Annotated in this window: 49 protein-coding genes (2 of these 49 only partly in view); 30 read left to right on the plus strand and 19 right to left on the minus strand. The window is 38.5% G+C overall.

Annotation, left to right across the window (positions count from 1 at the left end; translation table 11 throughout):
• On the minus strand, positions 1-153 hold the 5' end (the start) of the coding sequence (locus BMX11_RS02695; RefSeq protein ID WP_090881003.1) for a DNA topoisomerase IB. Its footprint begins 894 nt before the window's first position; the window shows 153 of its 1,047 coding nt (coding positions 1-153); its start codon is at positions 151-153; the stop codon falls past the left edge of the window.
• A 135-nt stretch (positions 154-288) separates the two neighbouring features.
• Here BMX11_RS02695 and fmt point away from each other — a divergent pair, with 135 nt between their 5' ends.
• Positions 289-1,197: a methionyl-tRNA formyltransferase gene (fmt, locus tag BMX11_RS02700; RefSeq protein ID WP_090881006.1), complete on the plus strand. Its 909-nt coding sequence runs from the start codon at positions 289-291 to the stop codon at positions 1,195-1,197.
• Between the two features lie 26 nt (positions 1,198-1,223).
• Here fmt and BMX11_RS02705 read toward each other — a convergent pair whose 3' ends face one another.
• A complete protein-coding gene (locus BMX11_RS02705; RefSeq protein WP_090881009.1) occupies positions 1,224-2,063 on the minus strand; it encodes an aminotransferase class IV in 840 nt (279 codons plus the stop codon).
• Positions 2,064-2,066: 3 nt separating this feature from the next.
• Entirely contained in the window at positions 2,067-3,095 is a 1,029-nt protein-coding gene (locus tag BMX11_RS02710; RefSeq protein ID WP_090881221.1) for an RluA family pseudouridine synthase, read from the minus strand.
• A 101-nt stretch (positions 3,096-3,196) separates the two neighbouring features.
• On the opposite strand from BMX11_RS02710, the gene BMX11_RS02715 reads away from it, so the two are divergent.
• The 3 genes from BMX11_RS02715 (at position 3,197) to BMX11_RS02725 (ending at position 6,094) form a co-directional block, all read left to right on the plus strand.
• On the plus strand, positions 3,197-4,225 hold the full coding sequence (locus BMX11_RS02715; protein WP_090881012.1) for a DUF6588 family protein: 1,029 nt from the start codon (positions 3,197-3,199) through the stop codon (positions 4,223-4,225).
• Between the two features lie 60 nt (positions 4,226-4,285).
• Positions 4,286-5,158 (plus strand): 1-aminocyclopropane-1-carboxylate deaminase/D-cysteine desulfhydrase, encoded by an 873-nt coding sequence (locus tag BMX11_RS02720; RefSeq protein WP_090881015.1) that lies wholly within the window; start codon positions 4,286-4,288, stop codon positions 5,156-5,158.
• A gap of 75 nt (positions 5,159-5,233) precedes the next feature.
• Positions 5,234-6,094: a hypothetical protein gene (locus BMX11_RS02725; RefSeq protein ID WP_090881018.1), complete on the plus strand. Its 861-nt coding sequence runs from the start codon at positions 5,234-5,236 to the stop codon at positions 6,092-6,094.
• Position 6,095: 1 nt separating this feature from the next.
• Here the strand turns inward: BMX11_RS02725 and BMX11_RS02730 are convergent, their stop codons facing one another.
• Positions 6,096-7,277 (minus strand): glycoside hydrolase family protein, encoded by a 1,182-nt coding sequence (locus BMX11_RS02730; protein WP_090881021.1) that lies wholly within the window; start codon positions 7,275-7,277, stop codon positions 6,096-6,098.
• 581 nt (positions 7,278-7,858) lie between these two features.
• Here BMX11_RS02730 and BMX11_RS02735 point away from each other — a divergent pair.
• From BMX11_RS02735 to BMX11_RS02750, 4 genes are all read left to right on the plus strand, one after another.
• The gene (locus BMX11_RS02735) at positions 7,859-8,140 is read left to right on the plus strand and encodes a hypothetical protein (RefSeq protein ID WP_090881024.1); all 282 of its coding nucleotides are present in this window, start codon (positions 7,859-7,861) and stop codon (positions 8,138-8,140) included.
• Between the two features lie 193 nt (positions 8,141-8,333).
• Entirely contained in the window at positions 8,334-9,653 is a 1,320-nt protein-coding gene (locus BMX11_RS02740; protein ID WP_090881027.1) for a hypothetical protein, read from the plus strand.
• Positions 9,654-10,004: 351 nt separating this feature from the next.
• Positions 10,005-11,336: an L-lysine 6-transaminase gene (gene lat, locus BMX11_RS02745; RefSeq protein ID WP_090881030.1), complete on the plus strand. Its 1,332-nt coding sequence runs from the start codon at positions 10,005-10,007 to the stop codon at positions 11,334-11,336.
• A gap of 2 nt (positions 11,337-11,338) precedes the next feature.
• On the plus strand, positions 11,339-11,740 hold the full coding sequence (locus BMX11_RS02750; protein ID WP_090881033.1) for a hypothetical protein: 402 nt from the start codon (positions 11,339-11,341) through the stop codon (positions 11,738-11,740).
• A gap of 93 nt (positions 11,741-11,833) precedes the next feature.
• Here BMX11_RS02750 and BMX11_RS02755 read toward each other — a convergent pair whose 3' ends face one another.
• From BMX11_RS02755 to BMX11_RS02770, 4 genes are all read right to left on the minus strand, one after another.
• Positions 11,834-13,195, minus strand: coding sequence for an acyl-CoA dehydrogenase family protein (locus BMX11_RS02755; RefSeq protein ID WP_090881036.1), 1,362 nt, complete (start codon positions 13,193-13,195; stop codon positions 11,834-11,836).
• Between the two features lie 640 nt (positions 13,196-13,835).
• Positions 13,836-14,552: a bacillithiol biosynthesis deacetylase BshB1 gene (gene bshB1 / locus BMX11_RS02760; protein ID WP_090881040.1), complete on the minus strand. Its 717-nt coding sequence runs from the start codon at positions 14,550-14,552 to the stop codon at positions 13,836-13,838.
• A gap of 9 nt (positions 14,553-14,561) precedes the next feature.
• Positions 14,562-15,071, minus strand: coding sequence for a glutathione peroxidase (locus BMX11_RS02765; protein ID WP_090881043.1), 510 nt, complete (start codon positions 15,069-15,071; stop codon positions 14,562-14,564).
• Between the two features lie 3 nt (positions 15,072-15,074).
• Positions 15,075-15,689 (minus strand): DUF4294 domain-containing protein, encoded by a 615-nt coding sequence (locus BMX11_RS02770; protein WP_090881046.1) that lies wholly within the window; start codon positions 15,687-15,689, stop codon positions 15,075-15,077.
• Positions 15,690-15,799: 110 nt separating this feature from the next.
• On the opposite strand from BMX11_RS02770, the gene BMX11_RS02775 reads away from it, so the two are divergent.
• From BMX11_RS02775 to BMX11_RS02790, 4 genes are all read left to right on the plus strand, one after another.
• The gene (locus BMX11_RS02775; protein WP_090881050.1) at positions 15,800-18,007 is read left to right on the plus strand and encodes a RelA/SpoT family protein; all 2,208 of its coding nucleotides are present in this window, start codon (positions 15,800-15,802) and stop codon (positions 18,005-18,007) included.
• Positions 18,008-18,168: 161 nt separating this feature from the next.
• Positions 18,169-18,660 (plus strand): Fur family transcriptional regulator, encoded by a 492-nt coding sequence (locus tag BMX11_RS02780; RefSeq protein WP_090881053.1) that lies wholly within the window; start codon positions 18,169-18,171, stop codon positions 18,658-18,660.
• 37 nt (positions 18,661-18,697) lie between these two features.
• Positions 18,698-19,975 carry an adenylosuccinate synthase gene (locus tag BMX11_RS02785; RefSeq protein WP_090881056.1) on the plus strand — a complete coding sequence of 426 codons (1,278 nt, stop codon included), beginning with the start codon at positions 18,698-18,700 and terminating at the stop codon, positions 19,973-19,975.
• Positions 19,976-20,282: 307 nt separating this feature from the next.
• On the plus strand, positions 20,283-21,542 hold the full coding sequence (locus BMX11_RS02790; RefSeq protein ID WP_245738561.1) for an anthranilate synthase component I family protein: 1,260 nt from the start codon (positions 20,283-20,285) through the stop codon (positions 21,540-21,542).
• A gap of 34 nt (positions 21,543-21,576) precedes the next feature.
• Here the strand turns inward: BMX11_RS02790 and BMX11_RS02795 are convergent, their stop codons facing one another.
• From BMX11_RS02795 to BMX11_RS02810, 4 genes are all read right to left on the minus strand, one after another.
• Positions 21,577-22,383 (minus strand): M48 family metallopeptidase, encoded by an 807-nt coding sequence (locus BMX11_RS02795; protein WP_090881061.1) that lies wholly within the window; start codon positions 22,381-22,383, stop codon positions 21,577-21,579.
• Between the two features lie 85 nt (positions 22,384-22,468).
• Positions 22,469-23,116 (minus strand): glycerol-3-phosphate 1-O-acyltransferase PlsY, encoded by a 648-nt coding sequence (gene plsY / locus BMX11_RS02800; RefSeq protein WP_090881063.1) that lies wholly within the window; start codon positions 23,114-23,116, stop codon positions 22,469-22,471.
• A gap of 50 nt (positions 23,117-23,166) precedes the next feature.
• The gene (gene nadC, locus BMX11_RS02805) at positions 23,167-24,009 is read right to left on the minus strand and encodes a carboxylating nicotinate-nucleotide diphosphorylase (RefSeq protein WP_090881224.1); all 843 of its coding nucleotides are present in this window, start codon (positions 24,007-24,009) and stop codon (positions 23,167-23,169) included.
• Positions 24,010-24,089: 80 nt separating this feature from the next.
• Entirely contained in the window at positions 24,090-24,488 is a 399-nt protein-coding gene (locus BMX11_RS02810) for a DUF4783 domain-containing protein (protein ID WP_090881066.1), read from the minus strand.
• A gap of 227 nt (positions 24,489-24,715) precedes the next feature.
• On the opposite strand from BMX11_RS02810, the gene gpmI reads away from it, so the two are divergent.
• Together gpmI and BMX11_RS02820 are read left to right on the plus strand one after the other, a co-directional pair.
• Positions 24,716-26,236 carry a 2,3-bisphosphoglycerate-independent phosphoglycerate mutase gene (gene gpmI, locus BMX11_RS02815; RefSeq protein WP_090881069.1) on the plus strand — a complete coding sequence of 507 codons (1,521 nt, stop codon included), beginning with the start codon at positions 24,716-24,718 and terminating at the stop codon, positions 26,234-26,236.
• Entirely contained in the window at positions 26,236-26,766 is a 531-nt protein-coding gene (locus tag BMX11_RS02820; protein ID WP_090881075.1) for a hypothetical protein, read from the plus strand. Before gpmI ends, BMX11_RS02820 begins: the two co-directional genes overlap by 1 nt.
• A gap of 120 nt (positions 26,767-26,886) precedes the next feature.
• On the opposite strand, the gene BMX11_RS02825 is transcribed toward BMX11_RS02820, so the two are convergent.
• Entirely contained in the window at positions 26,887-27,507 is a 621-nt protein-coding gene (locus tag BMX11_RS02825) for a tetratricopeptide repeat protein (protein ID WP_090881078.1), read from the minus strand.
• A gap of 316 nt (positions 27,508-27,823) precedes the next feature.
• On the opposite strand from BMX11_RS02825, the gene lon reads away from it, so the two are divergent.
• Positions 27,824-30,295: an endopeptidase La gene (gene lon, locus BMX11_RS02830; protein WP_090881081.1), complete on the plus strand. Its 2,472-nt coding sequence runs from the start codon at positions 27,824-27,826 to the stop codon at positions 30,293-30,295.
• A gap of 82 nt (positions 30,296-30,377) precedes the next feature.
• Entirely contained in the window at positions 30,378-31,325 is a 948-nt protein-coding gene (locus tag BMX11_RS02835; protein WP_090881084.1) for a lipid A deacylase LpxR family protein, read from the plus strand.
• A 77-nt stretch (positions 31,326-31,402) separates the two neighbouring features.
• Here BMX11_RS02835 and BMX11_RS02840 read toward each other — a convergent pair whose 3' ends face one another.
• On the minus strand, positions 31,403-32,434 hold the full coding sequence (locus BMX11_RS02840) for a membrane lipoprotein lipid attachment site-containing protein (protein ID WP_139180116.1): 1,032 nt from the start codon (positions 32,432-32,434) through the stop codon (positions 31,403-31,405).
• Positions 32,435-32,565: 131 nt separating this feature from the next.
• Entirely contained in the window at positions 32,566-32,973 is a 408-nt protein-coding gene (arfB, locus tag BMX11_RS02845) for an alternative ribosome rescue aminoacyl-tRNA hydrolase ArfB (protein WP_090881090.1), read from the minus strand.
• Positions 32,974-33,044: 71 nt separating this feature from the next.
• Between arfB and cmk the strand changes: the two genes are divergently transcribed.
• The 6 genes from cmk (at position 33,045) to BMX11_RS02875 (ending at position 41,476) form a co-directional block, all read left to right on the plus strand.
• Positions 33,045-33,728, plus strand: coding sequence for a (d)CMP kinase (cmk, locus tag BMX11_RS02850; protein WP_090881093.1), 684 nt, complete (start codon positions 33,045-33,047; stop codon positions 33,726-33,728).
• A gap of 45 nt (positions 33,729-33,773) precedes the next feature.
• A complete protein-coding gene (locus BMX11_RS02855) occupies positions 33,774-34,604 on the plus strand; it encodes a 3-keto-disaccharide hydrolase (RefSeq protein WP_090881097.1) in 831 nt (276 codons plus the stop codon).
• Between the two features lie 67 nt (positions 34,605-34,671).
• Entirely contained in the window at positions 34,672-36,156 is a 1,485-nt protein-coding gene (locus BMX11_RS02860) for a TPM domain-containing protein (protein WP_090881100.1), read from the plus strand.
• Positions 36,157-36,294: 138 nt separating this feature from the next.
• Positions 36,295-37,014 (plus strand): SH3 domain-containing protein, encoded by a 720-nt coding sequence (locus tag BMX11_RS02865; protein WP_175474452.1) that lies wholly within the window; start codon positions 36,295-36,297, stop codon positions 37,012-37,014.
• Positions 37,015-37,380: 366 nt separating this feature from the next.
• A complete protein-coding gene (rpsA, locus tag BMX11_RS02870; protein WP_090881106.1) occupies positions 37,381-39,315 on the plus strand; it encodes a 30S ribosomal protein S1 in 1,935 nt (644 codons plus the stop codon).
• 490 nt (positions 39,316-39,805) lie between these two features.
• The gene (locus BMX11_RS02875) at positions 39,806-41,476 is read left to right on the plus strand and encodes a beta-N-acetylhexosaminidase (RefSeq protein WP_090881227.1); all 1,671 of its coding nucleotides are present in this window, start codon (positions 39,806-39,808) and stop codon (positions 41,474-41,476) included.
• A 259-nt stretch (positions 41,477-41,735) separates the two neighbouring features.
• Here the strand turns inward: BMX11_RS02875 and BMX11_RS02880 are convergent, their stop codons facing one another.
• A complete protein-coding gene (locus tag BMX11_RS02880) occupies positions 41,736-42,662 on the minus strand; it encodes an AraC family transcriptional regulator (protein WP_090881231.1) in 927 nt (308 codons plus the stop codon).
• 240 nt (positions 42,663-42,902) lie between these two features.
• On the opposite strand from BMX11_RS02880, the gene BMX11_RS02885 reads away from it, so the two are divergent.
• The 3 genes from BMX11_RS02885 to BMX11_RS02895 all read left to right on the plus strand — a co-directional run bounded on the left by BMX11_RS02885 (position 42,903) and on the right by BMX11_RS02895 (position 45,203).
• Positions 42,903-44,408, plus strand: coding sequence for an aldehyde dehydrogenase family protein (locus tag BMX11_RS02885; RefSeq protein WP_090881109.1), 1,506 nt, complete (start codon positions 42,903-42,905; stop codon positions 44,406-44,408).
• Positions 44,409-44,503: 95 nt separating this feature from the next.
• Positions 44,504-44,878, plus strand: a complete 375-nt coding sequence (locus BMX11_RS02890) for a DUF779 domain-containing protein (protein WP_090881112.1) — start codon at positions 44,504-44,506, stop codon at positions 44,876-44,878.
• Positions 44,879-45,002: 124 nt separating this feature from the next.
• Entirely contained in the window at positions 45,003-45,203 is a 201-nt protein-coding gene (locus BMX11_RS02895) for a hypothetical protein (protein WP_090881116.1), read from the plus strand.
• Between the two features lie 3 nt (positions 45,204-45,206).
• Here the strand turns inward: BMX11_RS02895 and BMX11_RS02900 are convergent, their stop codons facing one another.
• Positions 45,207-45,608, minus strand: a complete 402-nt coding sequence (locus BMX11_RS02900; RefSeq protein ID WP_090881119.1) for a thiol-disulfide oxidoreductase DCC family protein — start codon at positions 45,606-45,608, stop codon at positions 45,207-45,209.
• A gap of 116 nt (positions 45,609-45,724) precedes the next feature.
• Between BMX11_RS02900 and BMX11_RS02905 the strand changes: the two genes are divergently transcribed.
• The 5 genes from BMX11_RS02905 to BMX11_RS02925 all read left to right on the plus strand — a co-directional run bounded on the left by BMX11_RS02905 (position 45,725) and on the right by BMX11_RS02925 (position 53,415).
• Complete coding sequence (locus BMX11_RS02905) at positions 45,725-46,564, plus strand: aminotransferase class IV (protein ID WP_090881123.1); 840 nt, start codon at positions 45,725-45,727, stop codon at positions 46,562-46,564.
• A gap of 108 nt (positions 46,565-46,672) precedes the next feature.
• Positions 46,673-47,218: a bifunctional pyr operon transcriptional regulator/uracil phosphoribosyltransferase PyrR gene (gene pyrR, locus BMX11_RS02910; protein ID WP_090881127.1), complete on the plus strand. Its 546-nt coding sequence runs from the start codon at positions 46,673-46,675 to the stop codon at positions 47,216-47,218.
• Between the two features lie 6 nt (positions 47,219-47,224).
• A complete protein-coding gene (locus tag BMX11_RS02915; RefSeq protein WP_090881130.1) occupies positions 47,225-48,154 on the plus strand; it encodes an aspartate carbamoyltransferase catalytic subunit in 930 nt (309 codons plus the stop codon).
• Positions 48,155-48,676: 522 nt separating this feature from the next.
• Positions 48,677-51,700, plus strand: a complete 3,024-nt coding sequence (locus BMX11_RS02920) for a tetratricopeptide repeat protein (RefSeq protein ID WP_090881133.1) — start codon at positions 48,677-48,679, stop codon at positions 51,698-51,700.
• A 5-nt stretch (positions 51,701-51,705) separates the two neighbouring features.
• Positions 51,706-53,415, plus strand: coding sequence for a porin family protein (locus BMX11_RS02925; RefSeq protein ID WP_090881136.1), 1,710 nt, complete (start codon positions 51,706-51,708; stop codon positions 53,413-53,415).
• A gap of 175 nt (positions 53,416-53,590) precedes the next feature.
• Here the strand turns inward: BMX11_RS02925 and BMX11_RS02930 are convergent, their stop codons facing one another.
• Positions 53,591-55,024 carry a RagB/SusD family nutrient uptake outer membrane protein gene (locus BMX11_RS02930; RefSeq protein WP_090881139.1) on the minus strand — a complete coding sequence of 478 codons (1,434 nt, stop codon included), beginning with the start codon at positions 55,022-55,024 and terminating at the stop codon, positions 53,591-53,593.
• Positions 55,025-55,042: 18 nt separating this feature from the next.
• A protein-coding gene (locus tag BMX11_RS02935; protein WP_090881141.1) for a SusC/RagA family TonB-linked outer membrane protein crosses the window boundary here: on the minus strand, positions 55,043-57,671 show its 3' portion. Its footprint extends 902 nt past the window's final position; only the last 2,629 of its 3,531 coding nucleotides appear in the window; its start codon lies off the right edge, out of view; the stop codon is at positions 55,043-55,045.

Consider the following 57,671-nt stretch of genomic DNA (forward strand, 5'->3'; position numbering starts at 1 on the left):
AATCCTTTCCAGGTGCTTCTCATCATTTATCCTGTTGCCATTACTATCCTCATAGTAAAATTTCCCTGGCTTACCCTTACGGTAAATGCCAGACATGGAATCGGTTACATAAACCAATCCACTTGCCTTAACTACATCTTTACCTTGTACCATTTTTATCTATAAAGGATGACTTTATTTTTAGTTATTTTGCAAACTATAGGGCCGCTCCAACGTTATTTTACACATACCGTTTAAATGCGAACAAATATTTGAAGCCTATAACGATTAAAACAAAAACACACTTTTATGAAAATAGTTTTTATGGGCACGCCCGATTTTGCCGTTGCCAGTTTAGATGCCATAGTTAAAGCCAATTATGATGTTGTTGCTGTAGTTACTGCACCTGATAAACCCGCAGGACGTGGTCAAAAATTAGCTGAAAGTGCTGTTAAAAAATATGCAGTAGAACACCATATTCCAGTGCTTCAACCCGAAAAACTTAAAAGCCCTGAATTTATTGAAACCCTCAAATCTTACGAGGCAGACCTGCAGGTGGTTGTAGCTTTCAGAATGCTACCCGAGGTGGTATGGAATATGCCTCCAAAAGGAACCATCAACCTACATGGTTCATTGTTGCCGCATTATAGAGGCGCAGCACCCATCAATCATGCCATCATCAACGGAGAGAAAGAAAGCGGGGTTACAACCTTCTTTTTAAAACATGAAATTGATACAGGCGATGTAATCATGGCAGAGAAAACGCCTATCGAAAACGATGATACCGCAGGCGATCTTCACGATAAATTAATGAATATCGGTGCTGGTCTTATCGTGAAAACACTTAAGGCAATTGATGCAGGAAATGTCACCGAGCAGCCTCAGCTGATGAGCGATGATTTAAAGCATGCACCAAAGATTTTTAAAGACGACTGTAAAATTGACTGGAACAACCCTGCAGAGAAAATATACAATCTGATCAGAGGCTTAAGCCCCTACCCTACTGCCTTTACTTTCTTAAATGATAAAACACTTAAAATATTTAAGGCAGAAATTGAAGAAAAAGAGCCTGGTATTTCAGCCGGGGGATTCCTAACCGATGGAAAAACTTACCTTAAATATGCTACAAAAGATGCTTTTATTAAATTATTAGATATTCAGTACGAAGGTAAAAAACGAATGTCAATTGAAGACTTTCTAAGAGGAATGCGTTTTTAAGTATAAATAAAGAAGTTGAATAGTCTCTACAGGCTATTCAACTTATCTGATAAATACTTCGAAACTTCGTTAAAATAACGCTTACGTCCGTAGCCCATTACCCACTGAATGCCCTGTGTTGCATTGGTAATAAAAACCTCCTCAGCTTCTTTCAATATTTCCGGGCTAATCTGTGCTTCTATCAAAGGTATATCGTTCATTTTTGCCAATTGCATTACCGCTGTACGCATTACGCCGCTTATGCAGCCCTCAGTTAAAGCGGGTGTATACACCTGCTTGTTATAAACCACAAATACGTTGGCGCTAATACTCTCGCAAAGAAAACCACTCTGATTTAAAATCATTGCCTCATCTAATCGGTTCTGGCTTTTAAACAATCCGGCCATTACATAAAGTAAGGCATTAGCCGTTTTGTAATTGGCTAATTTATTGATGGGCTTAGTCATTTCATCAAAAACATCAATGATTAAGCCTTTACTGTTTAGTTCGTATTGCGTGGTTTTTAAGGGAATACCCTCTAAAATATAGCCTGCTTTATTAATTTCAGGGGTATAAACGCCTGCGCCCTGCCTGTAAACCGATAACCTAAAACGCACATGACCATTCCATCGGTTACGCTTAACTAAATCAGCCGTTTTTTGCTTGATAAAATAATCATCCATCAACGCATGACCATCCATTTTAAGGGCTTTCATACCTGCAACAAGACGGTCTGCGTGCAAATCTGCAAACTGCAGCTTATGGTTAATCATTCGCATACTCTCAAAAAGGCCATCGCCAAATTTGAAACTGCGATTAGCCGCTGATAGTATAGGGGCATCAACCGCATGAAATTCATCATTAAATAAGAGGTACTGTTGAGACATAATTTATGATGTGGCGGTATAATTTTCCCATTTCGTTAGTGCAGCCTTAAAGTCTTCTGGTAAAGCCGCTTCAAATAGCATATATTCTTTAGTTGTTGGATGAATAAAACCCAGGGTTTGTGCATGTAGCGCTTGCCTTGGCAACAAATCAAAACAATTATCAACAAATTGCTTGTACTTGTTAAACGTAGTTCCTTTTAAAATCTTATCTCCCCCGTACATGGCATCATTAAATAATGGATGTCCGATATGTTGCATGTGCGCTCTGATTTGATGCGTACGACCTGTTTCCAGCTGACAGCTGATTAAAGTGACGTAACCTAATCTTTTTAATACAGTATAATGTGTTACAGACCATTTTCCTTTTTCTTCGTCATCGTAAATATCCATTACCCTACGGTCTTTAACACTTCTGCCAATATAACCAGTAACCGTGCCATCATTTTCGATATCTCCCCAAACCAGCGCAATATATTTACGGGTAATGCTGTGATCGAAGAACTGTTTAGCCAAATAGGTTATAGACTTTTCATTCTTGCTAATCAACAATAGCCCTGATGTATCTTTGTCAATCCGGTGAACCAATCCCGGTCTTCCATCATTCCCCGGTAGCTGTGGCAATTGCTCAAAATGAAAGGCCAGGGCATTAACCAACGTTCCGGTGTAATTGTTAAAGCCCGGATGTACAACCATGCCTGCAGCCTTGTTTACAACCAGGAGGTCGTCATCTTCATAAACAATATCAATCGGAATATCTTCCGGATAAACTTCTGTATCTCTGGGAGGATGAGGTAGAACAATAGAAATCTCATCATAGGGCTTAACCTTATAGCTCGATTTAACCGTTTTCTGGTTAACCAATACATTTCCTGCATCAATAGCATTTTGAATACGGTTTCGCGAGGCGTTTTCCACACGGTGCATTAAAAATTTATCAATACGAAGCAGCGATTGCCCCTTATCAACAATAATCTTTAAATGTTCATATAAATCCTGCTCTTCTGATTCCTGCAATTCAACCGCATTTTCCATGCTGCAAAAATAAACTTTTACCGATAAGATTCGTTCAATTGATAAGGGAATTACAAAAACAGCATTATCTTTATTTAATTTATCATCCAAAAAATTAATATATGAAGAAACTTTACCCTTTAAAATCACTTGTGGGCCTGTTATTGGCCTTTTCTGCTGGAAGTGTAAAAGCACAACAAGATGTTGGCGACTTGTTTGTTTCAGGCCCGGCCGATGCAACAAAATTAATCAACGCTTACTTTGATCCTTTGTATAAAGGTTTGGGAGTGGGTTTAAGCGACGGCTGGAACAATACCGCCCGATCCAAAGGCTTTTTAAAATTCGAGGTTCGTGTATCTGCATCTGCTGCATTTGTCCCTCAATCTGCCAGAAGCTATGATGTGAATACACTTGGCTTAAACAACATCAAACCTGCTTTAGGTTCTTCCTCTATCGGTCCAACAGCCTTTGGTAACGACCAGGAAGGCGGAAGAATGGAAGTTTACACCAGCGCAGGCATTCCTACCGGCAAGTTTTTCAATTTACCACAAGGCCTTGGTTTCCATGTGGTTCCTGCTGCACAAATACAAGCAACTTTAGGTTTACCTAAAAACATTGATATCTCTTTAAGGGCGATGCCCAAAATAAAATTGGGTAGTGATTTAGGGAGCCTATCTATGATCGGCTTTGGAGCCAAAATAGAATTACTCCCGCTTTTTATGGGAAAAAGTGAAAAGCTGATTCCTGTAGATATTGCACTTGCCGGAGGTTTTACCCAGTACAAATACACCCTTCCCCTAGATATTGATAATACAGCCAATTCAAATCAACGAATAGATGCCAAATTTAATGGCGTTAATTTCGATGCAATAGTATCTAAAAAACTCCTGTTCTTTACCCCATTTGCCAGTGTAGGCTATCAAACCTCAAAAACGAACTTAAAAGCCCTTGGAACTTACAAATTTGCCACTGGCGCAACTTCATCAACTACCTATACCGATCCAGTATCAGTAAATAAAACTGATATAGATGGCCTAAGGGGAAGCCTTGGTTTCCAGCTCAAATTTGGATTCTTTAAATTCTACGGTTCTTACACCGCCGCTAAATACAGTATGGTTAATGCGGGTATTGGTTTAGGTATCGGTCAATAAAAATAATAACAACAATTATAAAAAACACCTGAATATTCCAGGTGTTTTTTACTTTTACAGGTGTTTGAGAATTTAAATAGCCCTGTTCAGAAACTAAATATTGCCCCGTTTTCCAATCTTTGGGTAAAACGCGACGACCTGATTGACCCTTATATTTCTGGAAATAAATGGAGAAAGCTTAAATATTTGTTGCAGGATGCAATTTCCAAAGGCAAAACCCATTTGGTTACCTTTGGTGGGGCCTATTCTAACCACCTGGTAGCTACTGCCGCTGCCGCTGCAAAAAGCAACTTAAGGGCCACAGCCTTTGTTCGGGGCGAAGCTGTTAAAAATGAAATGCTGATGCTGTGTACCTTATTCGGCATGAAACTCATTTTTACCGAAAGAGAAAGCTACAGAGATAAAGTTGCGTGCTTTGAGCAATATTTTAGTAAAGACGATACCGCTTATTTTATAGATGAAGGCGGTGCATCAACACAAGCGACCATCGGTTGTGCCGAAATTATAACCGAATTGCCCATTCAATACGACCATATTTTCTGTGCAGCAGGTACCGGCACTACAGCGGCGGGTTTGTTAAAAGGAATTCAACAAAATCAACTGAACACGAAGCTCCATGTAATACCCGTGTTAAAGGGTGGTGATTTTATTCAGGATGAAATGGCTAAATATGTCTCTGTTTCTGCCCATTTAACCTTACATACCAACTATCATTTTGGAGGTTATGCCAAAACAACTCCTGCATTAATCCAGTTTATCCAATCCTTTACTGCAACTACCGGCCTGCTAATAGACCCGGTTTACACGGCTAAAATGTTTTACGCCATAATCGACCTCCAAAAGCAAAACCTCATTAATAAAGAGGATAAAATATTGGCCCTGCATACCGGTGGTTTACTGGGCATTTTAGGAATGAAAGAAAAGTTCAGCTGAAACCATTGTGAATACACGCCCTGATAAAACTTATTGCAATTATGTTAATTTTGATTTTTGTTTCAAACACGAACCATGCAACGCGATTACAGTTCTATCAGTCCATCGGCAAAAATGCTGCTTTTAACCAAAGGCTTAACCAATATTCCTTTCATTGCAGATGCTGCGAAGATCATCTGGGGTAACGATGCCTTAGATCAGCTAGCTACAAATTTAACTGATGAACTATTTCTGAAGAGACTGATCCACTTTGAAAGCAGATACTTGTCTCTAGACAGCCTGCTTTTCGCTTCTGGAAGCTTAAACGTACTCGAAATATCTTCAGGTTTCTCTTTCAGAGGGCTAAATATGGCCAGCCATCATGCCAATATCTGCTATAAAGACACCGATTTATCTGAAATTATCTCCATTAAAAAGGATTTAACCCAGCAGCTTATCCGACAGGAACACCTCAGCTTGAGAGGGAAATTGATTACCGAAAGCCTCAATGCATTAGATCACAACGCTTTTGCTTCCGCGGTAGAAAGTATGCCTGCAGGCAGGTTGAGCATCGTGAATGAAGGTCTGCTCATGTACTTAAACCATGGTGAAAAGGCACAACTTTGCCAAACTATTCGCAAGGCCCTACTCAAAAGAGGCGGTTACTGGATTACTGGCGACATCTATATTAAAAAGGAGCTGGAAGAAACAACAATCCCGGATGCTTTCAATCAATTTTTGCAGGCCCACCATGTGGAAGAAAATAAATTTGATAGCTTCCAGCAGGCTGAAGCATTTTTCAAAGAACAAGGTTTATTGCTTACCACCAAAGCAACATCGGTATGGCATCAACTATCTGCAGTTAAGTATGCAGATCCTGCACTGTTGAGCAAATGGGTTAAACAATCTGCAACCGTTGGAAAGATTAGAGAAACCTGGGCATTGAAGGCGATTTAAATTACTTTTTCTGCTTCAAGGGCTGAATTAAAGGAATGCTGATATTGAAGGTATTATATTCTTTTGCTACGGCACCAGCCTCAGTTTTGCTTGGATCCAATGTAGCAGCTGCCGCAAATAATGCTGTAGGTATCCCTTTTTCATCTGTTACGATAAAAGGACGTTCCAGATTATGTAGTGCAAGTTCCTCACCATTGCTGACTTTAAGTGTCCGAAGTGAAATTAATGGATTTCTTGCTGGCTTCCAATCTAAACCATTTTCAGAAGTGATCAACGCCAATGCGCCAAATTGAGGCACTAGCTTTTTACTATTCGAATAATATTTTACGGCAGCATAAAATCTTTTACGATCTTGGTCATAACAGATGCAGGGATCTTCACAAGCCATTTCGGCACTGGTAAAAACCTGAGATCTCATTTTAAATGGCCCCTCAGGTTTCTTCGCAGTGGCAATCCAATGGGTCATGTTTCCAACATTGGGCTTTCTCGACTTAAAAATCATATAGTAATTCCCGTCAGGCCCTTTAGTTACAGAAGGGTTAACAGCTACTTCGAATGTTTGCGCGTTATTGGGGCCCATAATGGGTTGTTCTGACCGAACGTATTTCCCAGTTAAAAGATCATCCATAGAATCGGCTATCAACACCCCTATTCGCTGTCCGCTGTTGTACTTCATCCAATGTAACCATTGTGGTGTGGCCCCTTGTAACTGGTAATCTTTATTGAAGGAATTGCTGATGTAATAGAGGTAATACTTTCCTCCAAATTTTCTGATCTGGGGATTATGCATCCTAAACTGATCCCATCTGCTGGTGTCTGAATCTCCTTTCAAAACATCTTTAAAATGTTTGTAAGGCCCATTTAGTTTATCTGAAACAGCGCAAGCAATCTCCGAATATTTTAACCATCCCTTAAAACCATCAAAAATATATTCCATAGAATCCCTTGTTAAAGAACGTTTTCCATGCGGCCATTTGGAATAAAACAGGTAATACTGGCCGTCCTCGCCCTTTACAGCACTTCCACACCATACATAAGAATGATCAAGCTGAAACATATTTGTAGAATCGACAGTCCCCAACATCTTGTTAAGATTCAGATTATCTGAATTACCTTGTCCTTTCAAATTAAAATGTGCAAACATCAGGAAGCAAACAGCAGCAATAATCAATTTATAACTCATAATATGCAAAAATTAATAGTTCAGCCTCTTCACAACAAGCTGAAAAGCACTTAAATTTCGGGATGAAATATGCAGGAATGAGTTTCTCGGGAAACAACAATAATGGGCAACTTGCCAGATGATAAATTATTACATAGATAACAATAATCCTGAAATAAAGCAGGTCTTAAAAAACCTGCCAGATCTTTTTCGTCTCTCCACCTTTCTAATTCTTCAATATGCAGTTATAACCTGTAATTTTAGTGTGATAGGTATCTAATCATCTCTATAAAATTTCGTATCTTGGTGATGTGGTTATCGCCTTATTAAGATAACACCTGATTATAAACCTTTCTCCAGCACAAGTCCAGGTTAAGTGCAAGTCAAGTCCAGGTATACTAGCCTTTCGCTTTAACAATAAGGGCATAAAAAGCTAATATTAATCCAAAGATTAGCTAAAGTTGCTTTTATTCATCTTTCACTATTTAACTTGATAAACCATCTTGCTACTTAATACTTGCAACTCAATACTTGATTCTTGACTCTTGACACTTGACCCTCAATACCCTAACTTTGCCCCTAAACAAAGTTCAGATAGACGCATGCAAAACCCAGCAGAAAAGATCATAGAAGATAACGATTTTGTTTCCATCTGGATGGAAGAGAACGGAAATCCTGCAATAGCCGAATTAACACAGTTAAACCTCGAAGTTGCTACAAAAACCACCAAAGCCCTTGCGCAAAAAGGTCTTGCAGATAACGACTTTGCCTTAATATTGGATGTTAACCCGGAAGAGGTGAAAAGATGGTTGGCAGGCAAGCACCCATTTAGTCTAAAAATATTAAAAGAGATTTCAACTTACTTGGCTGATAATAAATCTTAAATAGTTAAAGACTTGTGCATCTGCTATAGGGCAAAGAGTAGTTTCTTTTTTCCAGGCATCTGGCATTAAAAAGCTTTGAACTTAATCTAGTAATCAATCTGGCACTAAAACTATACAAATACCCTTTAATGGGGATACTCATTTAAAAAACGGCGAAGTATTTTTGAATAAATTTTGTTTCAAACAAAAAATCATGAAAAGATACTTTAAATATTTCAAGGGGGTATTGTTTTTGGCCATTTCCCTATGCATCAATACTACTAATGGATATGCCCAATCGCGTACGCAGATTGCCGCACAACTAAGCCGGCTAATTAACAATTCCAGTTATTCGGATGAACTTCAGTATTACAATAATACCATCGATGCAAACTGCAACACCTTAACCCACAGTTTCGATACGTTTCAATCGGTAACTTTTACCCGCACCGAAAAATTTGCGAGGGTAAGCAGCACTTACCAGAATATTCCGTGGAAAAACCTGCAGAGTATTACACACGAGAAAATTAGCACTTCAGCAGTATACCTTTTTTTTACTGAGCCCATTATACAAAGCCGTAAGCTTACTTATGGAAACTATTTTAAAAACAAGTACACCGATCGAACTGCCGAACGCAGTGTAAGGAGTATCCAGTTGCATATAAAAAATACAGATCTGTTGGTTTTTGAGACCCTTTGTTATAAGCTGAAATTAGCAGATTCTGCACAAAATATAGCTGCCGTAACCATGGTAAAAACATTACCACAAGCATCTTATTGCCAGAAAGTGTTACCGCCATCTAAAAATGAAGCCCAGGGTATAATATTCGATTCAACAACGGGTTATAAATGCGGCACGCAGGAATGGCCGTCTTATTGGTGCAAATTTTTCAAACTTGGCGCAATAGACATTTCAAACATGGGAACAGATGAGATGAAGGCCAAATCACTCGAAATGCAAGCCTACTGGAATAAGTATTGTTATAGCTTTACTACAGGCGATTGGCGGGGTATTGTGGGTGGGAGCCAAACTACATTATTGGATATTAATAACGACGTAGGAAGCAATGATGCTTTCGGACTGATCGCTTATAGGGTAAAAGGGAATGTTAATTTTCTGAATCCTTTTAATGGCAAAAACTATTTTGATAATTTATACGCTAAATATGGTAAAAAAGAACATTATGTAGAGTATGATAAAGAGGAAGTTCAGCGGGAATGGGAATATCTGCAAAACCGTGCAAAAAGGTGGGGTACCAAATCTTCAAGCTATATGCTGTTTCAATACAAATATAATGCTCAGGCACATCAGGAACTGATTGAAGCTATTATATGTAATGCGCAGGGAGAAGGTGTTTTTGCTGACTTAAAGAGCGATCCTGCTCAGTATCTATTGCAGGTTTATAACGTAGGAATAAGAAATTTTGATGAAGCGGTATTTTTATTCGAAACTACCTTTAAAACCCAGATATCATCGACTGATAAAACTGCATTCCGCCAAAACCTAAAATATCAGCAGGTACTTTGGGATTAAGAAAATAAATGATGTTTAGGTAAAAAAGGCTAGTACTGTTCCTATCTTTCTATGCTTTAACTTTTAATCCTTGGTCATGCTGAAAAATATCCATACCAGTAAATAAAAAATTATCAATTGCCAACAACTTTGATATGATTATATATTTCAACGATAGCAATAGCTTTTAACTTCGGAGGACACCTAATTTTCAAAAAAGTTTTCCACATTCACTAAGTCCAAAGTTCTTTATTGTCTAAAAACATACTTTAAACTGTTTAAACCTATTTTTCACAACAAAGCACAAAAAAGTGCTTAAATTTTAAAATTAGGCACATTTTGTTAAATTTGGTTTATACCAAATCCCAGCTTATGTATCAATTAACAGTACCTGCCGATCGCGTTAACGAATCCTTAAGTAAACATATTTTAGCAGATGGTTTCGACCTTACCTACGATATAGAAAGAAGCCAGGGGGCTTACATCTACGATGCTAAATACAACAGAAATCTATTAGATTTTTTCACCTGCTTCGCATCTGTTCCATTAGGGTACAATCACCCCAAAATGGTGAACGATGAGGCCTTTAAAAAGAACTTGTTGGCCGCGGCAATGGCAAACCCATCAAACTCTGATGTTTATACCCAGCAGTACGCCCAGTTTGTTGAAACCTTTGGTAAAATTGGTATTCCAGATTATTTACCCCATGCTTTTTTTATTGCTGGCGGGGCATTAGCGGTAGAAAATGCAATTAAGGTAGCCATGGACTGGAAAGTGCAGAAAAACTTTAGAAAGGGCTATACAGAAGAAAAGGGTTTTAAAGTACTGCATTTCGAAAAAGCCTTTCACGGCAGAACCGGGTATACCTTAAGCTTAACCAATACCCTGCCCGATAAAACCAAATGGTACGCCAAGTTCGACTGGCCAAGGGTAAGCATTCCAGAGGTTAAATTCCCACTGCAAGGCAATAATTTAGCGCATGCAATAAGCACCGAGGAAGCTTCTATTGCACAAATAAAACAAGCTTTTGCCGATAATAAAGATGATATCTGTGCCATCATCATCGAGCCAATTCAATCTGAAGGAGGAGATAACCACCTTCGCGAAGAGTTTTTAATCCAGTTAAAAACCCTTGCCGATGAAAACGAGGCCTTCCTGATTTACGATGAGGTTCAAACGGGCGTAGGTTTAACAGGTAAATTCTGGTGCCATCAGCATTTTAGCGAAAGGGCTCGTCCGGATATTGTAGCTTTTGGTAAAAAAATGCAGGTTTGCGGCATTTTGGTAGGCCACAAAGTCGATGAGATTGAAACCAACGTATTCAAGGTACCCAGTCGCATCAACTCTACCTGGGGAGGAAATTTAGTAGATATGGTTCGTTCTACACAAATTCTTCAAATCATTGAAGAAGACCAGCTCTGCCATCAGGCAGCAAAAACCGGAGCGTACTTAAAGGAAAATTTGGATGGCCTCTCTCAAAAATTCGACCTCATGAGCAATGTACGAGGCAAAGGACTGCTTTGTTCCTTTGATTTCCCCAATAAAGATTTGAGAAATAAATTCATAGCTAAGGGATTAGAACACAATGTGATGTTTTTGGGCTGTGGAAACCATACCATTAGGTTCCGCCCGGCACTGTGCATAGAGGAAAAACATATTGACGAAGGCCTGACGGTTATGGAAAAAATATTGCCTTTATTGTAGGCATGAACAAAAAACCGATATTTTACACCCTCGTTGCCGCTATTTTAATATTGATATTCTTAATGATTAAAAGCAGCTTTAACCAACCTGGTGTTGAAGATATGAAAGCTGGTTTTAAGGAAGTATTAAAATACCGAAATGCCAATAATACTGGCCCTGTTCAGCGCATCTATGTGGTAACGGTTAAAGATTCTATTTGGAAAGAACTTGAAGATTACGGTAACTTAATGCCTCATACGAAATATGGGAATACCAAAGTTTACTTTTTCATGGAACACACTAACATCCCTCAATCATTACAACCGGGTGAGGTAAATTTTGATCCACAATTTAATTCCTCCTGCATAGCGCTTTATGAAAAAAGTGCCATGAGCCAGGTTGCGTTCAATAAACATCCGTTTTAGCGGGAAGCGGGAAGCTAAAGGCTAAAAACCAGACCTTTAATTTGTAGAGTCATCTTTAATCTGCGGGAAAAAAAAATGAGTAACCAACACGCATTACACAAAGGCCGAAAATCCAGTAATTGCTCTTCCAACAATTAAGGTGTTAATCTCTTTTGTTCCTTCGTAAGAATAAATGGCTTCAGCATCGGCTACGAACCTGGCTACATTATATTCTAACAAAATACCGTTTCCACCCATTACCTCACGCGCCTTGCTCACCACATCCCGCGTACGTAACGAACAGAAAACCTTAGCCAAAGAAGCATGTTCATCTTTTAGCAAGCCCTGATCCTGTAACTGAGATAGTCGGTAACAAAGTGTTTGCATGGCCGTTAAATTCGACAGCATTTCTACTAAATGATTCTGAATCAACTGAAAGGAAGCAATCGGCTTACCAAACTGCTTTCTGGTTCGGGTATAATCTAAGGCATTTTCATAAGCCCCACGTGCGCAACCCACTGCCTGCCAGGCCACTCCTGCCCTTGTCATCTGTAGAACCTTAGCGGTATCTTTAAAAGAATTGGCATTTTGCAAACGATCATGCTCTTCCACTTCGCAGTTGGTTAGCGTAATCAGGCCATTCTGCACAATCCGAAGTGCCATTTTATTCTGCATCTTCTCTACCGCAAAACCCGGGTTATCTTTTTTTACGATGAAGCCTTTCACTTCACTGCTATCCTCATCTCTTGCCCAAATCACTAAAATATCGGCAAAAGTGGCATTGCCAATCCATTTTTTCTGACCGTTTAAAACCCATTTATCGCCAACCTTTTTGCAGGTTGTAGTTAAACCTCCGGCAGCTGCCGAACCCACCTCAGGTTCGGTTAGACCAAATGCACCAATAATTTTAAACTGCTGCATTAAGGGCAGCCACTGTTGCTTCTGTTCTTCCGATCCACATAAGTAAATGGATCCCATAGCCAAACCACTTTGCACGCCAAAAAAAGTAGAAATTGAGGTGTCTATGCGGGCCATTTCCATAGCTAAGATCCCCTCCATTAAATTAGATTTTCCCGGGCAGCCATAACCCTGATAAGTTAATCCACAGATATTAAGCTCCGCTAATTTTGGAATAATCTCAAAGGGAAATTCAGCTTTATTCCAATAATGGTTCACAATAGGCTTAACCTCCTTCTCCAAAAATGCCCTTACTTTCAATTGCAATTCACGGTCTTCATCCCTCAAGGCCTCGTCACCTAAATGATAAAAATCACCTTCAATAGGAGGAAGTTCTTTCTTCTTGCCCGATCCGCCCATCATTTTCATCATCCCCTGAATTTGCTTATCATCCAGGTTAGAAATGGTTTCGACCATTTTTGGAAGATCGACCTTTTTCGATAAAGCTTCTAACTTACCGAAATCTACATGCTTAAAAAGTTGATACGCATTTTTGATTGAAGAAAATATATTCGCCATTATTATTCGTTTTTAGGGTAACAAATAAGAGGCTATTTTGTTGGATGGGGCTTTGTTTTAACCGCATAGTGCACAAAGGGTAGGCACAGAGAGCGCAGAGTTGGTTTAAAATGAACCACCTTAGGCATCTTAGTTACCTCAGGTTTACATGACCTTAAATGGCTTACATGGTGAAATATAATGCGCTTATTCTTACCATGTAATTACATTTTAGTTGCAAATTTAATATGTCCTTAAATTCATTCTGCACTCGCAACCCACAACTCATTTTAAATCACAAAGAACACCAAGATAGCGCACGGAGGACGCAAAGTTAGGATACCTTAAAGCATTGAAGTGTGTAGGCACCTTGCCCCGCAACTCGCAACCAACAACATTAAAACTGGTGAGGCGATTAGGCGGTAAGCTGGTTAGGTGTCATGCCCCATAACCCGGAACTCGCAACCCACAACTCATTTCAAACCCCAAAGAACACCAAGATAGCGCACGGAGGACGCAAAGTTAGGATACCTTAAAGCATTGAAGTGTGTAGACACCTTGCCCCGCAACTCGCAACCAACAGCATTAAAACTGATGAGGCGATTAGGCGGTAAGTTGGTTAGGTGTCATGTCCCATAACCCGGAACTCGCAACCCACAACTTATTTTAGATCAAACAAACTCTCCACCCCCAGCAGTTTCCTCGAAGTAAAGCCTTCGCCAAAAGTGGCACCAATACTCTTTCCAAATTCCCTGGCCCTGCCAATTACGCTTTCAAAGAAATCAGGAGAAGAAATATAGGTCTGCTGACCATCAACATCGGGATTGAAGAACTGGGTTTTATAAGCCTGAATAGATTTGATTTTGGTATCCATATGATCGGTGATGTCAACAATAATATCAGGTTGAATATAGCTATCCTGAATAAATTGCAATAATAACCGTGGACGGTGGGCTTGCTGCGCTTCCCCACTCAATTCTGTTTTTATTTTTGGTAATCCAGATAAGAACACCGAATCATTTACCAAATCTCCTGCTCTACCATGGTCAGGGTGGCGATCATGGAGGGCATTACTTAAAATAATTTCTGGTTGGTATTTGCGAATAGCCTTAATTACTTCCAAACGACTATGCTCGTCATTTTGAAAAAAACCATCTCTCAGGCGCAGATTTTCACGGGCATGAAGTCCGAGTATTTTTGCCGCATCTGCGGCCTCTTCATCACGTGTTTCTGCTGTACCACGGGTACCCAGTTCGCCACGCGTTAAATCTACAATCCCTACTTTTTTGCCTAAGGCAATATGTTTTAAAATCGTTCCCGAACAGCAAAGTTCCGCATCATCGGGATGTACGGCTATAACTAAAATATCTAATTTCATTCTGAATTATTATGCTTTTTCATCCAGCAAGCGCTGAATTTTCTTTTTGATTTTTCTGCTGAGTGGCTTAGTAAAGGGAAAGAAAAAATCCTGAATCTCTCCATTTCTATTCAGCAGATATTTATGAAAGTTCCATCTGGGTTTAGAACTGAGCTTACCGTTAAGTTTTTTATCACTTAAAAATTGATACAAAGGATGGATTTGATTACCCCGAATCATGATCTTATCAAATACCGGGAATTTTACGCCATGGTTAATCTCGCAAAACTGTTGAATGGCATCGCCGTTTAAAGGTTCCTGCTTACCGAAATCATCTGTTGGAAAGCCCAATATTTCAAAATCAGGATCCCCAATTTCATCCTTTAATTGTTGTAATTCTTTCAACTGAGGTGTAAAACCGCATTGTGATGCCGTGTTTACGATAAGAACAACTTTATTTCTATAGGCTGATAATGGTTGATCTTCACCATTAATTTTCTTAACCTTAAAGGAATAAATGTTAGGAATACTTCCCTTCATGATTTATTGATAAAACCCCGAACTGCGTATAATCGACTCTATATCTCTATCTTCGCTCGGGCTGTATGTACTTTTTAAATTGTGTCCTACTACTCGGGCTACAATCTGATAAGAAAATGCTGCAAAACCGCCTTTGGTTTGTTTTACAATATCGTAAGTGGTTCTACCCACCTCCCTATCAATGAGTTTAGTTAAAATTTGCCCCTGTGTAATGGTGAGTTCTTTTATCTCCCGGTTAAACATGTCTTTAATTTCTTTATCGCAGGCTTTAACCAGGGCTTTTTGTTCTTTCTTTTCTGCAGTTACCGCTAAATCGCGTTCTAACTGTTCATATCGCCTTTTAGCGAATAAGGCATAAGGCATTACCTTCAACACATTATATCTCAACCGATTAAAAGCAGCACGCTCTTGCGGCGACTTAAACAAGCGGGCAGCGTTAATGGTTACATCCTGTAACTGCATCCAGGGAATCATCACCCCGTTATCGTTTGTAGAAGCTACTCTGATGGTGTCATTTTGACCTTTCTTAGGAAAAATTGGTGCCGCAGCCTCCTGCGCTTTTAGCGTGATGCTAAAAATCATTACAAAACACAGAAGAAAGAGCCCTTTAATTTTCATAAATTTATACTTTTACAAAGTTAGGTGTTATTTCATATATTAGTTGTTCAACAGAACTAATATAAGTTTTATTCATAAATAAGACACAAATTTTTACGCAAAAAATACAAATGAAAACAGAGTTAGTGATTGATTTAGAGGCGGAAAAACAAGAAATATTAAAGCGATACAGGGCATTATTACGGGCCAGCAAGTCTACTTTACAAAAAGGCGACAAGAAAGAAATCCGTAAAGCATTCGATATGGCCTTAGAAAGTCATAAAGATATGCGCCGTAAATCTGGAGAGCCTTATATCTATCACCCTATTGCGGTTGCACAAATTGCAGCAGAAGAAATCGGTTTGGGAACTACCTCTATTGTATGTGCCTTGTTGCATGATGTTGTAGAAGATACCAATATTACTTTAGAAGATATTGAGCGTGAATTCGGAAAGAAAACGGCCAAAATTATTGATGGCCTGACCAAAATCTCCGGTGTTTTCGATACCAATAGCTCCTTACAGGCAGAGAATTTCCGTAAAATGCTGCTTACCCTGGCAGATGATGTACGGGTGATTTTAATCAAATTAGCCGATCGCCTGCACAACATGCGAACAATGGATTTCATGCCTCGACACAAACAGTTGAAGATAGCTTCTGAAACCATTTACCTGTATGCTCCCCTCGCCCATCGTTTAGGACTTTATGCCATAAAATCTGAACTGGAAGATCTTTCAATGAAATATCTGGAGCCAGATACCTATAAGTTTATCGCTAAAAAACTAAATGAGAAAAAGGCAGAACGGGCACTGTTTATCAAAAAATTCGTAGAACCTATTGATGAAATTGTGCATGAGCAAGGTTTAGTAGCCGATGTGTATGGCCGTCCAAAGTCTATTCATTCCATCTGGAATAAGATGAAAAAGAAAAATATCCCCTTCGAAGAGGTGTATGATCTTTTCGCTATCCGGATTATTTTAGATAGCCCGCCAGAAAATGAAAAAGCCGATTGCTGGAAAGCCTATTCCATCGTTACCGACCTTTATCGTCCAAATCCTGATCGTTTAAGAGATTGGGTATCTTCTCCAAAGGGAAATGGTTACGAAAGTTTGCACACCACGGTAATGGGGCCTAGAGGACAATGGGTTGAGGTTCAGATCCGTACACAACGCATGAATGAAATTGCCGAAAAAGGTTTCGCAGCCCATTGGAAATATAAAGAATCGAGCAATGACAATGGTTTAGATCAATGGATCCAGAAGGTGCGTGAAATGTTAAGCAATCCGGAAGCCAATGCTTTAGATTTCTTAGACGACTTCAAAATGAACCTTTTCTCCGATGAGATCTTCATTTTTACCCCTAAGGGAGCTTTAATCCAGTTGCCATTGGGTGCTACGGCGCTCGATTTCGCTTTTGAGATTCATACAGATGTAGGCGCAACCTGTATTGGTGCGAAAGTAAACCATAAACTGGTACCAATTTCTTACAAATTACAAAATGGAGATCAGGTAGAAATCATCACTTCAAGCAAGCAAACACCAAAAGAAGACTGGCTTAATGTGGTGGTAACCGCAAAGGCGAAATCCAAGATCAAATCCTCACTAAAAGAAGAAAAGCGTAAAATTGCCGAAGAAGGTAAAGAAATTTTAGAACGTAAGCTCAAATCTTTAAAAATCACTTACAATACCGATAACCTCAATAAAATCAGTTATTTCTTTAAGCTTCCTTCTACGCAGGAACTTTTTGTAAATGTGGCCTTAGGAAAAATAGAACTTAAAGACATTAAGGAATATTTATCAAGCGAAAAAGAGATAGAGCACCGCGGCCCTGAACGCCCTGAAAACCTGAGTGTTGATGGTATAAAGAGCAAAATGAAGGGTACCGAATCCGATATTTTACTTATCGGAGAAGATATGCAGCGTATTGATTATACACTTGCTGCCTGCTGTAATCCTATTCCTGGAGATGATGTTTTTGGTTTTATTACCGTAAGTGATGGCATCAAAATCCACCGCACCAATTGCCCGAATGCCGCTCAATTAATGGCCAATTACGGCTACCGTGTGGTGAAGGCTAAGTGGAATAAACAAAAAGAACTCACCTTCCTTACCGGATTGAAAATAGTAGGGATTGATGATGTAGGATTGATTAACAACATCACAAAGGTGATTTCAGGTGATTTTAAGGTAAACATGCGTTCCATAACAGTAGATACCAACGAAGGCATTTTCGAAGGCTCAATTATGATCTTTGTAAACGATACAGAACATTTAGAGAATTTAATTAAAAATCTATTGAAAGTTAGAGGAGTAACAAGCGTAACCCGTTTTGATGCATAGTTAGATTAGAATTATGGCGTTCGAAATCCTAAGTCGCATACTTTTAGGCCAATTGGCTCAGAAGTATGCGTCTCGAAGACCTAACATTCTTACAACATTTAAACAAACTAACGCTAGAACAATCAAACTATTTACCTACCTTTGATGGGAGTTAAAAAACTATGTCTGAACAAAAAACAAATGAGCTCGTTCGTAAGATTTTTGAAGCTTATTTAGAGAACAAAAATCTGAGAAAAACACCTGAGCGTTTCGCCATACTAGAAGAAATCTATTCAAGAAACGATCACTTCGATGTAGAAACCCTCTACATCCATATGAAAAACCAAAAATATCGTGTTAGCCGTGCTACGGTTTATAATACCTTAGAGTTATTGGTTTCATGTGATTTAGTTACCAAACACCAGTTTGGTAAGAACATGGCACAGTTCGAAAAATCTTACGGCTATCGCCAGCACGACCATGTAATCTGTATTGAGTGTGGTAAAGTGGTCGAATTCTGTGATCCACGTATTCACCAAATCCAATCTATGGTTGGAGATTTACTCAAATTCGATATCAAACACCACTCTTTAAATCTTTATGGTTTCTGCTCTGATTGTAGTGTAGCCAGAAAAGTAAGTGAAAATGCCGCTGAAAAGCTAGAAGCAAATTAAATCAATAAAAAAATAAAACCAGCTTAATTTTTTAATAATGACGCAAGTAGATGTACTTCTCGGCCTGCAATGGGGCGATGAAGGAAAGGGAAAAATCGTTGATGTTCTAAGTCCAAAATATGATCTAATCGCCCGGTTTCAGGGAGGACCAAACGCAGGCCATACCTTAGAATTCGATGGAAAAAAATTCGTTCTCAACACTATCCCATCAGGAATTTTTAACGAAAAAACCATGAACCTTATTGGTAATGGTGTAGTTATAGATCCAATCATTTTAAAAAGAGAGCTTGACAATCTAAAAAAAGCGGGTCATGATCCTGTTGCCGATGGCAAATTAGTAATCGCCCGTAAAGCACACTTAATCCTACCTACCCACCAATTATTAGATGCCGCTAACGAGGCTAGAATGGGTAAAAATAAAATTGGATCTACCTTAAAAGGTATTGGCCCAACTTATATGGATAAAACTGGCCGTAATGGTCTTCGTGTGGGTGATACTACCCTTCCGGATTTTAAAGAACGCTACGCCAAATTGGTAGAGAAGCATACTGAAATTCTTTCTCACTATGAGTTTGAATATGAATTAGCCGAAAAAGAAGCCGCTTTCTTCGAAGCGATCGAATTCTTAAAAAGCATTCCTCATGTAGATAGCGAACACTTCGTTAACGGATACCTTAAAGAAGGAAAAGCTGTTTTAGCTGAAGGTGCACAAGGAACTTTATTAGACGTAGACTTTGGTTCATACCCATTTGTAACTTCTAGTAACACCACTACAGCAGGTGCTTGTACCGGCTTAGGTATTGCTCCAAATAAAGTTGGCGCAGTTTACGGTATCTTCAAAGCTTATTGCACACGTGTTGGAGGTGGTCCTTTCCCAACTGAGTTAGAAAATGAAGTTGGCGAAAGCTTACGTGCATTAGGTCATGAATTTGGAGCAACAACAGGTCGTGCGCGTCGTTGCGGCTGGATTGATCTTCCCGCATTAAAATATGCCATCATGCTTAACGGTGTTACCGAACTAATTATGATGAAAGCCGACGTGTTAGATACTTTCGATACCATTTACGCTTGTACACACTATGAATACAACGGCGAAACTATCGATTACATGCCGTATGACATCATCTCTATTGAACCAAAACCGGTATTAAAAGCTATTGAGGGTTGGGCAACTGATGTAACTAAAATTACAGCCGTAGATCAAATCCCCGAAAAATTAACGGCTTACATTCAATTCTTAGAAAAAGAATTAGAAGTTCCAATCAAATTCCTTTCAGTAGGACCAGATAGAGCACAAACTTTAGAATTACACTAGAAACTAGTTAATACAACAAGAGAATATAAAAGCAATCCTTAGTGGGTTGCTTTTCCTGTTTAAGAAATCCAATAATAAACTCCTTCTTGCTCTTATAAAGCTCGTCATGTTGACCTGTAATGCAGTGGAAAGGTAAGTAGTAATTTATTTCAGCATCTTTTAGAATAGACCCTGAAACAAGTTCAGGGGGACGAATATATTGGAACAGCAACTTGTTTCAGCATCTTGCCAAAATTACCTTGTGTTTAGCTACCTTTGCCGCAACTTGAAAAACCAACAGCACATACTAGATTTTAAACGAAAAGCGTTGCATTGGGCGAACCAATTCGAGGTTTGCTGTTTCCTGGATTCCAATCAATATAACGACGCTTATTCTAAATACGATTTTGTTTTAGCTGCAGGTTGCAAAAGTGCATTAAAAACGTCGAATAATGATGCTTTTGAACAACTGAAAGCCTTTTATGAAAAACACCCTCAGTGGATGTTTGGCTATTTCAGTTACGATCTTAAGAATGCTACAGAAAACCTGAAGTCAGACAATCCAGATTATCTAAGCTTCCCGGCACTTTACTTCTTTATTCCCGAATACCTGATTGCTTCCAGAAATGGAAATATTGAAATCATCATTGGCGATCCATCGATTCTTCAACAAATAGACGATTTTAAGGTCACCAGCCATCCATCAACACCAGCACTAAGCATCCAGTCCAGATTACCTCGAAAAACCTATATCGATAGCGTAAATGCTTTAAAGACACACATTGTTCGGGGTGATATATACGAAATTAATTTTTGCCAGGAGTTTTTTGCCGAAAATGCAAGGGTAAATCCATTGCAGACTTTTGAGCTGCTAAATACAATATCGCCTACTCCGTTTGCGGGTTACTTTAAAGTTTACGATCAATATATTCTTTCCGCAACACCAGAAAGATTCTTATGCAAAAGAGGCAATAAATTAATTTCCCAGCCTATAAAAGGTACTGCAAGAAGAAGTGCCAACCTGCAGGAAGATAATGCCATAAAAACGGCATTGCGTAACGATGTAAAAGAGCAGGCAGAAAATGTGATGATCGTCGACTTAGTGCGCCACGATCTAACTAAATCAGCTGTAAAGGGATCGGTAAAAGTGGATGAGCTTTTCGGAATCTACAGCTTTCCTCAAGTCCATCAAATGATTTCAACCGTCAGCTGCGAGTTAAATCCAGAAATACATTTTATTGACGCAATTAAGAATACCTTCCCGATGGGATCAATGACAGGGGCACCTAAAATAAAGGCTATGCAATTGATAGAAAGATATGAAACCACCAAGAGAGGTGTATATTCAGGTTCTTTTGGTTGTATTAGCCCTGATGGCGAGTTCGATTTCAATGTGATCATCCGCAGTATTCTCTACGATGCCAAAACTCAATACCTGTCATTTCAGGTGGGCGGTGCAATTACCTATCAATGCGAAGCCGAGAAAGAATATGAGGAATGCTTACTAAAGGCAAGCGCCATTTTGAAGGTACTGGAAACCCATGGTTCGTGCCCCACGAACCATTTCATAACCCACGAACCATCATAAAACAAATTGGTCCGTGTATCACGGACCAATCTGCTTACTTTTTATAATACTGTTGCGCTTCAGGCAAATATTTTTGAATTTGAGCGATACGTGTAGCATCGCTTGGGTGGGTGCTTAAAAATTCTGCTGGCTTTTGAGCATTTGCAGAAGCTGCGGCCATCCTATTCCAGAAACTAACAGATGATTGTGGATTATATCCGGCCATGGCCATAAAAATTAAACCCAACCTGTCTGCCTCTAACTCCTGGTTACGGCTAAATTTAAGCATAGCCACTGGCGTACCAACACCATATAAAGTATTAAAAATCGATTGTGTTTTAGGATTTTTAGATAGCGCTACACCGCCCAATGTACCAAGGCCCTGAGCTACCATCTCACTCGACATTCTTTCAGCAGAATGGCCTGCAATGGCGTGTGCAATTTCGTGCCCCATTACGGTAGCTAAACCTGCATCATCCTGTGTTACAGGCAATATACCGGTATAAACAACAATCTTACCACCTGGCATACACCATGCATTTTTTTCATTGTTTTGCACCACATTAACTTCCCATTTATAATCCTTGATTAAGTTGCCGTAGTTATTGTTATTCATGTAGGTTTGAACCGCAGAAATTAATCGGCTTCCAATTGTTTTCACCTTTAAGGCCTGAGCATTTGAAGCAGGCAATACCGTTGTTTTATTCTCGGTTAAGAATTCGCTATAGGCTTGAAAAGCCATTGGCAAAACTTGATCATTGCTCACTAAATCTAATCGGCTACGTCCAGTTAAAGGGACAGTAGAGCAAGAATTCATCAATAGTGTTGCAGCAACGCAAGCAGTTAGTAGTACCCTTTTCATATAGTTTTTTTGTTAATGATTTAGTTTCCTTATCCTAAACATTGCTGTTTAAAATAAGTTTCAAAAGAGATAATGATTTGTTAAATTAATTAGTTTTCTTCTTAAACAAATACACTTTTGATTCTTTGCCTTTAAGCAATCTTTCGAGATTTTTTTGGTGGGTAACTAAGATTAAAATGCAAACGCACATACCATACAGTACCTCAGACTTAATAGACACCTGGAATAAAAACACCACACTGAGTGGGAAAGTAAATCCGGCGCAAATTGAGCTTAGGGAAACATATTTGGTGATTAGCAGTACTACCACAAAAACCAGAACGCAAAGCATAGATGCCGGGAAGTTAACTGCTAAAACCATTCCAAAAAGTGTAGCCACTCCTTTGCCTCCCCTAAACCCAGCAAAGATGGGAAACAAATGCCCCATAACAGCAGTAACACCAAGTGCGAGCTGGTAATTCACGAAAACAACTGAATTTTGAGGGCCTGTAACAGACATGCCTATGAGATAGGCCAAATTGGTTGCTGTATAGCCTTTGGCAATGTCGATAAGCATTACCGCAATACCGGCCTTTTTGCCCAACACCCTAAAAGTATTGGTTGCCCCTGCATTGCCGCTGCCGTACTCTCTAACGTCAACACCATAAAAGGCCTGACCCAGCCATACTGCTGTTGGTATCGAGCCAAAAAGGTATGCCGCTAATAGAGCAGTAAGAGAATAAACCGTGACCATACCCTACAATGATACAAAAAATAAGCTTGTAATTTTATAGCAAATCACCTTTAATAAGCTTTTAAACTCATATCCAAACTTTTAACCGAATGCGTTAGAGCGCCCATAGAAATGTAATCTACTCCACATGCGGCATAATCTGCCACATTTTCTGAGGTAATTCCTCCCGATGCTTCCGTAACAAACTTTTCAGCTATCTGCTTTACAGCCGCACGTAAATTATCAAAGCTAAAATTATCCAGCATGATCCTATCCACGCCGCCAACTTCAAGCACTTGTGTAAGCTCTTCCAGATTTCTTACTTCAATTTCTATTTGTAGCGATTTATTGTGATCTTTTAAGTATTGGTGTGCAGCGTTAATAGCCTTTGCAATACCGCCCGCATAATCAACATGATTATCTTTAATGAGAATCATATCGTACAGGCCTATTCTGTGGTTAACACCTCCACCAATTCTTACCGCCCATTTCTCTATGTACCGAAGTCCGGGGGTAGTTTTACGGGTATCTAAAATTTGCGTTTTAGTGCCTTCCAGCTTGGCTACAATCAGATGTGTTTGAGTAGCAATGCCACTCATGCGTTGCATGCAGTTTAAAACCAACCGTTCTGCTATTAAAATAGAATGGGTACTACCCGATACCGTTAAAACAATATCTCCTACTTTTACCGCAGCTCCATCCTGGATAAATACTTCAACGGCAAGCGCCGAATCTACAACTTTAAAAATCTCTAACGCGAGTTCTACGCCTGCTAAAACACCATTTTCTTTGATAATGAGCTTAGCCTTTCCCTGAGTTCCCGGCGGAATCGTTGAAAGTGAGGTATGATCGCCGTCACCAACATCTTCGGTTAGGGCATTTTTTATGAATTGATGTATCAGTTGAGTATCCAAAATATCGGCTTTATGCCGCAAAAATAAGAATTATTTACGATCAGGCAATTAACTGGCAATAGTTTAGTTTACAGTATTGATTAATCCTTCGCCGGCTCTATCCGTAATTCCGTAATCAAAAAGCTGGTATTAAACTTTTTCATGGTAATGGATACCCTAAAGGTTTCCTTAGAGGTAGTGTAGAGCAGCACACCAAATCTATAATTGGGATTGGTATTAATTTTATGAAAAATGCTGGTTTTTACCGGAGGATGTTTGGAAAAAAAATCTTTTAAAATTTGTTCACCTTGTGCTTTAGAGTATACATCTTCTTCATCTATAATAATCAATTCTATGGTTGAAGAAAAGCTTTTAGCAATCTCTTTTGAATTACTCGACCTGAAATACGAGGATAAATCGTCAATAATATCGGCCTGGTAGCCTATAGAACGATATATAGGGGACAAACTAATAATCAATAAAAATATGCTCCGGATCATTTCTGTACAATATACAGAATCGATCAGCTAAAATTATGCCATTAGCTTATCAAAAAAAGGAAATCATAATTTATATAAGTTTCAAGAAAGCTATATTTGCCTAGCATTAACCAAAACACTACAATTCGTAAAATGTTTTAGTTAATCATGTATTTGAATGTTAATGGTAAGAAATCCGCCCATCAGGTGTATAATATTGTGTATTTTCTTACCCAAAAATAAAAACAATGAAAAATAAAAAACTTGCACTTATCATTTTAGACGGCTGGGGTTACGGAAAACAAGATAACTCTGATGCTGCTTATGCCGCCAATACTCCTTTTTTTGATTCTCTATTGAAAAACTATCCCAATTCTAAATTGGAAGCCTCTGGTGAAGCTGTGGGTTTACCTGCCGGGCAAATGGGAAACTCAGAAGTTGGTCACATGAATTTAGGTGCAGGTAGAACAGTTTATCAGGAATTAGGACGCATCAACAAAGCGATCACAGACCACGAACTTCATCAAAACCCTATCTTGCTGAATGCATTTGAATATGCAAAGAAAAACAATAAATCACTCCACCTTATCGGGTTGGTATCTAACGGAGGCGTACACGCACACATCGAACACTTAAAGGCACTTTGCGATGCTGCCGACGAAGCAAGCGTGAAAAACACCTTTATCCATGCCTTTTTAGACGGGCGTGATACAGATCCAAATTCTGGCTTAGGCTTTATTACCGATTTGGAAAACCACCTGCAACACTCATCTGCCAAACTGGCTTCGATGGTAGGACGTTACTATGCCATGGATAGAGATAATCGCTGGGAGAGAGTGAAACAGGCATACGATGTGATGGTTAATGGTATTGGCGAGAAAACCCAGGATGCACTTGGAGCAATCCAAAAATCTTACCATGATGGTGTAACCGACGAGTTCTTAAAGCCAATTGTTTTAACCCAGGATAACGGCTCCCCTGTGGCTACCATCCAAAATGATGATGTAGTTATCTGTTTCAATTTCCGTACAGATAGAGGTAGAGAGATCACCACAGCTTTAACGCAAAAAGATTTCCCTGAGCAACAAATGCACAAGCTTCCATTGTATTATGTAACCATGACCACATATGACGAGAGCTTTGAAGGGGTAAATGTAATCTTTACGAAAGATGATCTTTCGCATACCTTAGGAGAAGTTCTTGCGGCCAATCATAAAAACCAGATTCGTATCGCAGAAACAGAAAAATATCCTCATGTAACCTTCTTCTTCTCAGGCGGCAGAGAAACAGAGTTCGAAAACGAGAAAAGAATATTAATTCCTTCTCCGAAGGTAGCAACATATGATTTGCAACCAGAAATGAGTGCTCAGGGAATTACAGATGCCATTACCAAAGAATTGGAAAGCGGTTGGGCAGACTTTATCTGTTTAAATTTTGCTAATCCGGATATGGTTGGTCACACAGGAGTTTTTCCTGCCGTGATTAAAGCGGTAGAAACTGCAGACAGATGCGCACAGGAAGTAGTTACTAAAGGATTGGAAAACGGATATTCGTTCATCATCTTAGCAGATCACGGTAACTCTGAATTTATGGTGAATAATGACGGATCGCCAAATACAGCACACACCACTAACCTGGTTCCATGCATTTTGATCGATAATGATTATCATTCGATTGCTGATGGCAAACTGGGAGATATTGCCCCTACCGTTCTGAGAATTCTAGGTGTAAATATCCCGGCTGAAATGACAGGTAATGTTTTGGTATAATGGTTAAAAAATACTGGTTATGCATATTTGTATTGGCTTTTTCTGCCTGTAGCTCAGATAAACAACCTGAAAATACAGATAATCAAGCATATTTTGATTTACCGGGCTATTTCAAAAAAGAAATAGCCCGGTTACAAAAAATTGATCCACAGGTAAATAAAACAGTGGTAACCAATGGCCGTTCAGAGCAAAAAAATATAAAAATTGCAGACTGGGCACAGGAACTGGCCATCTTTGTAGATGCCGATATAAACAAAACCTCCTGGAGAGGTAGCTTTAGTGTTTCCAAAACAGATTCAACCCAGCGCTTCACTTCAGATAACAAGAAGATCAGAATTAAAGAGCTGGCCATAACAAATAAGGGAACGCAAATTAAACGTATTGAAATTCTTGTTGCGGTTAAGAATATTCTTTACACTTCTACCGATACCTTGATTTATTGTCCCGATAGTCTTTACGAGATTAAAAAACAGCAAAAAATTAAATTGTTATCACAGAAAAACTATGCAATAGTTGGAAAGTTGAAATAAAAAAAGGTCCTGAAATAACTCCAGGACCTTTTTTATCTACACAAAACTCAATCTCGTATCTCAAATCTCATGTCTCATATCTTGTATCTCGTGTCTTGTATCTTTCGTCTAAACTATCCCTTACTTCAAACTCGAAATCTGCGCCTTGTCATAAGTAATCCAGTCTATAATATCTTTCCTCAAAGGTTGTAAGGTAAGTACCTTTTGAAAATCTGCAATTGAGTTATTGAATAAAGCTATGCACGCGGTTTTTTCAGGACCTTTTTTTGCTTTATACGATTTGAATATAGCGTAATCCTTATAAGCCAACGCCCTGTTTTGAAGCATTTGCGTATCCTCTTCACTACTTAATTCAATGGCTTTGGTAAAATCTTTTATTGCTGAAATATAAAAATTATCTCTCATTTGATTTAGAGTCTCCTTAGGGTCATTGGCTACGTTTAACCTGGCCTTCCCACGGTAATAATACGCAGAAACCTCACTTGGTGTAACTAAAATCAGTCGGCTGTAAGTAGATATACATTTCTCATACTCGCCATTTTGATAGTAAGAATAACCCAGCATTTTTAAAACTTTGGCATTATCGGGATCTTTAGCATCGGCCTTTTCTAATTGGGTAACGGCAGCTTTAAAATCACCCTTCATCATTGCCTGCATGCTCTTATCATAGTTGTTTTGGGCAAAACTGCTGCTAGATGAAAAGATAATTAGTCCTAAAATGGCTTTTTTAAAATAGTTCATGTATGATTAATAAGTTAACAAATCTAAACACATCAGTGGGATTTGCAAGAATAATTATTTGCAATATAATCCAATTCTGATAATATAAAAGTTTTTTTAATTTTGTATTACCGCACCTCGCCTTTAAACATTAGCTTTAACGCTAAAATTGAATTTATATGATAATGGCTTAAAGATTTAGTTTTCCCTGCCGTTTTAACATAACATTAATATTATTTTCACTTTGGCACAAGAGTTGAAATTAATACCGTAACAATTAAATTAAACAAGTGGATACGATCAAACTGCCAGTTTGTCGTTAGCGATACATGTGATAATGAGTAAACAAGATATATTTGATTTTCATTCAGCAATGCCAATAATAAACGAAGACACCGAATTTTTCCCATTAATGTCTCAACAAGATGAGGATGAGATGAATAACGAGGAGACTCCAGAAACTTTGGCAATCTTGCCGTTGCGAAATACTGTTTTATTCCCTGGTGTAGTTATTCCGATAACTGTTGGAAGAGATAAATCGATAAAATTAATTAAGGAAGCGTATAAAGGAAATAAAATCATAGGTGTTGTTTCTCAGAAAGATGTTTCTATAGAAGACCCTACCTTTGAGCAACTTAACACCGTTGGTACTGTAGCTAATATTATTAAGCTTTTGCAAATGCCAGATGGTAATACTACTGTGATTATCCAGGGTAAACAGCGTTTTTCATTAATAGAAGAAGTTCAAAATGAACCCTATATTAAGGCTGTAGTAAAGAAATTTGAAGAGCAAAAGCATAAAGCTGACAAAGAGTTCAAAACTTTAATTGCCAGCATTCGTGAAATGTCTGCTCAGATTATTCAACTTTCTCCAAATATCCCTACTGAGGCCAGCATAGCCTTGAAAAACATAGAAAGCAATTCATTTTTGATTAATTTTATTTCTTCAAATATGAATGCCGAAATGGCCGATAAGCAGAAAATCTTAGAGATGAATAAACTGCAGGATCGTGCGCAAAAGGTTATGGAGTTGTTGATGGTTGAACTTCAGATGCTGGAATTGAGAAACCAGATTCAATCTAAGGTTCGTACAGATTTAGATAAACAACAACGCGACTACTTCTTAAATCAACAGCTGAAAACCATCCAGGAAGAACTTGGTGGAAGTTCGGCTGATTTAGAATTTGATGCGCTACAGGAAAAGGCCAAACAAAAAAAATGGTCTAAAGCCGTGGCTTCTCATTTTGATAAGGAATTGGATAAGCTAGGAAGAATGAATCCTGCTGCACCCGATTATTCTGTTCAGTTAAACTACCTTGAATTACTTTTAGACTTGCCATGGAGCGAGTTCACCAAAGATAACTTTGACCTAAAACGTGCGCAGCGTATTTTAGATAAGGATCATTTCGGACTGGAAAAAGTAAAACAACGTATCATTGAATATTTAGCTGTTCTAAAGTTAAAACGCGATATGAAAGCGCCTATTTTATGCTTGGTAGGTCCTCCGGGAGTAGGTAAAACCTCTTTAGGAAAATCTATTGCAAAAGCTTTAGGCCGTAAATATGTTAGAATGGCACTCGGAGGTATCCGAGATGAAGCTGAAATTCGTGGCCACCGTAAAACGTATATCGGTGCAATGCCAGGCCGGATTATCTCATCGATTAAAAAAGCTGGCGCGGATAATCCCGTTTTCGTTTTAGATGAGATTGATAAAGTTGGGACTGATCATCGTGGAGACCCTTCTTCTGCCCTATTGGAGGTTTTAGATCCTGAGCAAAACAGTGCTTTCTATGATCACTACGTAGAAATGGATTATGATCTTTCTAACATTCTTTTTATTGCTACCGCTAACTCTCTAAGCACCATACAACCGGCATTGCTAGACCGTATGGAAATTATCGAGGTAAATGGTTACACCATTGAAGAGAAAATTGAGATCGCTAAAAAATATCTGCTACCTAAACAGAAGGAAAATCACGGTTTACAGAATAAAGACATTAATTTAAAACCAGCACTAATCGAAAAAGTAATCGAAGATTATACCAGAGAATCTGGCGTTCGTGGCCTGGAGAAAAAGATTGGCTCTATTGTTCGTGGCGTAGCAACAAAGATTGCTATGGAAGAAGAATACCAGGTGACCTTAACGCCTGAAGACATAGAACGCATTTTAGGCGCACCTATCTACGACAAAGACTTGTACGAAGGCAATGAAGTGGCTGGCGTAGTTACGGGCTTAGCCTGGACAAGTGTAGGTGGGGATATTCTCTTTATTGAGGCAAGTTTAAGCCCTGGAAAAGGCAAATTAACGCTAACGGGAAACCTTGGCGATGTAATGAAGGAATCAGCAGTTATTGCACTAGCCTATCTCAGAGCTCATGCCGCTGAATTTGGAATAGACTATTCTTTATTTGACAACTGGGATGTACACGTTCACGTTCCGGCGGGAGCAACGCCTAAAGATGGTCCATCTGCCGGTGTAACCATGCTCACAGCGTTAACTTCTGCTTTCACTCAACGTAAAGTAAAACAACATTTAGCCATGACAGGTGAAATCACCTTGAGAGGGAAAGTGCTTCCGGTAGGAGGTATTAAAGAAAAAATACTGGCAGCAAAAAGAGCTAACATCAAAGAGATTATCCTTTGTAAGAGTAACAGAAAGGATATCCTTGAAATTAAAGAAAGCTACGTTAAAGATTTAAAATTCCACTACGTAACGGAAATGAGCGAGGTAATTGAAATGGCTTTAACCAAGAATAAGGTTAAGAAACCATTGGATTTATCTGTTAAGATTCCAACTATCGTTAACTAAATTGTAAACTTTCGATTTCTATACTGAAATCTCAAATAGTATAAATACTTTTATAGCCTAAGCTCAGCGCTTAGGCTTTTTTATGAGATCACTTTTAACTACACTACTTTTTTGTTTAATTACTGTTGTTGGTTTTGGACAATCGTTTAAAAGCGAATTTGGTTTTAAAACAGAAAACGATGCCTATTTGGCCACCCTTAACGATCGTTACTACACCAATGGTTTATTTATCTATTTCAGAAGGGCTATAAACCCAGAAAAGTTCTCCGATAAGATAGAAAAGAAAACTTATGAAATATCTGCAGGACAGAAAATGTATACTCCATTTTGGGGAAGTGTAGCGAAAAAAGAAGATCAGGACAGGCCTTTTGCAGGTTACTTGTATGCAGGAGCTGCATATTCTATCTTTTATAAAAAAGAAAAAGTTTTAAAAATGAGTTCAGAAATAGGCATAGTTGGCCCGGGTTCCCTAGCTGAAGATGCTCAGGAATTCTTACATAAAACAGTGGGCTTCTATACACCTTCCGGCTGGGAGTATCAGATTAAAAATGATTTCGCTGTAAATCTTTCGGCTAGCTATAGCCAGCTCCTGCTCAGAACTAATGATGATATTGTCGATTTAAGTGGTCAGGGATATGCCAATGTTGGCACCACCTTTTCCGGATTAGGTACTTCTGTATTATTCAGGGCAGGAAGATTAAATCAGTTATTTAATTCTTCCTATCACAATGCTGTAATTGGAAACGCCAAAACCGCAAAACTTAACCAATCTGAATTTTATTTTTATCTAAAGCCTCAGCTTAATTATGTTGCCTATGATGCAACCATACAGGGAAGCTTATTCAACAACAACAGTCCTTTAACCTTTGGGGTTAAACCTGTAGTTTTTGAGCAACAGTTCGGGGTAAATTATAGTTCTAATCGCTTTACAGCAGATTTTAACATTATTTTCAAAACCAAGGAAATTAAGAGTACTGCAGAAGCCCAAAATTATGGTGGTTTGAGTTTGTATTACAGATTTGGAAGATAGTTACAGATCTTCAAAAAAGGCTGCCTCATAACGGGTTGTTTTAAATCCAGTTTGATGAAGCAGCCTCCTAAACAATATTAATTACTCAAAGTAACTGCCTTCTCCTTTAAATATTGAAGAATAAAATTTTTTAAGCGTTCTTTTCTCACCGGATCAGTTACATAGGCATGAAGGGGCGTTAAGCGATCCTCGCTGGGGGCAATAAAGGTATAGGTTTCTTCATTTCTGCTGGCCATCCAGTTAGTGAGATTTACAAATCTTCTCTCCTTAATTAACTCCTCCACTAGTTTTGTCCTGTCACCTCCTCTACTCTGGTAGAAAATTTTTGCTTTGGAGTTGCCATGAAGATCGGTTAAAACAACGTCGTCCAAATATCCCGTGGGCAAACCAAAGGTTCTTTTCATTGCATACCTTAATCCCTCTAACGCTACCGCTTCGCGATTACCTTTATTCGTTTCAGCCTGATAAAAAACGTCCAGGGTTGACCCAATCATAACTCCAGCCATCACATGAGTACCATATTTTTTTACCAGTGCTGCATCATCCAATACAAGCAAATCAGACTTAAAGGTTTCACTTAAAAAGTTATTTACATCTTCTTCCGGATAAAAGGTAAAAGTTCTTCTAATAAAGTATTGAGAATAATACCCATAAATATATTTTTTATCAAAAACGTTGGCTTGAGGAAATACGTTACGCAGCGTGTTACCATAGACTTGCAATCCATTGGTAGCGGGCGTTGCATTAGAGAATTTTTCGGCAAGGTTCAAGGCACTTGTAGCATTAAAAGTCGTCCACGATCCCGATGTTCCATTATTTTTATTCACCGCGTACTCCCTGTTTTTTACGAACGACACAATGTCTACAACAGGTGCTCTTACAGAGGAAACATGGTTAAATACGTCGGCTACATCATAGCCATATCCTAAATAGCTGTAGTTAGCTGATGGCTGATAGGCAGGTTGGGTTGCTAAAGACGATCCCGTAATTTCTAAATCAATGTCTGGAGAAAGTGATATTTCTTCTGGATTTGTGGAAATGGTTTCTGTTGGCTTCTTGCAGGACGCAAGAATGACGAGAGCCGTTAAGGCTAGAATTGTTTTTTTCATACGTTTAATCATTTGTGTGTTGCCTAAGATACAATTTATGTATAATCCTTTTTCTTCATACCTCCTTAGAAATGCAACTTTCCAGCTGGAAAAGAAAAAAAATCAGCAGCTAAAACCACAAATGAAATACATTAAATATCAGGTAATTTCCTATTTCGTTTGCGTTCAGCATTGGAAGATTTATCCTTTAATCTTTTTTCAATAACCGATTTAGGAACCTTAGTGGGTTTTCTCTTCTTCTGAACAATCAAGCTATTTTTAATCAAATCGACGAGTTTGGCGACTGCCTTTTCTTTATTTAAAAGTTGACTTCTGTCCTCTTGCGAAACTATGTGCAATAGTCCCTCAGTGTCCAAACGATTTTGCAATCTTGATTTCAAAAGCGCCTTTTCTTCATCATTTAGGAATTGAGCAGTATCCAAATTGAAAATAATTTCCACCTTGCTCGATACTTTGTTTACATTTTGCCCACCCTTACCCCCACTTCGGGAGGTTTTGAATATAACTGATTTTAAAATTTCTGCTCTTGTAGGTAACATCTTACAAAAGTAACATAATGTTAAAATAAAAATTTAGCAAGTATACCCTGTTTTTTTACCTTTGTGGCAGCATGAAAAAGAATTTGGTTATAGCCATTGATGGCTATTCGTCTTGTGGAAAGAGTACTTTAGCAAAAGCATTGGCTAAGAAATTGGGTTTTATTTATATCGATAGCGGAGCAATGTACAGGGCTGTTACCCTATTTTTCATCAGAAACCATGTAGACATGAGTAGCGATGCAGCTGTTGAAGATGCGTTGCAACACATTGAACTCAATTTTCATTCGCGCGACTATGAGTCTCACATTACCCTTAACGGAGAAGAGGTTTCAGATGAAATTCGTTTAATGCCTGTTTCGGAAAACGTTAGTGAGATTTCTGCAAATAAGCTTGTTCGCCATGAAATGGTGAAACAGCAACAACGTATGGGTAAGTCTAAAAACATTGTTATGGATGGACGTGATATCGGCACCACTGTATATCCCCATGCGCCGGTGAAATTCTTTATGACCGCCGATCCCAAAATAAGGGCTGAACGCCGCTTTAAGGAATTAGAAAGTAAAGGAAACAATACAACTACCCTGGAGGAAGTGTTTGAAAACCTGGCTCACCGCGATTATGCAGACACCACGCGTAAGGAAAGTCCACTGGTTAGGGCCGAAGATGCCATTATCTTAGACAATACAGATTTAACACAAGCAGAACAGCTTGACTTTGCCTTAGAACATGTAAAACCATTTTTACCTCATCCCTAAAATATAATTTATAGGGTTTAATTTAATTTCATATTTTTAGCTACTATGAAATTAAAACAGACCGCTATCTTCCTCTTTTTTATTGCGATTTCTTTTACTGAGGCTCAGGCCCAAAAAGGCTGGATCAATCTTTTTAACGGAAAAGATTTAAAAGATTGGAACATCAAAATTGCTAAGCACAATTATAAGGAAAATTACGCCAATACTTTCAGAGTAGAAAATGGGGTGATGAAAGTTGGTTATGAAGGCTATACAGACTTTAATCAACAATATGGCCACATTTTCTACAAAAAACCTTTCTCAGCTTACCTTTTAAAAGTAACGTATCGCTTTGTTGGCGATCAGGCGAAAGGTGGCGAGGGCTGGGCATGGAGAAACAGCGGTGCGATGTTACATTGTCAGGCACCCGAAACCATGCGTAAAGACCAGGATTTCCCGATCTCAATTGAAGGACAAATACTGGGTGGCGACGGCGAGCACGAACGTCATACCAGCAATGTGTGTACTCCGGGAACAGAAATTGTGTATCAAGGTAAATTATTTACACCCCACTGTTTAGATTCCAAGTCAAAAACCTACCACGGCGACCGCTGGGTAACAGCAGAATTTTTAGTACTGCAGGATTCTGTGGTTAAACATATTATTGATGGAGAAGTTGTGTTGGAGTACACTAAACCACGTATTGGCGGAGGAAATGTTTCCAATTTTGATCCAAAAGCAAAAACAGATGGCAAAGCTTTAACTTCTGGATACATTTCCCTACAAAGTGAGAGCCATCCAATAGAATTTAAGCGTGTACAGCTGTTTGATTTAGCGCCTTATTATAAGAACAAAGCTAAGTTAGAGCAAATATTGTCTAAAATTTTGAAGCAATAAACATATTGGTATAACGATTGTTAATGATTGATGTAAAAAAGACACAACAACCATTAATTACGCTCAGATGCTCCAAAAACGCTTACTCTCATTAATTTTATCGGCATTTCTTTTAGCCACATTACCATTTTTTAGCGTTGCTCAAACCGCTTATAAGATACAGGATATTCCAGACCCAAAGAAAGGTGATGGTGGGTACATAAGCAATCCTGACGGAGTTTTAAGTGCTGGTGATGTTGCCAGCCTAAATGATACCATTGCAAGTTTTGAACGCAAAACGAATGTTCAGGTTGCTGTGGTCATTGTAAATAATTTTGATCCCGACCAGGAGGATTTTGATTTTGCCTATGCCCTGTTTAATACATGGGGCATTGGTCAAAAAACAAGCAACAACGGCTTACTGTTATTTATTGCAAAAGACCGTCGGAAATATCGTTTCATTACAGGAACAGGTATAGAGGGGGTATTACCCGATACGAAACTCAAACACATTGCTCAAAATTTGCTTGTTCCTGCATTTAGAGAGAATGAGTTTGGAACCGGAATAATTAATACCATTAACGCCATTGGCATTATCATACTTAATCCAGATAATAAATCGGAGCTCAATCAACTGTTTACACAAAAAAGTGAACCTACCTGGTGGGATAAAATAGGTATTCAATCACTGATCATTATCGGCATCTATGTATGCTGTTTATTCATCATTAAAAGGAAAAAGCCAAAATTATCGGCAACTCTGAATAAACAGATTTCCTCCTATGATAAAGGCATCGCTTCTGGTTGTATAACCATATTTTCCTTATTGTTCGTTGTCGTGTTCATCATCGGCTTTTTTGGCTCATTTGAAGGATTGCTAAAAGTAGAAGACATTCCTACCTACCTCATTGTTATCTGTTCTATTTTATTATTTACACACTATGTTGGAGCACTCAGTGCAATAAGGAAAAAATATTTTGATCCCGAGAATTTTTCCAATGCGGTTGCCAGCTTCAACAAATCAATGTGGTGGATCTTTTTATTCTCACCATTGGTTTTAATTGTATTGATTAGAGAAGGGATGAAAAAAGCAGCATTAAAAAAACGCTTTACTCCCGCTTTAGATGCCAACAATTTGCCTATGGTTAGGATAGACCGGGATGAAAACCCCACAGGTAGCCCTTACCTAAATGAAGCACAGCAAAAGGAAGAGCAACTAAAAGCTCTGTTCTACGATATCTGGATTGGAACAGATGGCGAAAAAAAACTAATTCCTAATGATGGGGATGAGCATAGCAAATTTGAAACCTGCCCGAGTTGTGGTGCCAAAACCTATACTGTTCCTTTTGTTAAAACATTGCTCAGTGCAACCTACTCCAGACAAGGATCGGGCAAGGAGATGCAGGAATGTAAAAACTGTTCTTTTGAAACTTTCATACGTAATGTAACCATTCCGATGTTGGTAAAAGAGCGTTCAAGTTCCTCCTCCTCGTCATCAGGCAGCAGCAGTTCATCTTCTTCCAGCTGGGGCGGAGGGCGAAGCAGTGGCGGAGGAACGGGTGGAAGTTGGTAAAGTGACCTTTTTTAAGCTTAATTTAGTTTTTAAGGATGTGTTTCCTATTTTTGCCCCACAATGTTTCATCTGGCATCGATTATCTGAATGCCTTTGATGCAGTTATATCTTTTTCATCGCATCAACAAAACAAAACCTATGATTAGAATCTTTTTATTGTCGTTCGCTCTCTTTCTGTTTTCCTTCAGTTTAAATGCTCAGGATATTTACCGTGTAAAAGCTGATAAACTTAACGTTAGAGCATCTGCCGAAGCGAAAAGTAAAATTATAGGTTTTATCCCCCAGGGAGAAAATGTGGTGGTTTTGGATTCTACCAACGCAAAGTTTTTTAAAGTTAAAGTGACCAATGCTGAAGGTTGGGTAGCGAGCGAATTTTTAACTAAAATTTCTTCGGCACCAAAACCGGCACAAGCGAAATCGTCAGTTGTTATTGCCGCACCAAAGGTGGTAAAAGACTATTCAGGATATGTATTTTTAGGTATTGTCATTATTATTTTTGCCATTATTCTTTTCTTCATCTTTAAATATGCTAAGGAAAATAAGGTTTTGATTGGCTTTGCAACGGTGATTATTTTAATTACAGGGTATTTCTGTTACATTACCTTTTTCGAAGAAAAAATCGTGTTGGGGACCTTTGCCAGTGATAGCGATACCCAATATCAATCGTTCGACTTTAAAAACAACGATTCTGTTGTAGTGAAAGATATTTATGCCGACTCTACTTTTACTGCCAAATACATTATTGAGGACGATATGATCAAATTATATGATCAGCAAAATATGATCTTGCTATTAATCAGAGATGACCAAACTTTGATTGGAGAAGGGTTTACAAGAGGTACCTTCAAAAAGAAGTAGTTGAATTTGGGTACTTAACCGCAAATTAAAGGCACAAAGTACGCAAAGCCAGGGGCTGGGAAGTCGCAAAATAGAAGACTAGCCCTTAGCGAATATTTTTTTTTGGATTTAGGGGCTGGTCCGTAGGGCACGGACCAGGGAATAAACGAAGTAATCTTCTGGTTAAAACCTTACATTCTTAGCGCAAAACCTGGTGTCGTTTGTGGTTATGGAATGTACAATCTGTCAGGTTTAAGCTAAAACCATTAAGAACCCAATCTTAATCAGCTAAAAATCAGCAACATTTATTAAAAAAATCTTTTCTATAAATAAAAAAAGTTTTACCTTTGCAGTCCCTAAATAGGGAAAAAAGGAGATAATTTATTAATGGCTAAAAAACAAGTAGCAGAAAAAGAACTAGCGGCTAAAAAAGCTGAACTTCAAGATGCAGACGGACGTCTGACTGAAAAAGAAACCATTGAATCAGAAGCTGATTCAGTGTCGATCGAAGCGATCAAATCATCATTAGCAACCCCAACAGAAGATTTCGATTGGGATGCTGACGAAAAAGTTTTCGGTAATTACAATGATGCAGACCGTAAAAAGTTTGAAGATATGTATGCCGGTACCTTCAACCAGATCACTAAAGGTGAAATCATTAGCGGTACTGTTGTTTCAATTAACAACAAAGACGTAGTATTAAACGTTGGATTTAAATCAGACGGTTTAGTTTCTACTTCAGAATTCCGTGATACACCAGATCTTAAAGTTGGCGATTCAGTTGATGTATTCGTTGAAGCACCAGAAGATGCAAACGGTCAGTTGATTCTTTCTCGCAAAAGAGCTAAAACTCAAAGATCTTGGGAAGCAATTAACGAAGCTCTTGAAAATGATCAAATCATCAACGGTTTCGTTAAGAGCCGTACTAAAGGTGGTTTAATTGTTGATATTATGGGTGTTGAGGCTTTCTTGCCAGGTTCACAAATCGATATCAAACCTATCCGCGATTACGATGTTTACGTGGGTAAAACAATGGAATTCAAAGTTGTTAAAATTAACCATGAGTTTAAAAACGTTGTAGTTTCTCATAAAGTGTTAATTGAAGACGATTTAGAATCACAAAAAGTTGAAATCGTTTCTAAATTAGAAAAAGGACAAGTATTAGAAGGTACTGTTAAAAATATCACTGATTTCGGTGTGTTCATCGATTTAGGTGGTGTTGATGGTTTACTTCACATTACTGATATTTCTTGGGGCCGCATAGAGCATCCAAAAGAAGTTTTAGCATTGGATCAAAAAATCAACGTGGTTGTTTTAGATTTCGATGATGAGAAAAAACGTATCGCATTAGGCTTAAAACAATTAACTCCACACCCTTGGGAGAACTTAAGCACTGACATTCAAGTTGGTTCTAAAGTAAAAGGAAAAATCGTAACTGTTGCAGATTACGGTGCTTTCTTAGAAATCATCCCTGGAGTTGAAGGTTTAATCCACGTTTCTGAAATGAGCTGGTCACAAAACTTAAGAAATCCTCAAGAATTCTTAAAAGTTGGTGATGAGATCGAAGCTGAAGTTTTAACTTTAGACAGAGACGAGCGCAAAATGAGCTTAGGTATTAAACAATTATCTAACGATCCTTGGCAAGAAGTTGCTGCGAAATTCCCTGTAGGAAGCAAACACAAAGCTGTTGTTAAAAACATGACTAACTTTGGTGTTTTCGTAGAAATTGAAGAAGGTATCGATGGTTTAATCCACATCTCTGACCTTTCTTGGTCTAAAAAAATCAACCACCCTAACGAATTCACTAAAGTTGGTGATGTATTAGACGTAGTTGTTTTAGAACTTGACGTTGATAACCGTAAATTAAGCTTAGGTCACAAACAATTAGAAGAAAACCCTTGGGATACTTTTGAAACTATCTTCACTTTAGATTCAATCCACCAGGGAACTGTTGTTAAAGTAACTGATAAAGGTGCTGTTATTGCTTTACCTTATGGCGTAGAAGGTTTCGTACCTACTAAACACATGGTTAAAGAAGATGGTACTTCTGTTAAAGCTGAAGAAACCAACGATTTCAAAATCATTGAGTTCAACAAAGAAGCAAAACGCATTGTAGTATCTCACGCCCGTATTTGGGAAGAGGCTAAAGCTGAAGTAGCTGCTGAAGAAAGAGCATCTAAGAAAAAAGAAGCTAAAGCTGCTGTAACTGCGGTTAAGAAAGTTAAAGATTCTGTAGAGAAATCTACTTTAGGAGACTTAGACGTATTAGCTCAATTGAAATCGCAATTAGAAGGCGAAGAGAGCAAAGCTAAAAAAGGCTAATCTTTTTTAACTTATAAAGTTTTGGAAACGCCCCTGAGCAATCGGGGGCGTTTTTTTTTATTGAAGTTTATAATATACTTGCTATCTCCCAGCTAAAATCCCTCACCCTGAATTTATTTCAGGGTCTTGCAGAAAAGATGCTGAAATAAATTCAGCAAGATGATTGCGAGGAGATAACATAGAATATAGCAAGCAATACCTCAATAATTCTTTCGAAACACCTACCCAAAATCCCTCACCCTGAATTTATTTCAGGGTCTTCTTCATGCCCCTTTTTAAAGATGCTGAAATAAATTCAGCAGACAATTGCGTGGAGATAACATACAATATAGCAAGCAATACCTCAATAATTCTTTCGAAACACCTACCCAAAATCCCTCACCCTGAATTTATTTTAGGGACTTGCAGAAAAGATGCTGAAATAAATTCAGCAAGACGGTTTCAAGAAAATCTCTTTTTAGTACTTTTGGGTAAATCCAAGTCTACCCCCATGAAGAACATAATCTTAGCACTGCTTTTTTTTACTACCATAAAGCTATCGGCCCAGGAAATAAACATCATCCCACAACCTGTATCCGTAAAATCAGTTCCTGCAGGAGTACCCTTCAAAATAGACATTACCACCAGTTTTTATACCGATTTGGGTGGAAATAGCGCCATAAGCTTTTTAGACAATTACCTCAGCCAATATTATAACTTAAAATTAAAGTGGTTTAAAAATCCTGAGCTCAAAAGGAAAAACATCATCAATGTGATCATTAAAAAAGGGTTAAATAATGTAAATCAATACCAGCTAACAGTAGAGCAAAATGCGATAACCATTACCGCAAATTCAGATACAGCGGCTTTTTATGGCATACAAACACTGATCCAATTACTCCCAACTGTAAAATCCACACCCTTAAATATTCCGGCGGTCGAAATTACCGATTACCCACGCTTCGGTTACCGTGGAATGCACTTAGACGTAAGCCGTCATTTCTTTGATGTAGCGTTTATAAAGAAATATATCGACTATCTCGCACTCCACAAAATGAACTATTTTCATTGGCATTTAACTGATGATCACGGATGGAGAATCGAAATTAAAAAATACCCCAAACTAACTGAGATTGGCGCTTCGCGTAAAGGTAGTATCATTGGTTTATGGCCCGGCAAAGGCAACGAAAATATCAAATACCAGGTTCTGCCCAATGAGGTAAAAATTACACCAAAAGATGCCGTAATCAAAACAGACGGAATACCACACAGTGGATATTATACACAAGAACAAGTTAAAGAGGTAATTGACTACGCAGCTAAACGTTATATTACCATTATCCCTGAAATAGAAATGCCTGCGCATAGCATGGCCTTGCTGGCCGCCTACCCTGAACTGGGAACCGAACCGAACTCCAAATATGAAGTTGCGCAAACCTGGGGCATGATGAATAAGTACAATAATGTGCTTCAAGCCTCTGATACCACCTTTAAGTTTCTGGAAAACGTATTGGCAGAGGTAATGGAGCTCTTTCCAGCTCCTTACATCCACATTGGTGGCGATGAAGCTTCCAAAATATGGTGGAAAAAATCTCTCCTGTCTCAGCAAATCATGAAAGCAAACGGACTCAAAACGGAAAGTGAGTTGCAAAGCTATTTTATCCGCCGCATGGAAAAATTTGTAAACAGCAAAGGTAAAACCATTATTGGCTGGAATGAGATCCTGCAAGGCGGTTTAGCACCCAATGCCATAGTGATGAGCTGGCAAGGTGAAAAAGGCGGCATAGAGGCTGCAAAACAGCAACACAAAGCTATTATGACACCTGAGAATATCATGTATTTTAACCATGCACAATTCGCAAAGGAAGATAGCCTGACTGCCAATAAATTTTCGCCCTTAGTTAATGTTTATAATTACGAGCCTATTCCAACAGCACTTAATGCAGAACAGGCAAAATATATCTGGGGCGCACAAGGCTGCTTGTGGAGTGAGTATATTACTAATCCAGCCAAGGTCGAGTATTTGCTTTTCCCACGGTTAGATGCCTTAAGCGAGATCTTGTGGAGCCCAAGAGAAAAACGCAACTATGCCGATTTCCAAAAAAGACTCAAAATGCAATTTCTGAGGTACGATTTAATGGGAATAACTTATAGTAAAAGATACTTAAGCAATAATTATTAAATTCCTTGTAACGTTTAAGTATTTCTTCCTACTTATTGATAAAAATGATGACTATGGAGAACCTAAAAAACAATAGGGAAAAGGAAGTGCAGCGGTATTATTGATCACCGTTTTAACAGTCAAAGAAGTACCTTACCTGATAAAATATCCTATATTGCTGGCTAGTATTATCTTAATGCTCTGGAGCTTATATGATGATTACAAAATTGCAAAAGCGCAAATTAAAGCAAAGGCTAAACGATAAACTTCGTTCATTTCTTTAATGTATAACACTCATTTGTGTTTGCTGCTGGAAAACTCCAGGAGTTATCCCTACCAATTTTTTAAAAGTTCTGATGAAATAATTCGCATCACTGAAACCCAGTTCATAGCTGATAGATGCTACCTTAGCGCCTGGCTGCGAAAGCAATAGCTTCGCCTTATTTATTTTCTCGGTAAGGATAAAATCATTTGGGCTAATCCCCAATTCCCTTTTAAATAAGCGGTAAAAAGTAGCCTTACTCATGCAGGCCTTATCGCTTAAACTATTAATGCTAATTTTTTCATTGAGATTGGCTTTGATGTAATTTAAAACAAATGCCAATGGATTTTGATTCAGGTTATAAGCATCATCGGAGATGGTTTTTAAATTTTGGGTTTGCATAATCCTGACCAAAAGTTCCTTCAGGGTTAAATCGGCCAAAACATCCTTTTCTTTTGATCTTTCTGAACACACCCTGATTACCTTATTAATCAGGTAGGCGATCTCTTCATTATTGTAAAAATGGTACTGATCGTAATTCAACAACCATTTTTCATTACTCCCTTCTTTGGGAAAACATTCATTGAGGTATGCAATGGTCTTCTTAATCTGATCCTGATCAATAGCCAAGGCGATGCATTGTGTTGGATTTGAATTGGAAGCTTCAGGAAAGTCGATCTCCATCTTTACCGCGGCAGGTACAATTACCGTTTGCCCCGGAAAATAGTCAAAACCTTTCTTATCAAACAAGTGCATCACTTTTTTGCCTCTCAGCATGCTTGTAATTACGAAATCATTAAAAGTAAGCGGGACTTTGTAAGACTCGGTGTAAGTTTCGAAAACATTTAACTCGCACCTTTCTAAGGTATAAGAAGTTCTGTTTTCTACCAAAGTTTGAAGTGTTTCGGATGCACTTAGGCTCACCTGATCTAGTATATGTGGCATAACTGAAAAGATTTGGTTAGACATACTTACTGATAATCAAATATAAAGCTTATTTCATTAAGGTGATCAGGCCTGAAACAATAATGCTATCATTTGAGGCGATTATACTATCTCTCCAAGTGATTTTGCCATTAGGTTTGTATTAACCAAATCCAATATCGTCGAATTGTAATGAGCCACTTCTATCCTGCCCAGGATTTGCAAGTTATAATGCTTCGATAATTAAAATCAGTAGTAATTATGGAAAACCTAATTCAGAAACCATCCTTTAAACCACATTACGACAATTACATCGGAGGAAAATTTGTTGCTCCAGTAAAGGGCAATTATTTTGATAACGTATCCCCAATTGATGGCCAGGTATTTACCAAAGCAGCACACTCTAGTAAGGAAGATCTGGAACTGGCCGTTGATGCTGCACACGAGGCTTTTAAAACCTGGAGCAAAACCTCTTCTACGGAGCGCAGCATAATTTTAAATAAAATTGCGCAACGCATGGAAGATAATTTAGAATATTTGGCCACCGTTGAAACCATTGACAATGGTAAAGCTGTTAGGGAAACTTTAGCGGCCGATTTACCTTTGGGCATAGATCACTTCAGGTATTTTGCAGGCGTTATCCGTGCAGAAGAAGGTTCTCTTTCTGAGTTAGACCACAACACAGTATCACTCATTGTGCACGAACCAATTGGAGTAGTGGCACAAATTATTCCCTGGAATTTCCCGCTATTAATGGGGATCTGGAAATTAGCACCAGCCCTGGCAGCAGGAAATTGTGTGGTACTAAAACCAGCGGAAAGCACCCCCATATCCATTATGGTCCTCATGGAATTAATCGGAGATCTTCTTCCTCCAGGTGTGGTGAACGTGGTGAATGGCTTTGGATCAGAATTAGGCCGGGCCTTGGTTACCAATCCGAAAGTTTCTAAAGCAGCCTTTACGGGCTCAACACCTACCGGAAGGTTGGTGATGCAATATGCCACAGAAAACATCATTCCCGTTACCCTGGAATTAGGTGGAAAATCGCCCAATATCTTCTTTAACTCGGTGCTGGATGAAGACGATGCCTTCCTCGATAAAGCGGTAGAAGGTGCCGTTATGTTCGCGCTAAACCAGGGCGAAATTTGCACCTGTCCATCCCGTTTATTGGTTCAGGAAGATATTTACGATAGGTTCATTGCCAAAGTAATTGAACGGACAAATGCCATTAAAATTGGCAGCCCGCTAGATAGAACAGTGATGATGGGTGCTCAGGCATCGAAAATTCAGTATGAGAAAATTGCAGCCTATATTAAACTTGGCAAGGAAGAAGGAGCAGAAGTATTAACCGGAGGAGAAATCAATCAGCTGCCCGGTGAATTGGGTGGCGGTTATTACATCAAACCCACCATTTTTAAAGGGCACAACAAAATGAGAATCTTCCAGGAAGAAATCTTTGGGCCGGTATTAGCAGTTACCACGTTCAAAACTGTTGAAGAAGCCATTGAAATTGCCAACGACACTTTATATGGTTTGGGAGCTGGCGTATGGACCAGGGATGCACATGAACTTTACCAGGTTCCAAGAGCCATTCAGGCCGGTAGAGTTTGGGTAAATCAATACCATGCCTACCCCGCCGGGGCGCCTTTTGGCGGCTACAAACAATCTGGTGTAGGCAGGGAAAACCATAAAATGATGCTCGGCCACTATCGCCAAACCAAAAACATGTTAATCTCTTATGATAAGAATAAATTAGGATTCTTTTAAAAGTATTTTCTAGTCGTCCATTGATACAATGAGTACCGCAGGTGAATGTATTCGATCTGCGGTATTCTTTAAAGTTAATTCCATCAACGCCAATCATGACCAGGAGAATAGATAGTACAGACACTGCCAAAGCGCTAATTGCCGTTCTTAAAGAAAAACATGGAGAGCTGATGTTCTACCAGGCAGGAGGATGCTGCGAAGGCACACAACCTCAATGCTTTGAGAAGGGCGGCTATTACTTAAGAATGAGGGATGTTTGCTTAGGTGACATAGAGGGTTGCGAATTTTGGGTAGATAGAGATTTATATGAATACTGGAAATTTTCTCACTTCACACTCGATGTATTGGATGGATTTGGTGTAGGCGGCTTTTCCTTAGAAACACCACTTCAAAAAACATTTAAAATTCATTACCGTCTTTTCAGCCCCGAAGAACTCAAAGATTTAGCGCCCGTTAAAACAGCAGAATAAACTTTATATTTGGTTAAATAGAAGCCAGTTCGGATGATTCCTGCTGGCTTTTTTCCATTACAGATATAATCACGCAATTGAATTTTCAAAAAAATATACAATCTTTGGATCAAAATATACTATTATGCGAAAATTCCTGGCTGTAATTTGCAGCTTACTTACTTTGTTTGCCATCAGAGAAACTGTTTACATTTACACCACAGTAGATCAGGATGTGGCCAGTCAAAGGAGCATGCTTATTTTAACCGCATTGAGCATAACCATCCCCTTGTTTATACTTTCATTCTGGCTATGGATTCCTAAGCGAAAACAACAAGATGAGTAGAAATTAATCGATAAACTTACTTTTAAGCAGCGCCGTTGGTACCCAGCAACTTGCTTGCTTACCCCACCATTTATAGCGATTTTTTGCTATAATATCATAAAACCAATCTCTTATCACTTTAGGGATGATAATAAATCCATAAAGTAAAGACCATCCCCCGCCCAGTTTTTTCGCAATACGTAAAACAGCAGAAGATTTGGTATATAACTTACCTTGATCAAACAAGAGGATTGATTTTAGCTGATCGGGTGCCAATCCAAATTGTGGCAAAACAGACTTCGCATATTCACCTTGTAATGCAGTATAATTGAATTGATTCTTTCCATCATGCTTAATTACAAACTGCACAGCAGTATTACATAAATTGCACACTCCATCAAAAAATATCACGGCCTTGTTCTGCATGCTAAATTCGTTATTACCACAATAAACACATTTATGTATTAATCCTGTTCAAAATTAGGATTTACTAGCATTAAAATGATTTATCATGTAAATTAGCTCTGCTAATCTAAAAAAAGATGTACGTTTCTATAAATAACCAACTTTTCAGTCAGGAAGAGGCCAATATCTCTGTATCTGATTTATCCGTTCAAAGGGGATATGGAATTTTTGATTTTCTAAAAACGATTAATTACAAACCTGTTTTTCTGGAGGATTACTTAAACCGGTTCTACCACTCGGCCAAAGAAATGCATTTACCGGTTCCTTTTTCAAGAACTGAGTTGCAAGAGGCTATCGAAGGTTTAATCGATAAGAACAATATCCCAAATTCGGGAATTAAAATCATCCTCACAGGAGGTTATTCAGAAGATGGCTACACCATGTCTAAACCTAATTTAGTTATTGTGCAATCTCCATTAGAAATCAATGAACATTATGCGGGGAATGGTGTATCATTAGTGACCTATAATCACCAGCGACAAATTCCACATGTTAAAACCATAGACTATCTTCAGGCCATCCGGCTTCAACTTTTTGTAAAAGAACGTGGTGCCGAAGACCTGCTTTATCACCAAAATGGTTTTATTCGGGAGTGTCCAAGGGCTAACTTTTTTATTGTGACCGAAAAGGAGATTGTAACGCCTAATAGCGAAATTTTAAAGGGAATAACCCGAAGCAAAATCTTAAGTTTAAAAATTGACGGTTATACTATCGTAGAACGTGATTTTAAACTTGAGGATGTGTATAAAGCGAAGGAAGCATTTATCAGCAGCTCGACGAAAAATGCCTTCCCGGTATATCAGGTAGACGGAAAACAAATAGGTGATGGGCAAAATAAAATTGCTAAACTTGTTAATGGCCAGTTGCTGGAATTGATTAAGCTTAATCAGGAACAGGTTGCTGACATAAAAGTTTAGTTTTTTAATAATTGTTACTGAATAGTTTAGCCCATGTTAGTATACCCAAATAAACTTTCAACTTTCTTAGCTTAAAACATTTTTATATATTTGCCCAATCCTTCTTCCATGCAAAAGAAAACACTTCTTGACGGACAAAAAATTCAGATTACAATTAAGAGGCTTTGCCATCAGTTAATTGAAAACCACGACGATTTCTCGAATACTGTTTTAGTGGGTATACAGCCTCGAGGTATTTTTTTTGCCGACCGTATTCATCAAGAGCTTCAGTTAATCTTAAAGAACAAAAAAATTCTTAAGGGAAATCTTGACATTACTTTTTTCAGAGATGATTTTCGTAGAAAAGATGGCATTGTTACGGCAAGTAGTAATTCTATCGATTTCATCATCGAAGGCAAAAAGGTAATCTTAATTGACGATGTACTCTGGACAGGCAGAACCATTAGGGCTGCTCTGGATGCATTATTGGCATATGGTCGTCCGGAAAAAGTAGAATTGATGGTTTTAATCGACCGTAGATTTAGCAGGCACCTCCCTATTGAACCAGATTATATTGGTCATCAGGTAGATAGCTTAAATTCGCAGCAGGTTAAAGTAACCTGGACCAGCGAAGGAGGAGAAGATAAAGTAGTCTTATTATCAGAAAAGCAATAATATAAAATGGCAGCAGAAAAACTATCAACCCGACATCTTTTAGGCATTAAAGACATTAATCGGAATGATATTGAGTTAATTTTCGAAACTGCAGATAATTTCAAAGAAGTGATTAACAGGCCGATTAAAAAAGTGCCTTCACTACGCGATATTACTATTGCCAATATATTCTTCGAAAACTCTACCAGAACTAAACTTTCTTTCGAACTTGCAGAAAAAAGGCTTTCTGCTGATGTGGTTAATTTTGCAGCTTCGTCATCTTCGGTAAGCAAGGGAGAAACCTTAATTGATACGGTAAACAACATCCTTTCCATGAAGGTTGATATGGTGGTAATGCGCCATCCTTACGCAGGTGCTGGTCAGTTTTTAAGTAAACATGTTAAAGCACAAATTGTAAATGCCGGCGATGGTGCCCACGAACACCCTACTCAGGCCTTATTGGATGCATTCTCCATACGCCAAAAACTGGGCGATGTAGCAGGTAAAAAAGTGGTTATTGTAGGCGATATTCTTCATTCGCGGGTAGCCATTTCTAATATTCTTTGCTTGCAGCGATTAGGTGCAGAGGTAATGGTATGTGGACCAACAACGCTTATTCCAAAGCATATCCATCAATTGGGTGTTAAGGTAGAGCATAACCTCATTAAAGCCCTCAACTGGTGCGATGTAGCCAACATGCTACGCATTCAGCTGGAACGCCAGGATATTAAATACTTCCCCTCACTAAGAGAATATGCCTTAATGTATGGTTTAAACAAACAGATTCTGGATAACCTCGACAAAGAAATTATCGTGATGCACCCGGGCCCAATTAACCGCGGCGTAGAAATTACCAGCGACGTGGCAGATAGCAAACAGTCTATCATACTTGATCAGGTAGAAAATGGGGTTGCGGTAAGAATGGCCGTGCTTTATTTACTGGCAAGCCAAGGGTAGTTGTATTGTTTAAATGTCTAATCGTTTAACTGTTTAATTGACTAACTGACTGTTCAATCGCTTAAACGGTGAATTGGTGAAGTGGTGAGCTGGTTAGTTGACTAAGGGCTTAATTGTTTAATCGACTAACTGATTCAAATTACCATTGCTCTATTGTTTAATTGCTTAATCCGCTAACTGTTTAATTGACTAACTGACTGTTCTATTGCTCTAACGGTGAGTTAGTGAAGTGGTGAGCTGTCTAATCGTTTAACTGTTTAATCGACTAACTGACTGTTCTATTGCTTTATTGGTGAGCTTATTAATAGAGTTTAAACAAAATTAGGTCTCTTGCTAGACAACAATTAAGCAATTAAACAGTTCAACAATTAAACACCCCTCCCTCTTTTTTCCACATTCGCAAAATGCCAATACCAATTCTAAAATCCTTTCGTTAAAACTGTGTTATTAACAGATGTTAATTATTTCTGTTGATAAGCATTGATACTATTTCTAATTTAGTACCAACCATATTTGAAACCGATGCAAAGAAAATACTTACTCGTTCCGCTATTAGTAGCAGGAAGCATAAGCACGCATGCGCAGGTTAGCGCTGTGCAAACCCTGAATAAAAACTACCAAACGGGCTTAGAGTTACTAGATAAAGAGAAATACACTGCCGCATCTCAGCAATTTAAACTTGTTGAGCTACAACGTTATAAGCCTTCTACCCAAACAGAAAGTAACTCAGAATTATCTACCTTAAAAGAAAATGCCAAGTTCTATGCTGCCGTTTGTGCATTAGAACTCAATAATAGTGATGCTGAAAGTTTGTTTCAGTCTTTTATCCGCGATTATCCCTTAAATCCCAATACCAAACTGGCCTATTTTCATGTTGGTAAATCGTATTTCAACCAAAAAAACTATAAAAAAGCACTAGAATGGTTTGAAAAAACTGATCCTTCCATGCTTTCGGCTAAACAGCGTACCGAATATCAGTTTAAACAAGGCTATGCTTATTTCATGCAACAAGATTATGAAAAGGCAGAGCCATTATTCGAAGCCGTTAAGAAAGAAAAGGGAGATTTTCAGGAAAGTGCAACCTATTATTTTGCCTATATAAATTACTTAAATAAGGAATACAAAACCGCACTGGCTAACTTTGAAAAGTTAAAGGGCTCCCCTACTTATGAAGCCAGTTATCCTTATTACATCACCTCGATGTATTACCTGGATGAGCGTTATGACGATGTAATCGAATATGCGCTACCAATTATGCAAAAAACAAAACAACAGTTCGAACCTGAAATGTTAAGTTTGGTTGCAGCTTCTTATTTTGCTAAATCTGAGTTTAAGAACGCTGAAAAATATTTTGCTGAATATTATGCCAAAGATAAAAGCGAGACTAAAAACAACCTTTTCATCTACCAATATGGTTATTCATTATTCCAGAATAAAAAATACAAAGAATCTGTAGCTGTTTTAGAAAAACTGAACACAGATGATGTTTATCTGCAAAACGGTATGCATACGCTGGGTAAGGCCTTCATCCAGCTTGGTGATAAACCAAAGGCCCAAAGTGCATTCTTCAGGGCATCACGTTTAGAATTCGACAAAGGTATTCAGGAAGAAGCCTGGTTAAACTATGCTAAATTAAGTTATGAACTTGAGTTTCACCAACAAGCATTGGATGCCACACAAGGTTTCTTAAAACAGTTTCCACGTTCAAGAAAAATCAATGAGGCTAAAACCCTTTTAGGAGAAGTTTTATTAACCACTAAAAACTATCAGGCAGCTGTTGATATTCTGGAGCCTATTCCGGATAAAAACCTGGAGGCTAAAGAAGCCTATCAAAAGGTAACTTATTTCCGTGGGTTAGAGTTTTATAATGAGCGTGCTTTTCCAAATGCATTATCCATGTTCTTACGTTCAGAGAAATTTCCTGAAGACACTGAAATCAGTGCATTAAGTACTTATTGGAAAGCCGAATCGATGTATGAACTGCGTAAATTTGGAGAGGCAGTGAGTACATTCGAAAAGTTCTTAAAAATGCCTGACGCTGATAAAACCGGCGTTTACAATTTTGCTAACTATGCCTTAGCTTATGCAGCTTTTGAAGATGAGAAATACAGTAAAGCGGCCAATTACTTCGAGAAATTTTTAGCAGGAAACGATAAAGACCAGAAAACTATTGATGATGCAACCATCCGTTTAGCCGATTCTTACTTTGTGAATAAGAGCTATGGTGATGCGATGGCGAACTACAATAAAATCATCAGCCGTAAAAATAGTGCAGAAGATTATGCCCTGTTTCAAAAAGGAATGATCCAGGGATTGGAAAACCAGCACGATACAAAAATCGCGACTATGCAGGCTTTGTTGAAGCAGTTTCCAAACTCAAACTATGCAGATGATGCAGGCTTCGAAACCGCTTATACTTATTTTACTAAAGGAGATTTCGATAAATCGAAGTCAGATTTAGTTGAACTGGTGGCTAAATATCCTCATAGCAGTTATGTACCTAAAGCACTGGTAACCATTGGCTTGGTTCAATACAACCAGGATCAGGACGAGGCGGCTTTAGAATCATTTAAAAAGGTTATTCGCGATTATCCAAGTGCTGATGAAGCTAAGCAAGCCCTGGAATCAATTAAAAACATTTACGTAGACAAAGGTGATGCCAATGGATTTATCGCCTACGCAGGAACAACCCCACTAGGTAATTACTCCAATGCAGAACAAGACAACATTGTTTTTGCTGCAGCAAATAACCTATACTTAAAAGGTGATGCCAATGGTGCTTTTTCAGCCATTAATGCTTATTTTGATAAATTTCCTAAAGCGATCCATGAGAAGGAAGCCAAATTCATTAGAGCTGAATCTTTAGTTAAACTGGGCAGAGCGGATGAAGCCATTGCCGATTATGAATTTATCCTCAATGACTGGACCAGTGATTATACTGAACGTTCATTGTTAAGCATCTCTAAAGTATTTTTAGATCAGAAAAAGTACAACGAAGCTATTGTATACTTAAAAAGATTAGAAACCACAACAGATTACAAAGCGCATTATAGCTATGCCATCAATAACTTACTAAAAGCATACACTGCTTTAAATATGCCTGATGACATGTTGAAATATGCACAGCTGACCAAAGAATCAGAAAAAGCATCTGAAGAAGAAAAAAACAGTTCTGGTTTATATTCGGGTAAAGCCTATTTATTAAAGGGAGATACTACCACAGCGGTAAAAGAATTTAAGAACGTAGTGGCCAAAACTAAAACCATTGCTGCTGCCGAGGCAAAATACAATCTGGCCTTCTTAGAATATATGAAAGGTGATTACAAAACCTCTTCTAAAACCTGTTTTGACCTGATCAACAACATGGCTTCTTATGATTACTGGGTAGCTAAAGCGTTTATCCTGTTGTCTGATAATTATGTTGCCTTAAAAGATAATCTACAGGCAAAAAGCACGCTTCTAAGTATCATTGATAATTACGAAGGTAAGGATGATATTATCCCTACAGCCAAAGAAAAACTTGAAAAACTAAACAAGAAGAAGTAGAAATTATGAAGTCGATTAAATATATATATAGTTCACTGTTTTTTTTAGCTGTTGGATTAATGTCTGCACAGGCGCAGGATAAAAAAGCGGAAGAGAAGGAAAAGGAAAAATCAACAGTAAGTGAAGAAATTGAAGTAGTACGTCCGTATAAACCTATCCTTGCTGAAGCGGTAAAATTAAGGAGAAGTCCAAATCTGGATGACGTTAAAATCTATAAAGCCCGCTTAAATTACAGTGTAACCGATAGAAAATTAGAACTCAACAGTGATATTCAGAAGTTACAGGCGCAGGCCTTGGTTGATGAGAAACAATATGAGTTGATCAACAATTATGTAAAGGGTGGTTTCGGTTCCTTAGCTACGCTACTGGGAGAAGTTTACATCAACAACGGTAGAGATGAAGGACTGCAATTCGGTGGTTATTTCAAACATTTTTCTCAGGAAGGAAAGCTAAATAAGCAAAATAGCAGTACTCAACAACTGAGCTTATTTGGCCGTAGCATTTTAGAAGAAAATACAGTTAGTGGCCGTATCAATTTTGAACGCAATGGAACGTATTTCTATGGAATTGATAATGCCAATCCAGCTTTAAATCCAAATCCTGAGAAGCAAGCCCTAAATTTCCTGGAAGTAGAAGGAGAACTGGTTAAAAACTATGTAGAAGATCCGGACGCTTTCAGTTATGCCCTCAAGGCCAATGGTTATTTATGGAGCGACAAATTTGATGCGAAGGAAAACTATTTTACTTTAAATGGTTATTTAAACAAAAGGATCAGCTCATTTAACTTAGGGTTAGCTGCCTCTACTGAATTTGGCAGTACAAAAGATGCTTTAACCAGTGTTGGAAATAACCTGCTCCGTTTAAATCCGTATATCCGTTTACAAGTTAAAGGGGCCAAGGTTACTGCGGGAATCAATTTCGTTCAGGAGTTTGGTGCATTTAGCAGTACCAAACTATTCCCTGCTGTAACCGCAGACTTTACTTTAATTCCAGATTACTTACAGGTTTTCGGGGAAGTTAAAGGAGATGTGAACAGAAATTCATTGAAAAGTTTTACTGATGAAAATCCATGGTTAAACAATAATATCCTGGTTAAAAATACAGTAGAGAAATTAAGTATCAGTGCCGGAATTAAAGGTACTGGTGGGCCAGGTTTTGGTTACAAAGCCCGTCTTTATATCAAACAGTTTGATGATATGCCTTTATTCGTTAATAACTTCGATAACTTCAACAAGTTTGATGTGATTTATGATTTCGGAAAAACCAAACTTACAGGTTTAGAAGGAGAAATTTCCGTTCAGGTGAGCGATGCCTTAAAATGGACAGGTAAACTTAATATAGACGATTGGAAGCCTGCATCTGAGACCTATAGCTGGTTCAAACCCGGTTTAAAAGTGAGTTCTAATTTCAGCTATACCTACAACAAAAAGTTAAGCTTTAATGCTGGAGTAGTCATTCAGGATGATGTAAAAGCCAAAGTAAACGTAGATAAGCCTGTAAATCCTTTGCTTTATGTAGTACCAAATCCAAATATTGAATCTATCGTAACCGTTAAAGGTTTTGTAGATTTAGGCTTAGGTGCAGATTACAGAATCAACAATAAGTTCTCCGTATTTGCAAAGGCTAACAATATCTTAAACACCAACTACAGCAAGTACTTATATTACCAGGTAAATGGTTTCAATATTTTCGGAGGATTAACTTATTCATTTTAAGTTCCATAAACAATCCTTCAGGCAGTAGTATGCCTAATCAACGAAAAAGCACCTTTAAATATTAAAGGTGCTTTTCGTTTTAAAGATCAGATGTTATTGTACTTTGGAATGAAACTATTTCGATGTGTTCATCTTCCATTAATAACATCTCACATTGTTCACTATTAAGAATGGCTCAATAACCCGGGTTCTGTGTGAGTTTAGGGTTTAATTGTCGCTCCCTTTGTGGAATAGGATAAAGGGCTAATGTAGCCACCACATTACCGATTTGCCCGTTAGCAGAAACATAGTTGGTTTTATGCGCTTGCATTGTGGCCACCATAATCCCCCATCTGTTCAAGTCAAACCATCTCTCACCTTCAAAACAAAGCTCTACCCTTCTCTCGTGATAAATCGTTGTCCTGGCATCGGTTTGCGATAAGCCAAGTTTGGGAGCAAGATTAGATCTGGAACGGACAAGATTAAGCTGTGTTAAAGCTTCATTGGTTTTCCCGTTTTCATTTAACACTTCTGCATAGAGTAAAATAACATCGGCATAACGTAGAACCGGCCAATCGTTATCTCCTTCACTATTAGCCCCTACGCTTTGGTAAATAAATTTCTTCGCGTAATAATATACTAAGGTACCGGCACTGTAAACACCTATAGCCGTATTCAAGCGGTTATCTCCTGGTTCAAACGTATCGTACAGATCTTTTGTTCCGCTATTATTACTGTTACCGGTTACGGCTGTAATGGTTGTACCCGATGGCTGTGGAACAAAGCTTCTGGCAAAGGTATTGCCCTCGCCAAAACCACCTCCCAGATATTGCACAGCAAAAATTATATCCTTGTTATTATCTTTTCCAAGACCAAAAACCTGATCGTAAGGAAGCAAAGTACCCGCCGTTGCTGCAACACTCGCTAAAACTGGTTCTGCTTGTGTAAACTTTTTCTCAAACATTAGTACTTTCCCCAAAAGCGCATTGGCAGCAATGCTGGTTGCGCGACCAATATCCTGGCCCGTATAACTAGCTGGTAATACGGCAGCAGCTTCGGTCAAATCCTTTTCAATCTGCGCATATACCTCTTGAACTGACGCTCTGTTGTAGGTATAAGCCTGTTCCTCAGCGGTGATTTCATTCAGTACAAGCGGTACACCTCCATACATCCTTACTAAATTGAAGTACATTAATGCTCTGAGAAATTTAGCCTGACCAATATAACCATTGCGGTTAGCAGCAGACATTACAGGAGTATTTACATGATCAAGTACAATGTTTGCATAAGAAATAGTGGCGTAGAACCTTGCCCAGGCATTCTGCAAGTTTGTAGATACCGCAGTCCATGTCAGTTTATCCTGTTCACCATACAACACCTCGCTTTCCCCATACGTTTGTGCGTTATCCGAAGGCAGTTCTCCGAAGCCATATTGCTCGTTATAAATAGGGCGAAGACTACTGTATGCGCCAGTTAAGGCCGATTTAATATCTATCTCGGTTGCGTAAAAAGTATTAACCGGAATAATCCCCTTTGGAGTGAGTTCGACAAAGGATTTTTTACAGGAAGTAATAACCATACTTAACATTAGCATGGATATACTGCATATAATTATATTTTTAGTTTTCATGATCTTTGTTTAGGGCTATTAAAATCCAAAATTGATACCTATAATAATGGTGCGGGCCGTAGGGTAAGTTCCCTGATCTACACCTGGTGTGGTAGGGTCGCCTCCCATGATATTCGCTTCAGGGTTATAACCAGAATATTTAGTGATCAGGAAAGGGTTCTGAGCGGTTACATAAAGTCTGGCAGATTGCAGCGAAATTTTACGTAAAAAACTCTCGTTCAACCGATAACCTAAAGTAATATTCCTAACACGCAGGTATGATCCATTTTCTACAGCCAGGTTCGTTAATGCAGCTCCAGGCAATGCTCCCGTTGCGATTGGACTTCCATAAAGCACCTCTCTATCAGGGAATGCAGGATCAAAATAGTTATTAAAATATTTAGCCAATGAGTTTTGATTGTGATTACCAGTTATGGTTTGGCGGTTATTTCCATTGATGATATTTACCCCCTGAACACCTTGAACCAGGATACTCAAGTCAAAGTTTTTATATTGAAATGTGTTGGTTAATCCGTAAGTAAAATCTGGTAAACCATGCCCCAATTGGGTAACATCATTAACATCAATTTTGCCATCGCCGTTCTGATCTTTAATCATAGAATCTCCAATGCTGTTTCCGGTAGTCACTTTTGGATTATTGGCTAAATCACTGGCATTTTTAAATACCCCGATAATTTCGTAGCCATACATAATCCCCAAAGGATCGCCAACTTTAACCTGGTATACGTTATTCCACCCGTTAATTGCTCTAACAGCTGGTAATGCACTCGGACCACCTAAATCTAAAACCTTGGTTTTATAGGTAGAGAAGTTAGCGTTAGCATTCCAGGTTACCGCTCCCAGTTTGAAATTGGTATTGGCGGTAAATTCGAACCCTTTATTTTGCAACTTTCCAAGGTTAGCCTGATAGGATGAGTTATAAACACTGGATTGCAACGATGAAGTATAACCAATAGCCAGTGGCAGGGCCTTATTCAGCAACATGCCGTTCGAGTTTCTGATGAAATAGTCGAATGTGAACACGATTTTGTTTTGCAATAGTCCGATATCCGTACCGATACTAGTTTGATCATTCTTTTCCCACGTTAAATCAGGATTAGCAAAACCTGTTTGTTGTGTACCAAAAATCCTGGCGTTCCCAGAAGCATAATTCCTGTTTAAGGCAATGGAATTTATATAAGTGAAACTTCCGATGTTTGCGTTTCCGGTACGTCCATAACCTCCTCTAAGCTTAAACTCGTTAATCCCTATTTTCAATAATGCTTCCTTCAAAAATGGTTCTTCAGCCAATCTCCAGCCCAATGAGAAGGATGGAAAAACGGCGAATTTGTTATTTGACCCAAAACGGGATGAACCATCCTGACGTACAGCGGCCGTAAACAAGTATTTTTTATTATAATCGTAAGTAAGCCTACCTGCGTAAGAAACAAATGTATTTGCGTCGAAAAGTTCAGTACCTACCGTATTTGGTGAGGCCAAAGGACTTTGAACCGCTGTAGTGATAAATGTTCCGGGTAGGCCCGCTGTATAATTAATTTGTGATTCATATTTCTGTGCAGAGAATAATCCTAACACATTAAAATGATGTTTCCCTATTTGCTTATCATAAGTAGCCGTATTTTCCCAAACCCAGTCGAAACTATTACGCACATTGTCTGATGCGAAAATACCTGCCAACTGTGGACTTGAATTAGATGCTGTAGGTGCAGAGCTGTAAGCCATTGACCCTGGTATATAACCATGAACCTGCTCATTTTCCAAAGTTGCACCAATATAGGTTTTCAGCTTTAAACCTGGCAGTGGGGCATATTCTATAAAGGCGTTACTTAAGGTTCTAAACGCTCTGGATCGATTAACTGATAAACTAAGTATCCCAACAGGATTATAAAAATTAGATGCCGAGAATACCGCTGTTGGCGAGAGATTATAGTTTAGTTCACGATCATAAGGCTGCGCAAAATCGCCGTTTGCCCTATACACCGGTACAATAGGTTGAAATGTTAAAGCCTGATTCAATGGACTTGGCAAATTCAAATCTGCCACTAAACCTGGTACGCCAATAATAAAATCGTTGGGATTTGCTCCTGCACCGCTGGCCTGACCAGAAGATGGCTGCCTGTATTGCTCTGCATAAGATGGAGAAACTGAAAATCCAAATTTTACATTTTTAACAATGTCTGCATCCAGATTTAAGCGCGTATTGTAACGGGTATATTCGGTTCCGATTAACACCCCTTTTTGCTTAAAGATACCCGCAGACGCACTAAAACGCACTTTTTCACTACCTCCAGAAGCATTGAATTCAAAACTTCTGATGGGTGCTGTTCTGAAAATTTCCTTTTGCCAATCTACATCAGGAAGATTAGAAATATCACCATCTAAAATTGCGGGGTATTGTAAATTTTTAATCCGGCTTAATGCCTTTACTTGCTGTACATACTGATCTTTAGACAGCACATCAATGTATCTGTCTACTTCTTGAATACCAGTGTATGCAGAAACGGAGAATACAGTTTTACCTGCTTTACCTCTTTTAGTAGTAACCAAAACCACACCATTAGCAGCTCTTGATCCATAAATTGCGGCGGATGCGGCATCCTTTAATACTTCAATGGATTCGATATCACTTGGATTGATCAAATTAAAA

This window comes from Pedobacter rhizosphaerae (genome assembly GCF_900111155.1).
Classification (GTDB): Bacteria; Bacteroidota; Bacteroidia; order Sphingobacteriales; family Sphingobacteriaceae; genus Pedobacter; species Pedobacter rhizosphaerae.

Coding starts and splice junctions, on each gene's coding strand:
- BMX11_RS02900 (WP_090881119.1), bottom strand. CDS start 45,608: ATGCAGAACAAGGCCGTGATATTTTTTGATGGAGTGTGCAATTTATGT.
- BMX11_RS02810 (WP_090881066.1), bottom strand. CDS start 24,488: ATGATCCGGAGCATATTTTTATTGATTATTAGTTTGTCCCCTATATAT.
- BMX11_RS02705 (WP_090881009.1), bottom strand. CDS start 2,063: ATGTCTCAACAGTACCTCTTATTTAATGATGAATTTCATGCGGTTGAT.
- BMX11_RS02835 (WP_090881084.1), top strand. CDS start 30,378: ATGAGATCACTTTTAACTACACTACTTTTTTGTTTAATTACTGTTGTT.
- BMX11_RS02925 (WP_090881136.1), top strand. CDS start 51,706: ATGAAGTCGATTAAATATATATATAGTTCACTGTTTTTTTTAGCTGTT.
- BMX11_RS02770 (WP_090881046.1), bottom strand. CDS start 15,689: ATGAAAATTAAAGGGCTCTTTCTTCTGTGTTTTGTAATGATTTTTAGC.
- BMX11_RS02855 (WP_090881097.1), top strand. CDS start 33,774: ATGAAATTAAAACAGACCGCTATCTTCCTCTTTTTTATTGCGATTTCT.
- BMX11_RS02755 (WP_090881036.1), bottom strand. CDS start 13,195: ATGGCGAATATATTTTCTTCAATCAAAAATGCGTATCAACTTTTTAAG.
- BMX11_RS02895 (WP_090881116.1), top strand. CDS start 45,003: ATGCGAAAATTCCTGGCTGTAATTTGCAGCTTACTTACTTTGTTTGCC.
- BMX11_RS02730 (WP_090881021.1), bottom strand. CDS start 7,277: ATGAGTTATAAATTGATTATTGCTGCTGTTTGCTTCCTGATGTTTGCA.
- lon (WP_090881081.1), top strand. CDS start 27,824: ATGAGTAAACAAGATATATTTGATTTTCATTCAGCAATGCCAATAATA.
- BMX11_RS02715 (WP_090881012.1), top strand. CDS start 3,197: ATGAAGAAACTTTACCCTTTAAAATCACTTGTGGGCCTGTTATTGGCC.
- arfB (WP_090881090.1), bottom strand. CDS start 32,973: ATGTTACCTACAAGAGCAGAAATTTTAAAATCAGTTATATTCAAAACC.
- BMX11_RS02890 (WP_090881112.1), top strand. CDS start 44,504: ATGACCAGGAGAATAGATAGTACAGACACTGCCAAAGCGCTAATTGCC.
- lat (WP_090881030.1), top strand. CDS start 10,005: ATGTATCAATTAACAGTACCTGCCGATCGCGTTAACGAATCCTTAAGT.
- BMX11_RS02785 (WP_090881056.1), top strand. CDS start 18,698: ATGACGCAAGTAGATGTACTTCTCGGCCTGCAATGGGGCGATGAAGGA.
- BMX11_RS02765 (WP_090881043.1), bottom strand. CDS start 15,071: ATGAAGGGAAGTATTCCTAACATTTATTCCTTTAAGGTTAAGAAAATT.
- BMX11_RS02795 (WP_090881061.1), bottom strand. CDS start 22,383: ATGAAAAGGGTACTACTAACTGCTTGCGTTGCTGCAACACTATTGATG.
- BMX11_RS02775 (WP_090881050.1), top strand. CDS start 15,800: ATGAAAACAGAGTTAGTGATTGATTTAGAGGCGGAAAAACAAGAAATA.
- BMX11_RS02735 (WP_090881024.1), top strand. CDS start 7,859: ATGCAAAACCCAGCAGAAAAGATCATAGAAGATAACGATTTTGTTTCC.
- BMX11_RS02875 (WP_090881227.1), top strand. CDS start 39,806: ATGAAGAACATAATCTTAGCACTGCTTTTTTTTACTACCATAAAGCTA.
- BMX11_RS02885 (WP_090881109.1), top strand. CDS start 42,903: ATGGAAAACCTAATTCAGAAACCATCCTTTAAACCACATTACGACAAT.
- BMX11_RS02915 (WP_090881130.1), top strand. CDS start 47,225: ATGGCAGCAGAAAAACTATCAACCCGACATCTTTTAGGCATTAAAGAC.
- BMX11_RS02740 (WP_090881027.1), top strand. CDS start 8,334: ATGAAAAGATACTTTAAATATTTCAAGGGGGTATTGTTTTTGGCCATT.
- cmk (WP_090881093.1), top strand. CDS start 33,045: ATGAAAAAGAATTTGGTTATAGCCATTGATGGCTATTCGTCTTGTGGA.
- BMX11_RS02840 (WP_139180116.1), bottom strand. CDS start 32,434: ATGAAAAAAACAATTCTAGCCTTAACGGCTCTCGTCATTCTTGCGTCC.
- BMX11_RS02865 (WP_175474452.1), top strand. CDS start 36,295: ATGATTAGAATCTTTTTATTGTCGTTCGCTCTCTTTCTGTTTTCCTTC.
- fmt (WP_090881006.1), top strand. CDS start 289: ATGAAAATAGTTTTTATGGGCACGCCCGATTTTGCCGTTGCCAGTTTA.
- BMX11_RS02880 (WP_090881231.1), bottom strand. CDS start 42,662: ATGCCACATATACTAGATCAGGTGAGCCTAAGTGCATCCGAAACACTT.
- rpsA (WP_090881106.1), top strand. CDS start 37,381: ATGGCTAAAAAACAAGTAGCAGAAAAAGAACTAGCGGCTAAAAAAGCT.
- BMX11_RS02725 (WP_090881018.1), top strand. CDS start 5,234: ATGCAACGCGATTACAGTTCTATCAGTCCATCGGCAAAAATGCTGCTT.
- BMX11_RS02820 (WP_090881075.1), top strand. CDS start 26,236: ATGGTTAAAAAATACTGGTTATGCATATTTGTATTGGCTTTTTCTGCC.
- plsY (WP_090881063.1), bottom strand. CDS start 23,116: ATGGTCACGGTTTATTCTCTTACTGCTCTATTAGCGGCATACCTTTTT.
- BMX11_RS02780 (WP_090881053.1), top strand. CDS start 18,169: ATGTCTGAACAAAAAACAAATGAGCTCGTTCGTAAGATTTTTGAAGCT.
- bshB1 (WP_090881040.1), bottom strand. CDS start 14,552: ATGAAATTAGATATTTTAGTTATAGCCGTACATCCCGATGATGCGGAA.
- gpmI (WP_090881069.1), top strand. CDS start 24,716: ATGAAAAATAAAAAACTTGCACTTATCATTTTAGACGGCTGGGGTTAC.
- BMX11_RS02750 (WP_090881033.1), top strand. CDS start 11,339: ATGAACAAAAAACCGATATTTTACACCCTCGTTGCCGCTATTTTAATA.
- pyrR (WP_090881127.1), top strand. CDS start 46,673: ATGCAAAAGAAAACACTTCTTGACGGACAAAAAATTCAGATTACAATT.
- BMX11_RS02920 (WP_090881133.1), top strand. CDS start 48,677: ATGCAAAGAAAATACTTACTCGTTCCGCTATTAGTAGCAGGAAGCATA.
- BMX11_RS02930 (WP_090881139.1), bottom strand. CDS start 55,024: ATGAAAACTAAAAATATAATTATATGCAGTATATCCATGCTAATGTTA.
- BMX11_RS02710 (WP_090881221.1), bottom strand. CDS start 3,095: ATGGAAAATGCGGTTGAATTGCAGGAATCAGAAGAGCAGGATTTATAT.
- BMX11_RS02860 (WP_090881100.1), top strand. CDS start 34,672: ATGCTCCAAAAACGCTTACTCTCATTAATTTTATCGGCATTTCTTTTA.
- BMX11_RS02825 (WP_090881078.1), bottom strand. CDS start 27,507: ATGAACTATTTTAAAAAAGCCATTTTAGGACTAATTATCTTTTCATCT.
- BMX11_RS02905 (WP_090881123.1), top strand. CDS start 45,725: ATGTACGTTTCTATAAATAACCAACTTTTCAGTCAGGAAGAGGCCAAT.